Below are 56,456 nucleotides of genomic sequence, written 5' to 3'. Positions count from 1 at the left end.
GGCTCAAGCGCCTGGAGAACCTGGACGCGCAGGTCGAAGCCAAGGTCAAGCCGCGTGCCGACGCGCTCGAAGTGCGGGCCGAGAGCCTGTGTCGGCGTATGGTCGAGCTGGACCGGCTCGACAACGAGTTGGAAGTCCGGGTCGACGGCAAGCCCTTGAATCTGATGACCGCCAAGGCCGAGCCGCGCACCGTGAAGGTCAGGAAGTAAGCGCCGCGGCCGCGACGCGCCACGGCCCGCGCCTTCCGGGCCGGGCGGCGCGGTCGCGCTTGGTCGATCCGGCCCGGGCCGCCTATCCCTGCAGGCCCAGTACCTGCCCGTACGCGCATACGGCCAAAGACTGCGGTTGGCGTGGCTGGCTCCAGCAGCCACAATAGGGTTTTCGCGCATTTGCGGAGCCCCACGATCATGGCTGAGCTGAAGGAAGCACGCGTCCCCGACATCGGCGACTACGACGGCGTCCCCGTCATCGAACTGCTGGTCGCGGTCGGCGACACGGTCCAACAAGACCAGGGACTGGTCACGCTGGAGTCCGACAAGGCGACCATGGAAGTACCGGCGCCGTTCGCCGGCATCGTGCGCGAGCTCAAGGTCAAGATCGGCGACAACCTGGCCGAAGGCAGCGTGGTGGCTCTGATCGAGCCCAGCGAGGGCGGTGCCGCGGCCGCGCCCGCCGCCGCTGCGGCCGAGGCACCCAAGGCCGCCGCGCCCGCTCCTGCAGCGCCCGCGCCTGCAACCCCAGCGCCTGCCGCACCCGCTGCGCCTGCCGCGGCTGCTCCCGCGCCGGCCGCCGCCGCAGCTGCCCCGGTCGCCCTGGCCGGCGTCGGCGCCGGCACCGATCCGGAAGCGATGCCGCCGCGCACGCCGCCGGTCGCCTTCACTGCCGAAGAACTGCTGCCGGACAAGGTTCCCTACGCCAGCCCCGCCGTGCGCCTGTTCGCGCGCGAACTCGGCGTCGATCTGTCGCATGTGAGCGGCAGCGCCCGCGGCGGCCGCATTGCCAAGGAGGACGTGCAGTCCTTCGTCAAGGGCGTGATGCAGGGCGGCGCTGCGCCGGCCGGCGCTGGCGCCGCGCCTTCGCTCGGCGGCGGCCTCAACCTGCTGCCCTGGCCCAAGGTCGATTTCAGCAAGTTCGGCGAGACCGAAACCAAGCCGCTGTCGCGCATCCAGAAGCTCTCCGGCGCCAACCTCGCGCGCAATTGGGCGATGATCCCGCACGTCACCCAGCACGACGATGCCGATATCACCGACCTGGAAGCGCTGCGCGTGGCGCTCAACAAGGAGAACGAGAAGGCCGGCCTCAAGCTGACCATGCTCGCCTTCCTGATGAAGGCCAGCGTCGCTGCGTTGCAGAAGTACCCGACCTTCAACGCCTCGCTCGACGCCTCGGGCGAGAACCTGACCCTGAAGAAGTACTTCCACGTCGGTTTCGCCGCCGACACCCCGAACGGCCTGGTCGTGCCGGTGGTGCGCGACTGCGACAAGAAGGGCGTGCTGCAGATCGCCAAGGAGACCGGCGAACTCGCCGCCAAGGCGCGCGAAGGCAAGCTCGGCCCGGCCGACATGAGCGGCGGCTGCTTCTCGATCAGCTCGCTGGGCGGCATCGGCGGCACCGCGTTCACCCCGATCGTCAACGCCCCGGAAGTCGCGATCCTGGGCGTGTCCAAGTCGGCGACCAAGCCGGTCTGGGACGGCAAGCAGTTCGCGCCGCGCCTGATCCTGCCGCTGTCGCTGTCCTACGACCACCGCGTCATCGACGGCGCCGCCGCCGCGCGCTTCACCGCGTATCTCGCCCAGCTGTTGGGCGATATGCGGCGCGTGCTGCTGTAAGCGCGGGCCGACGGCGTCGGGCGCGGCCATGCCGATTCGACTTCGCCATTGCGCGATCGGGCTGCTGCTCGCCGGCAGCCTGTGGTCGGCCATGGTCCATGCCGCCGACCCCGCGCCGCCGCGTTCGCTGCAGGCGACGCTGGACGCGCACCTGGCCGCGATCAACGCCCGCGACCTCGACGCCTTGCTGGCCACGGTCACCAGCGGCGACAAACTCACCCTGATCCTGCCCAACGGTCAGGTACTCGACAGCCGCGAACAGTTCCGATCGCTGCACGTGGACTGGTTCGCCGAGCGCGACTGGCGCATGCGTTTCCAAATACGCTCGGTGCGCGAGCTCGGCGACGTCGGCGTCGCCTTGGTGAAATACGAATCGCAGGCGCTGCAAGCCGACGGCAGTTTCAAAACCCGGCGCGAAGCCTGGCTCAGCCTGGTGTTCGCGAAAGAAGCCGACGGCTGGCGCCTGGTGTACGACCAGAACACCGTGATTCCCCCGGCCACGCCTTGAACAGGATCCCGACAGTTCTCATGAGCGACTCCCACGCCTACGCCTTATCGACGTCCGTTTCCGCACTCGCCCTGGCGGCGCTGCTGCTGGCTTCCCCACTCGCGCGCGCCGCCGACGAATGCAAGCCCGAACTAGGCCGCGGCTGGCCGCCGGCGACTGAGAACCACGGCAGCGCGGTCGAGGGCCTGTTCGCGGCCGGCGCCAAGCCGGCGCTGAGCCTGACCACGCTGCCGCCCTACCGCAACGAAAGCGGCCTGCTGCTGGTGCCGGCCGAGGGCGACGCCGACTGGCGCCTGCGTTACGCCGAGGCCGACGATCGCGTCGCGGCCTGGAGCGGCGGCGCGCTGCGCATGCGCGTCGATCAGCAGCCGGAAGTCGTCGATGTGCCGATGCCGGCCGCGCTGGCCAAACGCCTGGTCGCCGATTGGCGCCGCGCGCTCAGCGCGACCGTGCCGGAAGACCGCGCGGCGACCTTCCACGACGCGGACACGCTGTTGTTCATGGTCGACGGCCTGCGCGTCAGCGGCCTGCAGCCCGAATGCGGCGCCGGCGAACTGCTGATGCGCCAGAGCGCACTGCTGATCAAGGCGACCGACGACGGCGACGAGCGGCGCGTGCGCCGCTGGGCCGAACTGTCGGAGTCCCTGGACGAATTGAACCAATGGCTCGCCGGCAATGCCGCGGGCGGCACGGGAGCAGCGAATGGCAACGATTGAAGTCAAGGTCCCGGACATCGGCGGTTACGACGACGTACCGGTCATCGAGTTGCTGGTCGCGGTCGGCGACAGCGTCAAGAAGGACCAGGGCCTGGTCACGCTGGAGTCTGACAAGGCGACGATGGAAGTGCCGTCGTCGGCCGACGGCGTGGTCAAGTCGATCAGCGTCAAGCTCGGCGACAAGGTCGCGGAAGGCACGGTGATCGCGATCCTGGAAACGGCCGCTACGGATGCGGCCGGCGAGAGCAAGGCCGCGCCCGCCGCTGCGCCTGCGCCCGCGAAGGCCGCCGAAGCCGCGCCCGCCGCGTCGCCTGCGCCGGCTGCGCCGTCCGCACCCGCCGCGCATGCGCCCAGCGCAGCCGCTGCCAGCGGCCGCAAGGCCGACGTCGAATGCCGCATGCTCGTGCTCGGCTCCGGGCCCGGCGGCTACACCGCCGCGTTCCGCGCCGCCGACCTGGGTCTGGACACTGTGCTGGTCGAGCGCTACGCCACCCTCGGCGGCGTCTGCCTCAACGTCGGCTGCATTCCGTCCAAGGCGTTGCTGCACGCGGCCGCGCTGATCGACGAGACCTCGCATTCGGCCGACATCGGCCTGGATTTCGGCACGCCCAAGATCGACCTGGGCAAGCTGCGCGACTTCAAGCAGAACAAGGTCGTCGGCACTTTCACCAAGGGCCTGGCCGGCATGGCCAAGCAGCGCAAGGTGCGTGTGGTCACCGGCACCGGCCGTTTCGTCTCGCCCAATGAACTCGAAGTGACGGGCGAGGGCGGCAGCCAGTTGATCCGTTTCGAGCAATGCATCATCGCCGCCGGTTCGCAGGCGGTGAAGCTGCCGGGCTTCCCCTGGGACGACCCGCGCGTCATGGATTCCACCGACGCGCTCGAGCTGGCCGAGGTGCCGAAAAAGTTGCTGGTCGTCGGCGGCGGCATCATCGGCCTGGAAATGGCGACGGTCTACCGCGCCCTGGGCAGCGAAGTCACCGTGGTCGAGTTCATGGACCAGCTGATGCCGGGCGCCGATCCGGACCTGGTCAAGCCGCTGGCCGATCGCCTGAAGAAGCAGGGCGTGGCTGTGCACCTGAAGGTCAAGGCCGCCGGCACCGAGGCCAGCAAGCAGGGCATCAAGGTCTCGTTCGAACCCGCGACCGCGGGCGGCAGCGCGCCGGAGGCGCAGCTGTTCGATCGCGTGCTGGTCGCGGTCGGCCGCGCGCCCAACGGCGGCAAGCTCGACGCCGACAAGGCCGGCGTGCAGGTCACCGAGCGCGGCTTCATCCCGGTCGACCGCCAGATGCGCACCAACGTGCCGCACATCTTCGCCATCGGCGATCTGGTCGGTAACCCGATGCTCGCCCACAAGGCCACTCACGAAGGCAAGCTCGCGGCCGAAGTCGCCGCCGGCGAGAAGAAGGAGTGGGTCGCCCGCGTGATCCCGTCGGTGGCCTATACCGATCCGGAAATCGCCTGGGTCGGCGTCACCGAGACCGAAGCCAAGGCCAAGGGCCTCAAGATCGGCGTCGGCAAGTTCCCCTGGGCCGCCAGCGCGCGCGCGCTGGGCCTGGGCCGCAGCGAGGGCTTCACCAAGCTGATCTTCGACGAAGCCACGCATCGCGTGATCGGCGCCGGCATCGTTGGCGTGCATGCGGGCGATCTGATCTCGGAACTGGCGCTGGCGATCGAAATGGGCTGCGAAGCGGCCGACATCGGCCACACCATCCACCCGCACCCGACCCTGAGCGAATCGGTGGCAATGGCGGCCGAGGTATACGAGGGCACGATCACCGATCTGTACATTCCGAAGAAGAAGGCTTGAGTCTTCGGATGCGATAGCGGCAACGCGATTGCGTAGGATGCGGTGAGCCGCAGGCGAACCGCATCGTCGCACTGTGCCGAGCACCCGCGATGGTGCGCTTGAGCGCAGCTACGGGCACTCCCCTTTTCCCTCTCCCGCTTGCGGGAGAAGGAAAGGAGAGGGGAGTGCAGCGCCGAAGGTACTAATGCGCCAACGACGGCGACTAACGCCGGTTCCGGCGATCAGAACGCGAACGTCACGCCCGCCATCGGGCCCTTGAAGCGCTGATCCAACCCCAGCACGCCGTCGCTGCCGCTCTGGTCCACGTCGAGCTTGAACCAGTCGTAGCCGACGAACACGCCGACGTTCGGCGTGAAGCGGTACTCGACCAGGGCATTGGCGCGGCTGAGATCGCCCTCGTAGTCGTCGAAGTTGCCCCAGCTCGCATCCAGGTACTGGCCCTGGGCGACGAAACGCCAGTTCTCGTTCGGCGCCACGGTCAGGCGCGCGCCGACCACGGGCGCATAGCCGTCGTCGCTGGAGCGGCTTTCGTAGGTGCTCGCGCCGGCTTCGGCGTAGAGCTTGCCCTCGAGCTTGGCGTACTCCACGCCGAGCTGTAGGCCGAGGCTGACGGTGTCGGTCTCGACCACTGCGTAGTCGTACATCACACTGGCCAGTTCGAACTTGGCTTTGGCCTTGGCGAAGCTGCCGGCGGGAATGGTGACGTTGTCGAACGACAGATCCTGGCCCAGCGTGGCGCGGCGGTCCTTGTCGTAGCCGAAATAGTTGAAGAGCAGGCGGTTGCGTTCGCTGAAGCGGAACTGGCCTTCGAGCCGCGGCACGACTTCGTCGCCGCCGAAGTCGAAGTCTTCGCTGAATTCGAACGGCTGGCCGGCGAATACGGTGTTGCCGCGCAGCTCGCTTTGCGCGTCGACCTGCATCGCGCCCAGGCGCAGGGTGAAGCGATCGTCTTCGATGGCATGCGCGGGGCGCGCGAACGCGACGCCGGCCGCGGCAAGCGCGAGCGTCAGGGGGGGGGTTCTGGGATTCACTAGTCGCACTCCGGATCGGGGGAAGGCCGGCACGGCACAACCGATGTGCCAGCGGATCCATCAATGCCGAAAACGGAGTGGAACGATCGTGAAAGCAAGCGTTTGAATCGCGCGATTCAAAGAGTTAGATCGCAAAAACGTGACGAAAATCACAAAGGCGAAGCCCCGGCGGATGAGGCCGGGGCTTCGGGGAGCCCACCGCTGCTTTTGCCATTGACGAGGAGAGAGTGGCGGAGGGCGTTCCTTAAGACTGACCGGGCCCGGGCGGAAAGGTTCCGCAATTTCTTTCAGCTCGCCAGGGCGGCCGCCGCAGTCTCGGCGCGGCGGCGCTCGATCCGTTTCCAGACCTTCTCGTGCAGATGGAAGGCCACGGTATTGCAGGCCGGCTCGACCAGGGCCAAGGCGCCGCCGACCCAGATGCTGCCGGTCATCAGGTAGCCCACCAGGAAGGCGACGGTGAAATGCACGCAGGCGAAGCTGAGGGTCTTGCTCATGGCGGACGTCAATGAATGAGAATTATTCTCGATTGTGAACCTTCGTAGCCGTAAGTCAAATCGATAGTCGCGCTGGCTTCCATAGTCGATGGCTATCGCGACGCCGGCTTGCGGCGCATGGCGCGCGAGACTTGACCTGCCAGGTAATTCAATGGCCTACGGCTACGGCGCATAGTGCTGCGCATGGATCGAAGACGCGTCGATGCTGCCTCGAACCGGGGCATGGTGCCCGCCGCGGACGTGACGCCCGGCGGTTGCCCGAAACGCTCACGCGTTCTATACTTTTGCGGCTCTACCGGGCGCTTTGCGCCTACCCCAGACCGACGAGACCCGCGTGCACGATCCAATGTCCACGGGCCGCCGGCTGGCGTCGCGCGCGATTGCCTGGCAAGCCGGCGCGACGGCGCTGACCGCGCTGGCCTTCCTCCCCCTCGGTGCGCGCTTCGCGCTAGCGGCGGCGGTCGGCGGGGGTGCGGTCTTCGCGGGTGCTTTCGTGGCGGCCTGGATGGCGTTGGGGGGCGGCGTGCAACCGGCCGGAGCGGCCATAGGGCGGTTGCTGGCCGGAGTCATGTTCAAGTGGGTGGTGGTGTTCTTGGTGCTCGGGCTGGGTCTGGCCGTGTTCCGGTTGCCGCCGCTGCCAATGCTGGTCGGGGTGCTTGCGGCGACGCTGGCCTTCGTACTGGCCAATCTTCTGAAACGATAGGTGTCTTTTCGTGAGTGAACAGACCGGTTCGGGCGGCCTGAACGAATACATCAAGCACCATCTGACCCACAACACCACGGAGGTGTTCGGGGGCCAGTTCCATTTCGACTCGTGGATCGTCGCGTTGGCGCTGGGCTTGGTGTTCGTGCTGTGGTTCGGCCTCGCTGCGCGCAAGGCCACCGCCGGCGTTCCCAGCAAGGGCCAGGCTTTCGTCGAGATGATCGTCGAGTTCATCGACGGCCAGGTGAAGGACACCTTCCACGGCGATCGCCGCACGGTGACCCCGCTGGCGCTGACCATCTTCATGTGGGTCGTGTTCATGAACACGATGGACCTGCTGCCGCTGGATCTGTTCGGCTGGCTGGTTCACACCACCGCCGGCGCCGAAGCCGCGCACCACACCTATTTCCGCGCCGTTCCGACCGCCGACCTCAATACGACGTTCGCGCTGTCGGCCTCGGTGTTCTTCATCCTGATCGGCCACGCGGTTTCCGCCAAGGGCGCGCTGGGCTTCGGCAAGGAGCTGCTGACCGCGCCGTTCCATGCGCACGGCTTCATGAAGATCGTGCTGGTCCCGGTCAACCTGGTGATGAACGTCATCGAGTGGCTGGTCAAGCCGGTTTCGCTGGCGATGCGACTGTTCGGCAACATGTACGGCGGCGAGCTGGTGTTCATGCTGATCGCCGGCCTGATGGGCAGCATCTACACCATCGTCCCCGGCATCATCGCCAACGCCGCCTGGGCGATCTTCCACATCCTGATCATCCTGCTGCAGGCCTTCATCTTCATGATCCTCACGGTCGTCTACATCGCAGGCGCCCGCGAAAGCCATTGATTCAAGCCGCGTCACCCAGCTGCACCCCTCATTCCGCTGTAACCAAATTCGTTTCCCTTCACCGTTTAGCACTACCTCTACCAGGAGAAGCACCATGGAGTTCATCGCCAACGTTCAGGGTCTGACCGCCATCGCGATCGGCATCATCATCGGTCTCGGCGCTCTGGGCGCTTGCCTCGGCATCGCGATCATGGGTTCGAAGTTCCTCGAATCCGCCGCGCGTCAGCCGGAGCTGGTCCCGATGCTGCAGGGCCGTATGTTCCTGCTCGCCGGCCTGATCGACGCGGCGTTCATCATCGGTCTCGCCGTGGCGCTGTTCTTCGCGTTCGCCAACCCGCTGATCAGCGTCCTGCAGCAGGCCGCCTGATCCGTCTCGATCCGCGCCTAATCGCGCGGACCGGACAAAGCCGGACCGGCGCAAGCCGGTCCAACGCAAGCAACGTCGAGGACCCGTCATGAATCCCAACATGACTTTCTTCGGTCAGATGCTCTCCTTCGCGATCCTCGTATGGTTCACGATGAAGTTCATTTGGCCGCCGCTGAACGCGGCTATCGAAGAACGCCAAAAGAAGATCGCCGAAGGCTTGGCCGCCGCGGAGCGTAGCCAGAAGGACCTCATCCAAGCGCAAGAACGCGCCGATGCGGAACTTCGCGAGGCTCGCACCAAGGCCAACGAGATCATCGATCAGGCGCATCAGCGCGCCAATCAGATCATCGACCAGGCCAAGACCGATGCCGTCGTCGAAGCCACGCGCCAAAAAGCGCTGGCCGATGCCGAGATCGTCGCCTCCGCCAATCGCGCCCGCGAAGACCTGCGCAAGCAGGTGTCGACGCTGGCCGTCAGCGGTGCCGAAAAGCTGCTCAAGCGCGAGATCGACGCCAACGCCCACAAGGCGCTGCTCGACGATCTGGCTGCGCAGCTGTAACGGCGCGCGACGCGAACGCACTGATCGGATAGCCCAAAGCTGATGAGCCAGAACCTCACACTCGCCCGCCCGTACGCCCGCGCTGCGTTTGCGCTGTCGCGCGACGGCGGCCGCTCCGCCGCATGGTCGCAGGGCCTCGCCCTCGCCGCGCGCATCGCCGCCGACCCGCAGGTGCACGAGCTGATCGCGCATCCGCGCCTGTCGTCGGCCGACGCCGTCGGCTTGATCGCGATGGACGGCGCAGACGAAGCCTACCTGCGCTTCCTCGGCCTGCTCGCGGACAACCGCCGGCTGCCGCTGCTGCCGGAGATCGCGGGCCTGTTCGAGGAACTGCGCGCCGAAGCCGAACGCATCGTCAAGGCGCGCGTCACCGCCGCCAGCGAACTGCCGGCGGCCGAACTCGAATCGATCAAGGCCGCGCTGAAGAAGCGCTTCGGCCGCGAAGTCGAGCTCGAGACCGCGGTCGATGCGTCGCTGATCGGCGGCGCGGTGATCGACGCCGGCGACGTAGTGATCGACGGCTCGCTCAAGGGCAAGCTCGCGCGCCTGCAGACCGCTCTCGCGGGCTGACCGGCGACCAGAACGAACTTAATTGCAAATCCGGCGTCATCGCCGGGCACAAGGGAACCACCCATGGCAAGCACGCAGCTCAACCCGTCCGAAATCAGCGAACTGATCAAGACCCGCATCGAGAAGGTCAAGCTGGCCGCCGAGGCGCGCAACGAAGGCACGGTCACCTCCGTGTCCGACGGCATCGTGCGCATCCACGGCCTGGCCGACGTGATGCAGGGCGAAATGATCGAGCTGCCGAACAACACCTTCGCGCTCGCGCTGAACCTGGAGCGCGACTCGGTCGGCGCCGTGGTCCTGGGCGACTACGAGCACCTGCGCGAAGGCGACGTGGCCAAGACCACCGCGCGCATCCTCGAAGTGCCGGTCGGCAACGAGCTGCTGGGCCGTGTGGTCAACGCGCTGGGCGAGCCGATCGACGGCAAGGGCCCGATCGACGCCAAGCTGACCGCGCCGGTGGAGCGCGTCGCGCCGGGCGTGATCTGGCGCAAGTCGGTCGACCAGCCGGTGCAGACCGGCTACAAGACCGTCGACGCGATGATCCCGATCGGCCGCGGCCAGCGCGAGCTGATCATCGGCGACCGTCAGACCGGCAAGACCGCGATGGCGATCGACGCGATCATCAACCAGAAGGGCACCGGCATTAAGTGCGTGTACGTCGCGATCGGCCAGAAGGCCAGCTCGGTCGCCAACGTCGTGCGCAAGCTGGAAGAAAACGGCGCCATGGCGCACACCATCGTGGTCGCGGCGACCGCGTCCGAGTCGGCCGCGATGCAGTACATCAGCGCCTACTCCGGCTGCACCATGGGCGAGTACTTCCTCGACCGCGGCGAAGACGCGCTGATCGTGTACGACGATCTGTCCAAGCAGGCCGTGGCCTACCGCCAGATCTCGCTGCTGCTGAAGCGTCCGCCGGGCCGCGAAGCCTATCCGGGCGACGTGTTCTACCTGCACTCCCGTCTGCTCGAGCGCGCCGCGCGCGTGTCCGAGGAGTACGTCGAGAAGTTCACCAACGGCGCGGTCAAGGGCAAGACCGGTTCGCTGACCGCGCTGCCGATCATCGAAACCCAGGCGGGCGACGTCTCGGCGTTCGTTCCGACCAACGTGATCTCGATCACCGACGGCCAGATCTTCCTGGAAACCGACCTGTTCAACGCCGGTATCCGTCCGGCCGTGAACGCCGGTATCTCGGTGTCCCGCGTCGGCGGCGCCGCGCAGACCAAGATCGTCAAGAAGCTCTCGGGCGGCATCCGTATCGCGCTCGCCCAGTACCGCGAGCTGGCTGCGTTCGCGCAGTTCGCCTCGGATCTGGACGAAGCCACCCGCAAGCAGCTCGAGCGCGGCCAGCGCGTCACCGAGCTGATGAAGCAGAAGCAGTACGCGCCGATGTCGATCGCGCTGCAGTCGCTGTCGATCTACGCGGTCGACAAGGGCTACATGGACGAAGTGCCGGTCGCCAAGATCGGCGCGTTCGAGGAAGCCCTGCACGCGCACTTCGTCAACACCGCCGGCGAGCTGATCTCCAAGATCAACAGCACCGGTGCGTGGGACGACGAGATCGAAGGCGCCTTCAAGAAGGGCATCGAAGAGTTCAAGCAGACCGGGACCTGGTGAGTAAGGCCGGGATTCGCGATCCGGGATTCGGGATTCGGCAAAACCGAGCCCGACTCCCGCTAGTACGAATCCCCAATCCCTAATCCCTAATCCCACGAGCGGAGCGAGTTAATGGCAGGCGGACGCGAAATCAAGACGAAGATCAAGAGCGTGCAGAACACCCGCAAGGTGACGCGCGCGCTCGAGATGGTCTCGGCCTCCAAGATCCGCAAGGCGCAGGAGCGCATGAAGACGTCGCGCCCGTACGCGCGCGTGATGAAGCAGGTGATCGGTCACCTGGCCCAGGCCAATTCCGACTACCAGCATCCGTACATGATCGAGCGCAAGGAAACCAAGCGCGTCGGTTACGTCATCGTCTCCTCCGACCGCGGCCTGGCCGGCGGCCTCAACAACAACCTGTTCCGCAAGCTGCTCGGCGAGATCCGCAAGTGGCAGGAGCAGGGCGTCGAGGTCGACGTGGTCACCATCGGCCAGAAGGCCTCGGTGTTCTTCCGCCGGATCAAGGTCAACATGCTGGCGTCGGTCACCCACCTGGGCGACAAGCCGCACCTGGAGCAGTTGGTCGGCGTGATCAAGGTGATGCTGGACGCCTACAGCGCCGGCAACATCGACCGCGTCTATCTGACCTATAACGACTTCGTCAACACCATGACCCAGCGCGCGGCGTTCGATCAGCTGCTGCCGCTGCCGGAGCCGGAAACGCAGGTCGCCCGCCACGACTGGGACTACATCTACGAACCCGATGCGAAGACCGTGCTCGAGCACGTGCTGACGCGCTACATCGAGTCGCTGGTGTACCAGGCGGTGCTGGAGAACGTCGCGTCCGAGCACGCCGCCCGCATGGTGGCGATGAAGGCGGCCAGCGACAACGCCGGCAAGCTGATCGACACCCTGAAGCTGGTCTACAACAAGGCCCGCCAGGCTGCGATCACGCAGGAAATCTCCGAAATCGTCGGCGGCGCCGCGGCGGTCTAAACCATACACGCGGACGCCTGTCGCGGCCGCCATGCAGCATTAAGTTACTGAGGAAAGAACCATGAGCCAGGGCAAGATCGTTCAGATCATCGGTGCGGTCGTCGACGTCGAGTTCGCGCGCGCGGAAGTGCCGAAGGTGTACGACGCGTTGAAGGTCGCCAACACCGAAATCACGCTGGAAGTGCAGCAGCAGCTCGGCGACGGCATCGTGCGCACGATCGCACTGGGTTCGACCGACGGCCTCAAGCGCAACCTGATCGCGACCAACACCGGTCACGCGATTTCGGTGCCGGTGGGTGCGGGCACCCTGGGCCGCATCATGGACGTGCTGGGCAACCCCATCGACGAAGCCGGCCCGGTGCAGGCGACCGATCATTGGGAAATCCACCGTTCGGCTCCGTCGTACGAGGACCAGTCCTCGGCCAACGACCTGCTCGAAACCGGCATCAAGGTCATCGACCTGATGTGCCCGTTCGCTAAGGGCGGCAAGGTCGGCCTGTTCGGCGGCGCCGGCGTCGGCAAGACCGTCAACATGATGGAACTCATCAACAACATCGCCAAGGCGCACGCGGGTCTGTCCGTGTTCGCCGGCGTGGGCGAGCGTACCCGCGAGGGCAACGACTTCTACCACGAGATGAAGGACTCCAACGTCCTCGACAAGGTCGCGATGGTGTACGGCCAGATGAACGAGCCGCCGGGCAACCGTCTGCGCGTCGCCCTGACCGGCCTGACCATGGCCGAGTACTTCCGCGACGAGAAGGATGCGTCGGGCAAGGGCAAGGACGTGCTGCTGTTCGTCGACAACATCTACCGCTACACCCTGGCCGGTACCGAAGTCTCGGCGCTGCTGGGCCGTATGCCGTCGGCGGTGGGTTATCAGCCGACCCTGGCCGAGGAAATGGGCGTCCTGCAGGAGCGCATCACCTCGACCAAGACCGGTTCGATCACCTCGATCCAGGCCGTGTACGTGCCCGCGGACGACCTGACCGACCCGTCGCCGGCGACCACCTTCGCCCACCTCGACGCCACCGTCGTGCTGAGCCGTAACATCGCGTCCCTGGGCATCTACCCGGCCGTGGATCCGCTGGACTCGACCTCGCGTCAGCTCGACCCGAACGTGATCGGCGCCGAGCACTACGACACCGCGCGCCGCGTCCAGTCGACCCTGCAGAAGTACAAGGAACTCAAGGACATCATCGCGATCCTGGGCATGGACGAGCTGTCGGAAGAAGACAAGCAGGCCGTGTCGCGCGCGCGCAAGATCGAGCGTTTCTTCTCGCAGCCGTTCCACGTCGCCGAAGTGTTCACCGGCGCTCCGGGCAAGTACGTTTCGCTGAAGGACACGATCCGCGGCTTCAAGGGCATCGTCGACGGCGAATACGACCACCTGCCGGAGCAGGCGTTCTACATGGTCGGCGCGATCGAAGAAGCGGTCGAGAAGGCCAAGAAGATGGGCGTGGGCTAAACCACGGTTTTCCTCTCTGCCGCCCGGCGGCGGAGGGGTAGGGTGCCGACGCGGTTGGTGCTGTTGCGGTAACGACGTTCGCGCCCGAAGCTCCGTGTGCCCTCACCCCTGCCCTCTCCCGCGATGCGGGGGAGGGAGACAATGAATAGAGGCGTTTCCTTATGGCATCCACCTTCCGTTGCGACATCGTCAGTGCCGAGGAAGAAATCTTCCACGGCGAGGCGACGCTGCTGGTCGCTACCGGCGAAATCGGCGAGCTCGGCATCGCGCCGCGCCACGCTCCGCTGATTACGCGCCTCAAGCCCGGCAAGGTCGTCGTGACCCTGCCCAACGGCGAGCAGCTGGACTTCGCCGTGTCCGGCGGCATCCTGGAAGTGCAGCCGCAGGTCGTGACCGTGCTGGCCGACACCGCGATCCGCGCCCAGGACATCGACGAGGCCGCCGTGCGCGCCGCCAAGGAAGAAGCCGAGCGTACGCTGGCCAACCGCGGTCCGCAGATGGACGTGGCCGAAGCCCAGGCCAAGCTGGCCGAGGCCATGGCGCAGCTGCAGGCGCTGGAGCGTCTGCGCAAGAACATGAAGCACTGATCGCGCGCCACCGCGTCGCGAACGAAAACGCCGGCCTCGCGCCGGCGTTTCTCGTTTCAGGCCCCCGGACATGCTTCCCGCTGTGGGGTAGGAGCGGCGTGAGCCGCGACCGCCATGCCTCAATCGTGGCGGCGGCGCATCTGGAGATTCGATCGCGGCTCACGCCGCTCCCGCAGAAGGCCTGGTCCCTCGCGCCTCAGCGCCGATAGACCCAATGCCGCGACAGCAGGAATCCGATACCGCCCAGCATCAATTCCACTGCGGGCTTGGCCAGCCAGGTCCAGGTCAGGCCGACCGCGTCGTCGATCGCACCCATGGCCCAGGTGCTGACCACGGTGGTCGCCAGCCACATGCCCAGGAAGCGGCCGAACTGGCGCCGGCCGATACGGGTGTCGTCGCCGGCGAAGGTGATGCGGCCGTTGAGCCAGAACCCCAGCAGCGCGCCGCTGATGCGGCCGGCGACGTTGGCCGGTTCCACCGCCATGCCGGCGTGGCTGAGCGCGACCATCACGCCCCAATCCAGCAGCCATTGGATCAGGCCGATGATCAGATAGTGGCGGCCCTGCCGGCCCAGGCTCATCGTGCGCGGCTCCGCGCGGGACGCGGCTGCGCCTGCGGACGGCGGCGGGAGGGGAGCGCGGGCGAATTCGGCACCGCCGCATCCTAGCAGGGCCCGCGCGGCTAGAATCACTGGCAACTGAACGCGCAATCGCTCCTGGAGCCCGCATGGCCGCACCCCTGCATGTCGTCATCCTCGCCGCCGGCGAGGGCAAGCGGATGAAGTCCGCCACCGCCAAAGTGCTGCAGAAAATCGGCGGCCGGCCGATGCTCGCGCACGTGATCGCGACCGCACGCGCCTTGAACTCCGCCGGCATCCACGTCGTCTACGGCCACGGCGGCGAGCAGGTACGTGCCGCCTTCGCCGACCAGCCCGATCTGCACTGGGCAGAACAGGCGCAGCGTCTGGGCACCGGCCACGCCGTGCAACAGGCGATGCCGGACGTACCGCTGGATGCGCGCGTGCTGGTGTTGTACGGCGACGTGCCGCTGACCACGCCCGCGACCCTGCAACGCCTGCTGGACGCGCCGGGCCGGCTTGCGGTGCTGGTCGCCGATCTGGGCGATCCCACCGGTTACGGCCGCGTCGTCCGCGACGCCGAAGGCCGCGTAGGCCAGATCGTCGAGCACAAAGACGCCGACGACGAGCAGCGCGAGATCCGTACCGTCAACACCGGCATCCTGGTCGCAGACGGCGAACCGCTGCGGCGCTGGCTGGAGAACCTGGGCAACGACAACGCCCAGGGCGAGTACTACCTCACCGACGTGTTCGCTTCCGCCGCGGCCGAGTTCAGCGCCGCGGAGATGGTGCACGTGGCCGACCCGCTCGAAGTCGAAGGCGTCAACGATCCCTGGCAGCTGGCGCAGATGGAACGCGCGTTCCAGCGCCGCGCCGCGCGTGCGCTGTGCGAGCAAGGCGCGCGCCTCGCCGATCCGGCGCGTTACGACCAGCGCGGCGAAGTCAGCGTCGGGCGCGATGTCGAGATCGATGTCGACGTGGTGCTGGAAGGCCGGGTCGAACTCGCCGACGGCGTGCGCATCGGCCCGTTCTGCCGGCTCAAAGACGTGAAGCTCGGCCCCGGCACGGAAGTGCGCGCGCATTGCGACCTCGACGGCGTAGTGGTCGAAGGCACGGCCCATATCGGGCCCTATGCGCGTCTGCGCCCAGGGACGGTGCTCGCCGACGGCGTGCATATCGGCAATTTCGTCGAGACCAAGAACGCGCGCCTGGGAGTGAGCAGCAAGGCCAACCACCTGAGCTATCTCGGCGACGTGACCATCGGCAGCGGCGTCAACGTCGGCGCCGGCACCATCACCTGCAACTACGACGGCGTGAACAAGTTCGCCACCGTCATCGAGGACGGCGCCTTCATCGGTTCCAACTCGGCATTGGTGGCGCCGGTGACCATCGGTGCCGGCGCCACCATCGGCGCCGGTTCGGTGATCGGCAAGAACGCGCCGGCAGGCAAGCTGACCGTCGCGCGTGCGCGCCAGGTCACCCTGGACGGATGGCAGCGGCCGGTGAAGAAGCCCAAGGAATAGGGGCTGGTGAGGCATCGGGAACTAGGCGATTGCTCGCTGGTTCTCGATCCGGCGCATCCCAGGTCATTGATTGGCTCTCTGTGGGAGCGGCGTAAGCCGCGATCGGACCCGCAGTTGCGGGAATGTTCCTATTCCGGATAGGCCGCAACGCTCGCTGCGGCTGTCGCCGTAGACGAACTATCGATATCGCGGCTTACGCCGCTCCCACAGTGGTCTGTTCGCGTAGCGGCGGCTCAATCCGGAATCAGCATCGACACGCACAGCCCGCCGCCTTCGCGATTGAGCAGGGCGATGCGGCCGCCGTGCGCTTCGGCGATCTCGCGCGCCAGCGCCAGGCCCAGGCCGGTGCCGTTGCGCTTGGTCGAGTAGAACGGCAGCAAGGCATTGGACAGCACCGCTTCGTTCATGCCGGTGCCACGATCGAGCACGTCGATGCGCCAGGCGCCCGGCGAGCGGCGCAGCACCAGCCGCACGTCCTCGGGCTTGGACCCGGACTCGTGCGCGTTCTTGAGCAGGTTGAGCAGGCTCTGCTCCAGCTGCGCGGCGTCGAAATGGGCGATGCCTTCCTGGCCGCGCGCGCGGCCGTCGTAGACGAAATCGACCTGGCTGCGCAGCTGGGCCAGGAAGCGCGACCAGTCCACCGCTTCCAGCCGCGGCGACGGCAGCTTGGCGAAGCGCGCGTAATCGCGGATGAAGCCTTCCAGGTGGCGCGCACGCTCCTCGATGGTGGTCAGCGCGGTCGGCAGTTTGTCGTACTGGCCGCGCCGCAACAGTTCGGCGCCGGAATGGGCGAGGGAGGCGATCGGAGCGAGCGAGTTGTTGAGCTCGTGGCTGATCACCCGGATCACCTTCTTCCAGGTCTGCACTTCCTGGCGCCGCAGCTCGGCGGTGAGCTGGCGCAGCAGCACCAGTTCGTGATGGCGGCCGTTGAGGCGGAACATGCGCCGGGCGAGGTGATAGATGTCCTCGTTGTCCTCGTCCCCGACCGTAAACATGCCGTCGCCGCCGCGTTCGAAGGCTTCGCGCACCGGCTCGGGCGCACGCATGAGCAGGTCCTCGAAGGACTGGCCTTCGAGCCGCCGCCCTTCGCCCAGCATCTTGCGGGCGGCGAGATTGGCGTGGACGACGCGCCGGCTCGGATCGATCAGCACCATCGCCACCGGCGTGTTCTGAACCATCGTGTCGAGCAGCAGTTCGCGCTGCACCAGCGACAGCCGCTGCTCGCGCAGGGCCTCGCCGAGGCGGTTGTGGCTCTCGACCAGCTCGCCCAGTTCGCCGCGGCCGGACCAGGACAGGCCGAAGCTGTAGTCGCCGTCGCGGTAGCTGGCGACGCTGCCGGCGAGCGCACGGAACAGCGAGTTCATCGGCGCGAACGCACGCCTGACGTGGTAGATCAGCAGAGGCAGCAGCAAGGCCACGGTCAGCGCCGGCGCCATCCAGCGCTGCGGCAGCAGGGTGATCAGCCAGGTCGTGAGCGCGGTACCTACGATCAGATACGCCAGCGCGATCGCGCTGAAGCTCAGGCTCAGGGGCAGACGGCGCCAGCGCATCGCGATCTCCTCAGTCCCGTCGTATGCCGAGCCGGTCGAGCCGGCGGTACAGCGCCTGACGCGACAGACCCAGTTCGCTCGCGGCCTGCGCGAGCACGCCGCCGGCACGTTCCAGCGCGGCCTCGATGCTGGCGCGGTCCGGTTCGTCGCCGCCGGCTGCCGCCGACGTATGGGCGGTCGGCGTGGGCAGCCCCAGGTCGGCGACGCCGATGCCGTCGCCGCGCGCCAACAGTACCGCGCGCTGCAGGGTGTTGCGCAGTTCGCGCACGTTGCCCGGCCAGGAGTGCATGGTCAGTGCGCGCTCGGCCTCCTCGCTCAGTCGCTTGCCGCCGTCGCCGGCGAGCTCGCGCAGGAACTTGCGCGCCAGCGGCAGCACGTCGTCGGGCCGTTCGCCCAGCGGCGGCAGGTGGATCTCGATGGTGTTGAGGCGATAGTAGAGGTCCTCGCGGAAGCGGCCGTCGCGGATCATCGCCGGCAGGTCGGCGTTGGTCGCGCTGATCACGCGGACTTTGACCTGGCGTTCGCGGTTGGAACCCAGACGCTCGAAGCGTCCCGTCTCCAGCACGCGCAACAGCTTCATCTGCCCGGCCAGCGGCAGGTTGCCGATCTCGTCCAGGAACAGCGTGCCGCCGTCGGCGGCTTCGAACTTGCCTTCGCGGGCCTTGCTGGCGCCGGTATAGGCGCCGGCGTCGGCGCCGAACAACTCGGCTTCGATCAGTTCCGACGGCAGCGCGCCGCAATTGAGGGTCACGAACGGTCCTGACTTGACCGAGGAATTGGCCTGCACGATCTCGGCGATCTTTTCCTTGCCCGAGCCGTTGGGGCCGGTGATTAGCACCGGCACGTCGGCGCGCGCCACATGGCCGGCCAGTTCGGCCACGCGCGCCAGCGCTTCGGAGGCGAACACCAGCCCGCGCAGGTCGTAGCGCGATTCGAGTTCGCGCTGCACGCGCCGGCGCTGATCGTGCAGGCGGTTGACCTCGCGCGTGCTCGCCGACAGCTCCAGCAGGTTCTCGACGCTGGCCAGCAGCTTCTGGTCGTCCCAGGGCTTGGCCAGGTAGTCGGCCGCGCCGGCCTTGGCCAGGTCGACGGCGATGTCCAGATGGGTCCAGGCGGTGAGCAGGATGATCGGAAGGTCGGGATGGCGCGCGCGGATGTCGCGGAACAGGGCCACGCCTTCCTCGCCCGAGGTGGTGTCGGCGCTGAAGTTCATGTCCTGGATCACCAGGCCGATGTCCTCGCGCGCCAGCATCTGCAGGCCTGCCTCGGGCGACTGCGCGGTGAGCACGCGGATCTCGCGCAGGCCGAACAGCAGGTCCAGCGCGGTGCCGACCGCAGGGTTGTCGTCGATCACCAGGACGGTGCGCATAGGGCTCCGGGAATTTGAAGGTGCGGCGGCGTGCGCGACGCCGCCGCGGGTCCGGCGGAAGTATAGCCAGCGCCGCCGCACGACAGCGGCGCGCGGGCGCCGATATCGCGTTGCGGCGCGCAGGTCATGGCGCGCCCGCGGCCTTGGCGCCGCCGCGGCTGCTGCTGGCGATCCAGCCGTCGACGCGCTGTTCCAGCACGTCCAGCGGCAGCGCGCCGCCGCCCAGCACCTGGTCGTGGAAGGCGCGGATGTCGAAGCGGTCGCCCAGCGCGCGCTGCGCGCGTTCGCGCAGCTCGACGATCTTGAGCTCGCCGACCTTGTACGCCAGCGCCTGGCCCGGGTTGGCGATGTAGCGGTCGACCTCGGCCTGGATGCTGACCTCGTCGGAATCCGAATGCTCGCGGTACCAGCTCACCATCTGTTCGCGCGTCCAGCGCTTGTGGTGCACGCCGGTGTCCAGCACCAAGCGGTTGGCACGCACCAGTTCCTGGGCGAGGCGGCCGAAGTCGCTGTACGGGTCCTGGTAGAAGCCCAGCTCCTTGCCCAGGCGCTCGGAGTACAGGCCCCAGCCTTCGATATAGGCGATCTCGCCGATCAGGCGTCGGAACGGCGGCAGTTCCGGCAGGGCGCGGGTGATCGAGTTCTGCAGGTGATGGCCGGGAATGCCTTCGTGGTAGGCGATCGCCTCGATCGGCATCAGCAGGCGCTCGGTGGGCGTGCTGGTGTTGATCATGATCATGCCCGGGCGCGAGCCGTCGGGGGTGCCGGGCATGTAGCCGGCGGCGGATGCGGACTTCTCGCGGTAGGACTCGATCGCGCGCACTTCGACACCGGTCTTGGGCAGCAGGCCGAACAGTTCCGGCAGGCGCGGCTCCATCTGGGTCACGTACTTGCGGTATAGCTCAAGGATCTGCTCGCGCGATTGCGCATGCTGCTTGGGATCCTTGCGCACCGCCACGCGCATCGCCTTGAGGTCGGCGTAGCCGAGCTTGCGCGCGATCTCGGACTGGGTCTTCTCGATACGTGCGACTTCGGCCAGGCCGAGCTGGTGGATCTGCTCGGCGCTCATCGAGGTCGAGGCCTGCTGGCGGATCTGGTAGGCGTACAGGGCCTCGCCGTTGGGCAGCGACCACAGGCCCGGCTCTTCGCGGCCCTGCGGCGCGTACTCCTTGGCGACGAACTGCGACAGCTTGCGATAGGCCGGGCGCACTTGTTCGTCGATAGCGGTCAGCAAGGCCTTGCGGATGCGCTCGCGTTCGGCGGCCGGGATGCTGGCGGGGAATTTCTGCAGCGGTGCGGCGAACACGTTGTCGGCGCCTGCCGGGTCGGCGATGCCGTCGCACTGTCCGACCACTTTCTCCAGCAGATAGCGCGGCGGCGTCAGGCCGTCCTTGGCGCCCTGGCGCGCGCGCTCGGTGACCTGGTCCAGCAGCTTGGGCATGTTGCGCAGGCGCACGATGTACTCGTCGTACTGCTTGGCGTCGTTGAACGGAAACGCGCTGGCGATGATCGGCAGCAGCAGGTGGATACCGTTCATCTGGTCCAGCGGCAGCTCGTGCAGCTTGAGCCGATAGAACTCGCGGTCGCTTTCCAGGCGCCGGATCATCAGTTGCAGATTGAGACGGTCGGCATCGGCCAGGCCGGTGGGATCGATCGCGCGGAAGCGCACGAGCAGCTTTTCGAGCTCGCCCGTCTGGCGCTCGACCTCGGCCAGCGAGTAGTCGCTCCAGCCGTCGTTGTAGCGGTAGTCGCCGAAGAAGCTGGCCTGCTCCGGCGCTTCGCGCAGGAAGGTCTGCCATTGCTCGTCGAGCAACGCATTGAGGGCGCGGGTGCGGGCGGCGACGTCGGCGCTTGCGGCGTTGGCCGGCGTGGCGTTGTTCGTGGCCGGCGCGGCGTGGACGCCGCCGACGGCCAGGGTCAGGGCGATGGTCAGGGCATGCAGGGTGACGCGTGGGGACATGGCTTGGGGCTCCGTGTCGGAAAGTGGAGACGACCCGGTCCGGGCCCGTCCAGCGCGGAGGCTGGACGGGCTTGCGGACCGACTCGGAGAGACTAGCGGGCGCGCTGCGATCGCGCCCGGAACTACGCCACGCGTTCTAGATCGAACGCGCCGTTCGACGCGTCAGATCGAGCGCGTCGCGACCGCGGGCGGCACGGCGGCGGCGCGGCGCGCCGGGCCGAACACTGCGATCTGGCCCAGCACCCACAGCGCCAGCGCACCCAGCGGCAGGTAGATCGCCGGCAGACGCGGCAGCTCGTAGTGGCTCATCAGGACCATATTGATGCCGTAGGCCATGGCCATGCCGATGACGATGCCGAGCGTGGCGAGCAGGAAGTTCTCGGTCTGGAAGTAACGCAGCACCTGGCCGCGGGTCGCGCCCAGCGCCCGGCGCACGCCGATCTGCTTGGTCCGCTGCTGCACCCAGAAGCTGGCCAGGCCGACGATGCCCAGCGCGGTCACCACCAGCAGGGCGATGCACACCGCGACCAGCAGCCAGGCCATCGAACGGTCCTGCTGATAGAACTCGCGGCGCATCTGCTCCATGGTCTTGCTCTCGTCCTCGAGGATGATGCGGGTCGGGCCGTTCTTCTCCAGGGTCGCGATCGCGGCCTTGAGGGTTTCCTCGCGACGCTCGGGCGCTACCCGTAGCAGGTAATTGCCGCCGGCCTCGTAGGTCACCCGCAGCGGGAAGATCATCGAGTATTCGTACTCGGCGGCGCCGCCGCGGTTGTTAGGACGCGCCATGTGATCGACCACGCCGACGATCCGGATCGGCTTGTCGCCCCAGCTATAGATGTTCCTGCCGACCGCGTTCTCGCCTGGGAACAGCTTGTCGGCCACGGCCTGAGTCAGGATCGCTGCGGGCACGCCAAGATCGGCGCCGGGCTTGTCGAATTCCTCCAGGTCGACGTACTCGTCGCTGTTGAAACGGCGGCCCGCGACCAGATTCAGGCCCAGCGTGTCGATCAGTTGCTCGTCGCCGAAGTAGGTGGTCGCGCTGAGGTTCGGGAACGGCTGGTCCGTCTTGAGGCTGACGCCGCTGTTCCAGGAGGAGTTGCCGAAGGTGACCTGGTTGCTGGCCGTGGCGGCCTTGACGCCCGGCAGCGCGCGCAGCGCCGCCAAGTCCGACCGTGTCACGGCGCCGGCGTCCTTGTTGTTGTTGATGCCGGTCAACTGGACGCGGACGATTTCGTTCTCGGCCAGGCCGCTGGTGCGGTTCATCAGTTCCAGGCGATTGCTGATCAGGAACACCGCATTGCAGATGATGGCGCAGCTCAGCGCGATCTCGAACACGATCAGCGCGGCGGCGGTCTTGTGGCGACGCAGGGTCGTCAGGATGGGGCGGATGTCCATGGATGGCCTCACTGGCTCTTGAGCTGGATGGCCGGGGTCACCTGGCAGGCATGCCAGGCCGGCAACAGGCCGGCCAGTACGCTGGCGACGACCGCGATAACGAAAGTGGCGACGAGCATGGTCGGGTCCAGATGTGCCAACTCGGCATAACTGGCCGGCTGCTGACGCACGGCCCACAGTCCCAGCATCGCCAGGCCCAGGCCGATGACGCCGCCGGCCAGGCCGACGGTGCCGGCCTCGACCAGGCATTGGGCGAAGATCGCCCGCCGCGAGGCGCCGAGCGCGCGGCGCACGCCGATCTCGTTGGCGCGACGCAGGAACTTGGCCAACAGCAGGCCGACGGTGTTGAGCAGGCACACCAGCAGGAAGCCGAACGCCAGCCAGGCCTGCAGACGCACGTCGGAGGGCACGACCTTGTTTTGGTCCAGCCAGTCCATCACGTTGTACAGGCGCACGTTGGTCGGTCGCTCGAAACGGCCGGCGCGGCGTTGTTCGTCGGAATAGTTGCCCAGGTAGGCAAGGTAGTCCTTGGCCTGGTCGGCCGAGGCCAGTTCGACCCAGTACTGCAGCCAAGCACAGGGCGCATTGAGCGCGTGCGAGCCTTCTTCGTCGTCGACGCGATTTTCGCCCCAGCAATTCATATCGCCGTTGTTGCCCATGCGCAGGGACAGCGAGGTCGAGAACGGAATGAACACTTGCTCGGCGGCGCCGAAGCGCTCGTTGCTCAGATCGTAGAAACGCGGGGTAGGGCGCCAGTGGTCGATCACGCCGACCACGCGGAATTCCGATTCGTTGATCCGGATCGCCTTGCCGACGCTGGAGCCGGCGCCGAACAGCTTCTCGCTGAGTTCCTTGCTGATCACCGCCACCCGCGAACGGTTCTCGTCATCGCTGGCCTTCCAGCCGCCGCCTTGCAGGAACGGCACGTCGAACATCGCGAACAGGTCGGCCGAGGTGAAGCGCGCGTCGGCCATGAACGGGGTCAGGCCCTGGCGATCGGGTTCGATGTTGGCGGCGCCGGCGGTCATCACCGCCTGGCGCGCGCCGCGCTTGCCGCGCAGCAGGGCTTCGGAATCGAAGCGCGTCATCTGGAACGAGGGATCCCCGCCGGGGGTGTAGCCGTCCTTGGTGCGCGGGTCCATCTGCACGTAGAACAGGCGGTCGCTCTTGGCCGGGATCGGGTTGCCCGAAAGCACGTAGAACACCGTCAGCGTGGTCATGCTGGCGCCGATGCCCAGCGCGATGGCGAGCACCATCAGCGCGGTCAGCATCTTGTTGCGGCGGAAGCTGCGCAGCGCCAGGTCGAAGTAGTAGGCGAACATGGAGTTACCGGTCATGGCGGCGTCCTCAGGCGGTCGCGGCGGCGTCGTCGCTGGCCAGCGATCGCACCAGGCTGGGCACGGCGGCGAAGTCGGTGGCCATGCCGTCGACGATGTGCACGTTGCGCTGCGCGCGCGCGGCCAGTTCCGGATCGTGGGTGACCATGACAATGGTGGTGCCCTGGGCGTTGATCTCCTCCAGCAGCTCCATCACGCCGCGCGCCATCTGCGAGTCGAGGTTGCCGGTGGGTTCGTCGGCGAGCAGCAGGCGCGGGCTGCCCGCCAGCGCGCGCGCGATCGCGGCGCGCTGCTGCTGGCCGCCCGACAGCTCCGCCGGATAGTGCTTCATGCGCGAGCCCAGGCCGACCCGGCTGAGCGCGTCCTCGATGCGCTGGCGACGTTCGGAGCCGGGCATGCCGCGGTAGCGCAGCGGCACGTCGACGTTGTCGAACAGGTTGAGGTCGGGGATCAGATTGAAGCCCTGGAAGATGAAGCCGATCTTGCGGTTGCGCAGCTTCGAGCGCGCATCGTCGGACATGCCGCTCACGTCCTCGCCGTCGAGCCGGAACTCGCCGCCGGTGAAGGTTTCCAGCAAGCCGGCGATGTTGAGGAAGGTGGTCTTGCCCGAGCCCGACGGGCCGGTGACCGCGACGAACTCGCCTTCGCGCACATGCAGGTCCAGCGAGCGCAGCGCGTGGGTTTCGACGAGTTCGGTGCGGTAAACCTTGGTGACCTGACGCATGTCGAGCATGGCGGTGTGTCCTGAGTGGAGAGATGGAAGGAGGATCAGCGGACGCGGAACGAGGTCGGCGCGGCGTTGCGCAGATAGCCGTTGCGACGCCAGCCGTGGACTGGCGCTTCGACGTTGGCGCTGTGCAGGGACTTGGCGCGCGCGGCGTCGAAGTCGAACAACTCGCTCAGGCGCAGCGGCATGGCGTCGGCCAGATCGTCGGAAGTCCAGTGCAGGTCGAACGGAAAGGTGTTGGACTGGTTGGAAGCTTTCATGGTCATTCTCCTGAGAGGCGGACGGTTTCTGCGTTGTCGAACTGGTCGCTGCCGGACACCACGATTCGATCTCCCGGCTGCACGCCGGAGACGATCTCGACCGCGCTGAGGCTGCTGGCGCCGGCCTGGATCGAGCGTCGCACCGCGCGACTGCCGTCGACCACGTAGGCGAACCGGCCACCGGCCTGTTCGAGGAAGGGGCCGCGCTCGACCACCAGCACATTGCGACGGGTATCGAGCACGATGCGTGCGGACAGGCGCTGGTTCTGGCGCAGGCCCGGCGGTTGCTTGGCGGTGAAGCGCAGGCGGCTGGTGACTTCGCCGTTGACGACTTCCGGCGACACGGCCGAGACCTGCGCGGCGAAGGGTTCGCCGGCGCCGCTGGTGATCTGCGCCGGCATGCCGATGGCCAGATCGCGGGCGAAGCTTTCCGGTACCTTGATCTCGACCTCGAACACGGCCAGATCGACCACGCTCAGCAGCGGCGCGTTGACCGCGACGTTGGCGCGCTGCGCGACCTGGACCTGGCCGACCTGGCCGTCGAACGGCGCGCGCAGGGTCAGGGCATCGACCTGGCGCTGCACCTCGACCACGATCGAGCGCTGACGATCGGCGAGCAGGCGCTTGTTGCGGGTGTCCAGGCCGGCGCCCTGACCCTGCAGGCCGGCGTCCTGACGCGCATGCGCCAGACCGATGTCGGCTTTCTTGAGTTCGTCCTGGGCGCGCGCGACATCGACCTGGGCGACCGCGCCGCCGTCGAAGCCGCGCTGCTGGCGTTCCAGATCGCGGATCGCCGCGGTGCGCTCGATCTCGGCCTGGTCCAGCGCCTTGCGTGCGTTGGAGCGTGCCAGCTGGGCGTCGAGTTCGGAACGGCCGGCTTCGGCTTCCAGACCGGCCAGGGTCGCCTGCTCCTGCGCGAGCTTGCTGCGCAGCTCGGGGCTGTCGATCTCGGCCAGCGCTTGGCCCTGCTTGACCACGTCGCCGGCGACGACCTTCAAGGTCACGGTGCCGGCGGCGATCGCGTACAGGGTCGGGCTGTTGGCGGCGATCACGCGACCGTCGGCGGAGATATCGCGGACCAGATCGCCGCGCTTGACCTCGGAGATGCGCACCCGCGAGGCGTCGAAGGAGCGGCCGCCGGCGCTCCAGCCCGACAGCATCCAGGCGGCCAGAGCGATGGTGCCGACGCCGGCGGCGCCGGCCAGCAACCACGGGCGGCGGCGCTTGCCCGCGGCACTGTTGGAGGAAACAGCGACGGGGCGGTCCTGGGCGGCGGTATCGCGGATGCTCATGCGGCGGTCGGCTCTGCGGGTGGGCGGAAGGTCTTTGCACTTAACCAATGCACAACTCGTGCCAATCGCAAGTTATTGATTTAAATGGCGTGTTCCCAGTGTCCGCGTGTCCGGTCGGACGGACACGGCGTCCGCCGGACATGCCGTACGTGCCACGCCGCTAAACTAGGCGGACACCAGCAGGAGCACCCGCAACATGTGTGGAATCGTCGGCGCGATCGCGGATCGCGATGTGGTACCGGTCCTGATCGAAGGTCTCAAGCGGCTGGAATACCGCGGTTACGATTCCGCGGGCATCGCGGTGGTCGACGGCGCCGACGTGCGCCGCGTGCGCCGCACCGGACGCGTCGCCGAGATGGAAGGCGCGGCCCAGTCCGAAGGTTTCCACGCCACGCTCGGCATCGGCCACACCCGTTGGGCCACCCACGGCGGCGTCACCGAGGCCAATGCGCATCCGCACATCAGCTTCGGCGAATTGGCGGTGGTGCATAACGGCATCATCGAGAACCATGAAGAGCAGCGCGAGCGTCTGCGCGCGGCCGGTTACGTCTTCGAGTCGCAAACCGACACCGAAGTCATCGCCCACCTGATCCATCACCATCAGTCGCAAGGCGCGGACCTGCTGGCCGCCGTGCAGAGCGCGGTGCGCGAACTGGTCGGCGCCTACGCGATCGCCGTGGTCAGCAAGCGCGATCCCGACCGCCTGGTCGCCGCACGCATGGGCTGCCCGCTGCTGGTCGGCCTGGGCGAGGGCGAGAACTTCGTCGCCAGCGACGTCTCGGCGATCATCCAGGCCACCCGCAAGGTGATCTTCCTCGAAGAGGGCGACACCGCCGACGTGCGCCGCGACGGCGTGAGCGTGTACGACGAGCACGGCCACGCGGTCGCGCGCGAAACCCATCTGTCCGATGTATCGCTGGCCTCGCTGGAGTTGGGCCCGTACCGTCACTTCATGCAGAAGGAGATCCACGAGCAGCCGCGTGCGATCGCCGACACCATCGAAGCGGTAATCAACGACGGCATGTTCTCGCCGGCGCTGTTCGGACGTGACGCCGAAGCCGTGCTGCGCGATATCGAAGGCGTGCAGATCCTGGCCTGCGGCACCAGCTACTACGCCGGCCTGACCGCGCGTTATTGGATCGAGGCCATCGCCGGCCTGCCTTGTCAGGTCGAAGTCGCCAGCGAATACCGTTACCGCAAGGCGGTCGCCAACCCGAAGCAACTGATCGTGACGATCTCGCAGTCGGGCGAAACTCTGGACACGATGGAGGCGTTGAAGTACGCCAAGTCGCTGGGCCACGAGCGCACCCTGTCGATCTGCAACGTGCCCGAGAGCGCGATCCCGCGCGCCAGCAAGCTGGTGTACTACACCCGAGCCGGCGCCGAGATCGGCGTCGCCTCGACCAAGGCCTTCACCACCCAGCTGGTGGCGCTGTTCACCCTGACCGCGACCCTGGCCAAACTGCACGGCCGTCTGGACGCCGCGCAGGAAGCCGAATTCATCGACGCGCTGCGCTACCTGCCCGGCAGCGTGCAGCACGCCCTGAACCTGGAACCGCAGATCACCGCCTGGGCCGAGCGCTTCGCGCCCAAGCAGCACGCGCTGTTCCTGGGCCGCGGCGTGCACTACCCGATCGCGCTGGAAGGTGCGCTCAAGCTCAAGGAAATCTCCTACATCCACGCCGAGGCCTACCCGGCCGGCGAGCTCAAGCACGGCCCGCTGGCCCTGGTCGACGCGGCCATGCCGGTGGTGGTGATCGCGCCCAAGGACGGTTTGCTGGAGAAGGTGAAGTCGAACATGCAGGAAGTGCGCGCACGCGGCGGCGAGCTGTTCGTGTTCACCGACGAGGACAGCCAGTTCGGACCCTCGGAGGGCGTGCACGTGATCCGCGCCCCGCGCAACGTCGGCGTGCTGTCGCCGGTGGTGCACGCGATCCCGGTGCAGCTGCTGGCCTACCACGCTGCACTCGCGCGCGGCACCGATGTCGACAAGCCGCGCAATCTGGCGAAGTCGGTGACGGTGGAGTGAGCGGCGGTCTGTCCCGCCGGCTCGAAGTTACTGTGGCGTGGACTTGTGCGATTGCATGGGTCGTCGTCGGTCCTGTATTTGGGCTTGGCTGACGGCGCTGTGCGCCAACCGCTAAGCCTTGGCCGAAATCGCGCTCAGCTCTTCCAGATCCAGGTCCCGTTCCAGCTCGCGCAGCGTCGCGTCGTCGATATCGCCGGCGCGGTGCAGCCGGATGAGTTCGCGGCGTCCGCTGGCGACCGCTTCCAGAACCACATCGAAATGGGCATGGATCAGCGGGGTGTAGTGCTCCGTGCGATCGGCGTAGTCGACGATCGCCACCGACTTGCGTTCGTACTGCGCCAACAGCTTGGGATGGATGAGTTCGCCGGCGCTGTCGTAGGCCAAGACGCGAACGGTCGCGAACTGCGCCTGCGCCATGGCGGCTTCGGCCTGGCTCATGGTCATCCGCGGCTTTTCCGCTTCCGGCTCGGCCAGCCTTGCCCATGCGATCACGCGCCCCAGGGTCATGCCCTGCAGCAGTACGGTCCCGAGGATGACGGCGAACGAGGTCACCAGAATGAAATCCCGGCCGGGGAAGCCTTCCGGCACGCTCAGCGCCAGGGCCAGGGTGACCACGCCGCGAACGCCGGCCCAGCTCAGCACCGTCGAGCCGCGTGCGCCGATGGGCTGGTAGCGCTTGAGTCCCAGCGCATTGCAAAGCTTGATGATCAGATCGGAACCGAACACCCAGACGAAGCGTGCGACGGTGAGCGCGGCGAGTATCGCCAGGATGTGCCATCCCATCGTCGCAGCCACGACGCCGAAGCCGCCGCCGCGTTCGACCACGCCGCGCAGCGACAGCCCGATCAGGATGAAGACCGAGGCTTCCATCAGAAACACCAGGACGGTCCAGAACGACGTGCCGCGCATGCGGGTCGAGGCCGAGAGAATGATGCTCGAGTTCCAACTCGCGATCAGGCCCGTGGTCACGGTGGCGATGACGCCGGACACGTGCAGCATTTCACCGAGCAGGTAGGAGCTCCATGCCAGTAGCGTGGTGGCCGCGATGATCAGGTATTCGTCGCCGAGGCGGCGTACCAGCTTCACCCACAGCATGCCGACCACGGCGCCGACCGCCACGCCTCCCAGCGCCAACAGGAAGAAACTTCCGACCGCTTCGCTCGCGCTGAACGCGCCGGTGACGCCCGCGGCGATCGCGAAGCGGAACAGCACCAGGCCGCTCGCGTCGTTGAGCAGGCTTTCGCCCTCCAGCAGGATCTGCAGGCGTCGGGGCAGCTTCACCCGTTGCAGCACCGAGCGCGCGGAAACGGCGTCGGGCGGTGAGACGATCGCTCCGAGCGCCGCGCAGGCGGCCCACGGCAGCGACGGAATCAGCCAATGGGTCACCACGGCCACGACGAGGCAGGTGAACAGCACCGCGCCCACCGCCATCGAGCCTATGCCGATGAGATGGCGGCGCAACCGGCTCACGGCAATGGACCAGGCGCCGTCCATCAGCAGCGGCGGCAGGAAGATGACCAGCACCAGCTCAGGATCGACCGTGATGGTCGGCAGACCGGGCAGGAAGGCCAGCGCCGCGCCGCCGGCGAGCAGGCCCACCGAGGGCGGCAACCCCAACTTATGCGCGACATAGTGCAGCGCGATGATCGCCAGAAACATCACAATCACCAGCTCGAACAAATATGGGTTGAATCCATGCGGCTCTCCTTCGGCCAGCGGCCCGCTGCGCCTGGCCCTATTTCCCGGCAGGATCGGCCGAAATGCAATCGCTGCGGGCTTCGGTCCTGCGAGTTGATATCTGTCCGGTCGATAAGGCCGCTACCCAGGCGGCCAAATCCCGCGATCGCCGAAGTGGCGGCGGCTCATTGTCGCTCTCCGCGGCGAGCCGTGGTGCCGGTTCGCTGCCGATGGCGGTTTGCGCCATCGGCAGCGACAACGTAGTGACGGGTAGGGTGGCCGCGGGCGCGGTCTCAAGTAATCGGACGACAAGAATCCGCTGAGCGCCCATGCGAGCGATGCGAACAAGCATCCAGCCGGCCACCGTCGTGGTGCGCGTGCATGCATTCAGGGTTCGGAAAGATTTGGGCGTGCGCGAGGTGATTGTTCGCGTGGAAACAGATGGCGTATGTGTGTCTCCAGCTGAGAGTCGAGAGAGCGAAGCCTAAGAGCACGAATGCTTTGAGTGTGTGCCAGCTTCAGCGATTTCTTGATCGAAACACTTTCGACGCTTATCGATAAACTGCGCAGCGAAGACAAGCGGAGCCGGTGACGCCGGTTTCGAGTTCACCATCGCAGTCCGAGCCGTTCGGCCCGGCGAGAGCATCCATCGCATGCAATTCCATTTCGTTTCCGTACCGGCCGCTCCGGCGTCCGGTGTCGATGTGCGTCAGTCCGGTATGGGTGGCGCCGCCATGATCTCGCCCTGCTGCGCGGTCTTGAAGAAGGCTCTGCAGGGGCTCAGCGGCGGGATGGGCCTGAAAGCCCTGGTCATGGTGCTTGCTTTCGGCGCCTTCGCTGCGCCGCTCCGCGCTCAGGAGGCGAATAAGCCCTGGGAGGAGTACGAAAAACTGACTCAGGATCGCGGAAATGTGGGCGTCATGGGCTCCGATTTTCTGGGCGATCAAGTCAACTTCTACACCGGTGGCCTTTCGTTCTCGAACTTGGATATCTCGGTGCCCGGCAATTCTTCGCTACCGGTGTCGCTGGGTCGAAGCTTTAGCGTGGGCAATCGCAAGGGCTACTCGCGAAACGATTTGCTGATGGCTGATTGGGATCTGGACGTACCTCGCATGGTGGGCCGTCCCGCGAAGTGTTCCGCCACTGCGCCGCATGAAGCCAGGCCGGCGAGCATCAAAATCGGGATGACATATTTCGAAGCCGTGGAGTTCTGGCACGGCGTTCAGCTGGAGATTCCGAGCGGTGGCGGTGAGATGCTGCTGGCCAATGCGTTTACGCCCAAGCCCACCACGGGCGGCCCGTACTACTGGGTCAGCGGCCAGACTCTGGTGTCCTGTTTGCCCAGCCTAAAGAATGACGCAAACAGCGAAGGCTTCCTGGCGGTCACTTCCAGCGGTGCCAAGTACTGGTTCGATGTCGCCGCCGCCTTCGACGAGCCGGGCTATGAGAAATCGATCATGTCGTATGGAAGTACTGTCCTGCATCGCAGCCGCTCCGTGATCTACGCGAGTCGTGTGGAGGATAGGTTCGGGAACTGGGTGACCTACAGCTACTCCAACGCGTCGAACGAGCGAGGAAGGCTGGTCCGCATCGACTCCAGCGATGGTCGCCAGATCACGCTGGGCTATAACGGTTCCGGCTTCGTTGAGGCCGCGAGCGATGGGTCTCAGACTTGGCAGTACCTCTACAACTACTCCACGCCCAAGGTAACCCTGAGCGCAGTGGTTCTTCCCGACGGCAACCGTTGGACTATCGATTTCGGTGCGTTTTCCAATACATCAATTCGTTATCTGCATGGTGAGCCTGGCGTCGCCTGGCGCAACTGCACCAATCCCGGAGACATTGCGAACGAAGTCGACTACGTCGGCACGATCACGCATCCGTCGGGCGCGGTCGGGCAGTTCACCGTCGCGGCCAAGCGGTTTGGACGAACCAACGTTCCGCAGCTGTGCGGGGGCTATGTCCAAAGCGGCAATGTCACCAGCGAGTATTCGATCTACCCCCTGGTTTGGGATTCGTTTGCGCTGACCAGGAAGCATCTGAGCGGCCCCGGGCTCGCCGGCATGGAGTGGAATTACGAGTATTCCTCCGGGTATACCTTCGCGCCTGGCACGGCGGTTTGCACGGGTAACGGCGCCTGCTCGCCGGTTTGCCTGTCCGACGATTGCGCCGGCAAGCTGATTGCGACTGTCGTAGGCCCGAACAACGAGTTCACCCGCTACACGTTCGGCAACAGCTATCGCTATAACGAAGGCAAGCTTCTGAAGACGGAGCGCGGCGCAAGCGCTGCGCAGATCATGCGCACGGAAACGACCGCGTACGAGCTTGCGCAGTCCGGACAACCATACCCGATGCCATTGGGTACCGATCCCCAGCCGCGCGGCGGCGGATTTTCTGCAGAGTATGTGCGCCCGACGATCTCAACGGTCATCCATCAGGACGCCACGACCTTCACTTCCGAAGTCCCCACTTGCGGCAGCACCCGTTGTTTCGATATTTACGCGCGGCCGACAGTGGTGAACAAGCGCAGCTCGCTGGAAAATCCTGGCAAGACGGACGCCACCGCGTATCACGACGATACCGCGCGCTGGGTGCTTGGCCAACTGCGGAGCGTCACTAACGTCGACACGGGCGAAGTGATCTCGCTGGCCGACTACGACCCCGCCCAGGTGCTGCCGATTCGGATGTACAGCTTCGGCAAACTTCAGCAGATCCTGACGTACAACGGCGACGGCACGGTGGCGACAGCGGCCGATGGGGCCGGCAACACCACGACGCTGTCGAACTGGATGCGCGGCATTCCGCAGACGATCCGGCACCCGGCCACACCGGAGTCGCCGTCGGGCGCCACCGAAACCGCGGTGGTCGACAACCAGGGCCTGATCACGTCGTCGACGGACGAGAACGGCTTCAGCACCGGCTACCAGTACGACGCGGTGGGCCGGTTGAGCCGGATCGTCTATCCGACCGGCGACGCGCCCGCGTCGAACGACAAGGTGTTCTCGTTCGTGAAGGTGGACGCAGACGAGATGGGGATTCCAGCCGGTCACTGGCGTCAGACCATCACTCAGGGCAACTACCTCACGAGCAGCTTCTTCGATGCGCTATGGCGGCCGCTGGTCGAGCACGAGCATGACGTGACCAATACGAACCAGACCTACAACATCAAGCTCAACGTCTTCGACCACGAAGGGCGGCAGACCTTTGCCTCCTATCCCCGCAATCCCTTGCAGGAAGGGCAGTGGGGTCCATGGACCGGTATGCGCACCCAGTACGATGCGCTGGGACGCGTAGTTCGGTCGGAACAGGACTCGGAGCTGGGCGTGCTCGTGACCACGACCGAGTACCTGCCGGGATTCCAGCGGCGCATCACCAACCCGCGCGGGTTCCAGACCACGCAGCAGTTCCAGGTCTTCGATACGCCTTCCTACGACGGTCTGATCAAGGCCGATGCGCCGCAAGGCGTGTCTACGGTGATCGTGCGCGACCGCTATGGCGCGCCCCTTGAGGTCACGCGCACGGGTCCGGACAGCTGAGCCGGGAGCGAGGCGACGGCCGTTCGGCCGCTGCTTTCCATCTTGCCCGCCATTTGCGTCCTTCGCCCAGCGCCAAAGCCTTTAGGGACTTTCCGATGCTCAGATCTTTCGTATGCCTGCTCCTATGGGCCTGCTGTTTCGCGGCACAGGCCCAATCCTGGAGCATCCGCGTCAATTCGCCGGCCAACGGTCAAGTCTTCGACGCACCGGCCACCATCGGACTGACTGCCGAGGCCGGTGGCGACGACAACGTTCGGGTGACCTCAATCCGGCTGTATCAGAACGGGGCGCAGGTCGCCGGCGGTTCCGGTGGCGAAATCAGCTATACCCTGACCAACGTCGCCGCCGGCACCTATCAGTTCCATGCCCAGGCCACGACGAACTACGGCACCGGCAACTCGAGCATCGTGACCGTGACGGTGCTGGCTCCGGGCGGCCATTCGCCGACGGTGTCGATGAACGCCCCGACCGGGCCGTTCGTCGAGCCCGCGACCGTCGGCCTGTCGGCGACTGCCAGCGACAGCGACGGTACGATCGCGAACGTCGAGTTCTATGCCAACGGCGGCCTGATCGGCAGCGACGCGAGCCCGCCGTATCAGTTCAGCTGGAGCAATGTCGCCACCGGCAGCTACAGCGTGACCGCCAAGGCGACCGACAACAGCGGCGTGGCCACGGCGTCGGCCCCGGTGAACGTGACGATCGGCCCGTCCGAGGTCATCGGCAACATCGACGACATCTCGTTCGATACGGCCAACGGTTATCGGCTCATCGGCTGGGCGTGCTCGACCGCACGCGATCAATCGATCGAAGTCGATCTATTCGCGGGCGGGGCCTACGGCACGGGCAGCTTCGTTGGTCGATACACCGCCGATCAGGCCAGCGAGCCGGCCGTGGCGACGGCCTGCCAAGCCCAGGGCACACAGTATCGGTTTCTGATTCCGCTGACGCCGGCCATGCGACAGGCGCATTCGAACCAGAAGATCTACATGTACGGCCTGTCCCCGGTGAATTCAGGGAGTGGCCTGCTGTCGAGCTCGGGCGTGCTGTCGTTCCCGGCGCCGCTGTCGCTGACCCGCAAGTACGTCTACGACCAGCATCGCCGCCTGTGCAAGGTGATCGAGCCGGAAACCGGCGCGACGGTCATGGACTACGATGCGGCCGGTAATCTGGCATGGTCGGCGTCCGGCGTGCCTGCACCGAGCACGACCGATTGCAGTCGGACCGACACGGCGACCACCGCGCGCAAGGTAATCCGCGCCTACGACGGCCGTGGCCGCTTGAACGACCTGATCTTCCCCGACGGCAACGGCAACCAGCATTGGGACTACACCCCCGACGGCCTGCCGAGTCAGATCAGGACCTGGAACAACGAGGGCACGACCTACCTCGACAACACCTACAGCTACAACAAGCGTCGCCTGCTGGTCAGCGAGTCGATGTTGCGGCCGTACACCTGGACCCTGGGCTACGGTTACGACGGCAACGGCCATCTGGCCTCGCAGACCTACCCGACCGGCCTGTCGGTGACCTACGCACCGAACGCCCTGGGTCAGGCGACCCAGGTCGGCAGCAACCAGGGCACCTACGCCAGCGGTGTGAGTTACTACCCCAACGGCGCGATCAAGCAGTTCACCTACGGCAACGGCATCGTCCATACGATGACCCAGAACGTGCGCCAGCTGCCGCAGGCCACTCAGGACGGCGGCATCCTCGGGTTCGCGAACACCTACGACCAGAACGGCAACACCACCCGAATCGACGACACCGTCCAGGGCGCGAACTACAACCGCTATCTGGAGTACGACGCTCTGGATCGCCTGGATCGCGCGGGCTCGGCGACGTTCGGTGGCAGCACGCACTACATCGATTATGCCTACGACGGCCTCGACAACATCCGGAGCGTCTCGCACCCGGGCGTGCGCGAGCACACCTACCTGTACGACGCCCTCAACCGCCTGACCAACGTCAAGAACAGCGTCGGCGCCACGGTGATGGGCCTGGACTACGACGTGCAGGGCAACCTGTCCAACAAGAACGGGCAGGTATACGGGTTCGACTACGGCAACCGCCTACGCTACGTGTTTGGCAAGGAGAACTACCGTTACGACGCACACGGCCGCCGCTCGGAAATCCTGAAGGACGACGGCTCCGCGCACGTATTCCAATACAGCCAGTCAGGGCAGTACTTGTTCAGCTCTAAGGTGAGTCCGACCACTGGCCAGACCACGCACGAGCACGTCTACCTGGCCGGCAGCGTGATCGCCACGATCGACCACGACTGGCCGAGCAATGCGATCACGGCGACGACTTACCAGCATACCGATGCCCTTGGCAGCCCGGTAGCGACGACCGACACCAACGGTGCAGTAGTCGAGAGCACGAACTACGAGCCCTACGGCAGCGCGATCAACAAGACGGTCGACGGGATCGGCTACACCGGTCATGTGATGGATGGGGCGACCGGGCTGACGTATATGCAGCAGCGGTACTACGATCCGACCCTAGGCCGGTTCTTAAGTAGCGATCCGGTGACGGCGAACTCCAGAACTGGCGGTAATTTCAATCGTTATCGGTATGCAAACAATAACCCGTATAGGTTCACTGATCCTGATGGGCGTTATGTGTGCACGGATAGAAAGAGTGGGGACTGCGACAACTTCGAAAAAGGACTCGGCAAGGTAAGGGAAGCTTCCAGTAGTTCCAGATTGACCTCTGAAGAAAAGAGGATCTTAGGTGCGATCGTAAGCTTCTATGGCGAAAAAGGTGATGACAGAGTGCAAGTCTCGTTCAAGGAGAAAGGGCTGGTCCAGGGAACAGCAGGGCTGTCTACGACCGGCACTGCCATAATAACCTTGGTAGCGGGTAAGCCAATTTTGGAGCATGGTCGTGACATTGTTCACGAAGGCTCCCATGGAAAAGATGATCAGGATCGCGGCCGCCCCGTAAGTACACGAGCCGAACGAAAGGAAACCGAAGTGAAGGCTTACTCAGCGCAAGCACACTTTCAGAAGGCAGAGAATTTTGCCACTTCTATGATGGATGGTTGGACGCCGATGCGCGGTACAAGTGACGAAAACATAGAACGACAAGCCGAAGGTTCCGTCAGGGCCGCTTGCGGGGCAGAAAAATCTGGGAGTTGCGGGCCATGACAAAGATAGTATGTGGAATAACTGCTTGGTTCTTCGCTGTGGCGACGACCGGCTGCGCGAAATCCGAACTCCAGAGAGAGAGCTTGCCGCCGCTTACATCCATCGAACTGAACAGAGTGCACTTCAAGGCAGGGCATCCGATGCCCGGCGAATCGCTCGATAGCGCAGTGCTTGGGCCGATTGATAAGCAGTTATCTCTTCTCAAAGAAAACGTCGCCCTGCTATTGAATACTCCGGGGCTCGGTGCTGAAGTGATTGGGTTTTCGGACGTAAATGAATGCTCCGGTGCGGAGTGTCGCTCTTTGTCTTCACGCAGAGCACAGCTAGTGTATCGGTGGCTGCTGGATCAGAGTGTTCCAGCGTCAAAGATCAAGATGGGTGAGCCTGGGGGCAGTGATTGGCCGGTTGATAATGGTGTGTCTGAACAATCAAGAGAAAAAAATCGGCGCGTGCAACTTGAGTTTCTCATTCTGGAGGGCGGCCACTGACTGCATCAAGTCGTGACGCAATGCAGATGGCGCCATAGGTTCCGGTTAGATTCCAATGGGGGAAATACGATATGGGGGCTGCTACCAGAAGCACGGAAAACCGGACGTTGAATGTTCTCGCTCGTGTTGTAGCGCATGAGGGTGAACACGGAGCAAATGATCAAAAGAGAGGCGGGCCGATCTCAGCGGGCGAGCGCAAGCAAGAGGAGGTGGACGGTTATACCGCCCAAGCGATCTATCAAAAAGCGGCCAACTTTGCCGAGTCGTCTAGAGATGGGTGGACTCCGTCTGGAGGATTTAGCCAAGAAAATATAGATAGACAAGCACAAGGGTCGATTAGGGCGGCGTGTGGGTCGAGCACGAGCGGGAGCTGCAAATGATGAAATGTGTGTGCATAGTGATGGGGTTCATTCTTCTGACTTCCTGCGCAGTTGGTCAGCAGAGCGAAGCAGACAAAGAGTCTCCAGTTCTCCTGATTAGTGGGCCAGAGCTGATATCGTTGCATTTCAAAAGAGGGCATCCCAAAGCCGGTGAGCCTCTAGTTTCGGCGCTTGGCGATGAATTTTCGAAGGGTGCGTTAGATCGCGATCTTTCGATACTAAAAAGATATGGGGACCTTCGATTCGAAATTCTAGGATTTACCGATAGTGAAGAATGTTCGGGTAGTGATTGTGACGAGCTCTCTTTGCTGCGAGCAATGGCCGTTTACGATTGGCTGGTGAAGAATGGTGTTTCTAGGTCATCACTATCAGATGTTGCCGGGCGAGGTGCCAGCTTGCCTATTGATGACAACGGAACCGACGATGGTAGGTCAGTAAATCGTCGGGTAGAAATCAATATTGTTCCCTAGATCGACTGCCGACCCGGCGTCGCGGGGGTGAGGGCTGACGTATATGCGGCAGCGCTATTACGACCCGCAGATTGGGCGCTTCCTATCCGTCGATCCGGTCAGTGCTGATCTCAATACCGGAGCGAACTTCAATCGGTACGCGTACGCCAATAACAACCCGTACAAGTACACCGATCCGGATGGGCGATTCGGTGTTGTTGGCGCGTTAATCGGCGCCGGCATTGAGGCTGGGCTGCAAATCGCAACAGAAGGAAAAGTTACTAATTGGACTGCCGTTGGAGTTGCTGGTGCTGTTGGTGCCGTCACTGGTGGATTAGGCGGAGTGATAGGCAAGGCTGCGGTTAGCGGCGCTATTACAACGACGCGAGCTGTAGTTGCGGCTGCAGCGGTTGGTGGCGCAGCTGGTGCTACTGGCAAAGTGGCTGAAGGGGCATTGACCGGTAAAGGTGCAAGCGCCAAAGAAGTTGCTGTTGCTGCGGTAGCAGGGGCCGCGGGTGGCGGCGCTGGTGCCAAAGTTGGCCTCAGTGCTGTTGCAAAGGTGGAGGCTATGGCGGCGAGCAATGGTATTGCCGGCCATGTCGGGAGAACGACCTAGGCTGCTGCGCAGCAAGGCGGAAAAGTGGTTGAACCAGCCACATCGGCAGGCCAGAAAGTGGGTCAGACTGCGGCTGATACTGCTTCCTCCTATGTCGAAAAGAAGATCAACAAGTAGCAGGTGTTTGGGATGGACTTTGAGTCAATCAGACCGGTATTCAGTGGCCTTGTCGGGGGATTGCTGGCCATCCTTTTTTGCCATGCGCTTTCGCGTTGGGTTCCTCAGGTTTGTAATGGAAAGAGCGCTGCGACTCTGATTCGAGAGAATCGCGCGGCGATTTGGCTTGCTAACGCGCTTTTCTTTGGTGGGCTGTTGGCTGGTATTGCGATTTACCAGCTAGGTTTTCTTCCCAGCAGTGACTGGCGTGGGCTTGCGCTAGGTGCAGGCGGGGGTAGCGTTGCTGCCCTTGTAGCGCTCCCTTTGCTGGCTTTCTTGACCGGCCATCGCCCGAAAGAGGCCTACGTGGCGTATGCCGTATCCCAGAAGACGCCTGTCGTTCTGGTGTACGGGATTCTTATGTTGTGTGCCGCGTCATTTGCAGCAGCTGTTACGAGTTTGCTCTTTAACTAACGGGGTCAGGTTCACTTATCAAAGACCCATAACGCACAAGGCCCGCGATGCCGTTAAGGCCACTTCCTTTCAGGCAAATAGTCCAGGGCAATCGGAAGTGGAGATCTCGGGTCGCCTCGGGAAGGTGACAGTGTTGGTTAAGCCAGTCCCAGGCGACGAAGAGTGCAGGTCTTCGAAGTCACTGACTCTGGTGCGGGCCAACGGAGATATGAAGGCGGAGGCCTTGATTGATGGTCCGAACAAGGAGTCGTGTTTACATGTTTCAGTTTTGTTCGCAAGCCTTCCGCAGCATCCTCCAGTCTCTCCGCCGATAACAGCTATCTGGGTAGTGGATAAACTGCCTTCTACTTTTTGGAAAAAAGGGTACGCACTTCGTCTAGGACCGCAGATCGATGTTCTTGTTTCAGGTCCGTAGGTAGAGTGAAGCGGCTGATACGCCGCTTCCGAAAGGTGATTTGTTCGGAGGTGGGTTCCAGGGGGTATTCCGCGTTGAGGGTAGAATTGATTCGCAGCGACTGGATACAGAGCTCAAGGGAAAATAGCGCATGCAACGACTGTCATTTAACCAGATGAGTTCAATCTCCATCGGCCTAACGCTGATGAGTGTGTCGTTACCCGCATTTGCAAGCGGAAACATCATGCTCGTCTATTACGCGGCAGGCGCTGCACTGGCGCAGTTCGCGCTATTGGCGGCGGTTTGCATTCATTGGCGTAGGAGCCGAGCCTTGCCTTTCCTGGTCGTGACATACCTGGTCGCGACTGCTGTCGCATGGGGTGTGGCATTGAACATGCGCGCGGATTTCTATCCTCTTCCAGTAGCCATAGTGGTCGCCATATTTCCGTGGCTAGCTTGTTTTACACTCAATGCAGATTTTTTCCGAAAGAGCTCGATAAAAATGGGGCGGGGGTAATTCCTGTAATCCGATCCCATAAAGCACAAGGCACGCAGTGATGCGGGCCTTGTTGTTTACAAGGCACGGTGATGGCGGAAGGGCGTTGGAGAGTGCGGAGGCCACGGACGCGAAGTTGCGAGAGGAAGCAAAGCAGATGTCAAGGAGGGAGCGCCAAGCTACAGAGAAGAAGGCGCAACGAATTCTGGAATCTGCCCAGAGAAAAAGGAAAGGTGAGCAGCATAGCCAGAGGGGCAAAAAATGAGCATCACGCTAAAGTATCAGCCGCCAAATGCAATCGCACCTTTTGTGCTTGGGCAATCTATTGATTGTTTGCCTTCTGGCTTCATGCTGCGAAAACGTGAAAAAACTGAAATGGATTCGGAGATCGGCAGCCAGCCGTACTCGGTTTACCTTAAGGAGGTCGAGTTTGCACTGCTTGATGTCTTTGATGGAAAAATCACCGCAATAACTGCGTTGGATAATCTATTTATCGATGACATAAGTGTACTGGGTGGCGATTTGTCGATGATTGAGTCTCTGATCGGCGAAAAGTGCGATGACGAAACGCGTGTTGTCTATGAGGACGGAAGTGTTGAAAGTTTTTTTGCCTATCCGAAGAGTAGGCTAATAATTAGCGTCGAGAACGGCGGAATTTCCTCCGTGTGCCTTTTTGCCGATGAGTGCGATTATCTTGATCGAAGCGATTAGTCCCGGCCGATCGGCGACAATGCGACTAGTCCCGGAAGAGCTTTGAACCGACGTGCCTATATAAGCGACCGGAGGGCACCGTAGCCCCAAAGTCTTGGCATGCTGCTGTCCTGGCTTTGGCCGGTCCTGTTAAGGGATTAGGTTCATTTATTCGCACTTCCGCCGTAGGAGCCGAGGAATCCATGATGAAACGAACCTTGGCACTTCTCTGTCTAATGCTCGGCTCTCAAAGCGCGGGTTGTACTTCTATGCCTGATAGCCTAGAGCAACGGAAGAGGTCTGTTTACTGCAACGTCTATACGGCCAGTGCTTGCTTCGGAATAGCGGATGGCGATGTCATGACGATGCGCATACCCGCCGACTTCGTTACCTACGACGTGGAGTTGATCGGCGGTGCGAAGGTATTGATTTACAGTGGCTACAATCCGTCTCGGGTGTCTGCGGGAGAGGGTTCTGGGATGAAGAAGTACACGACTCCTTCGGGGGGGGGCTACGACTACATTCTAACGTCTGATGGAAAGCACGTAATAACCTATACCCAAGCGATAACGCGTATCCTTTGTTGCAGATCGTGGCTGAGAAATTAGGTGCTTCGCAGAAGGGCGGCTTTGCTGACTTCCTGTACGCTTTTATATGGATGTAAATGGAAATCGCACGTCTACGCCAAAGCTTAGCTTTGACAGGGCCAACATAAAGGCTGATAGGAGAGGCGCGCTCAAGGATGGGCAGCTTAATGAAGCTCGGGCCAATGGGCCGACAAAGAGGAAGATCGAGAAATGAAGCTAACCTCGGCCACGCTGTCATTAATCCTATTTGCGTTCTGCGGTGAATTGGGAGCGTCGCCGCCGCCGCACTCACCGGACTATTGCGGTCCAACGTTGTGCCTTGAAATACCAACTTCGTTTGGTGTTGATACTGTTAAGGCGACTTCCTTTCCGGCAAGTAGCCCGGGGCAATCGGAAGTGGAGATCTCTGGGCGCCTCGGGAAGGTGACAGTGTTGGTTAAGGCAATTCCAGACGACGAAGAGTGCAAGTCTTCGAAATCACTGGCTCTGCTGCCGGCTGACGGAAATATGAAGGCGGAAGCCTTGATTGATGGTCCGAGCAAGGAGTCGTGTTTGCATGTTTCAATTTCGTTCGCAGGCTCCCCGCAGCATTCTCCACTCTCTCCACCGATAACAGCTATCTGGGTAGTGGATAAACTGCCTTCTACTTTTTGGAAAAGAGGGTACGCACTTCGTCTCGGACCGCAGATCGATGTTCTTGTTTCAGATCCGGCGGCTGATGCGCCGTAAATGCTTGCGGCTATGGTGACGAGTTATTTGGAGAAGAGCCGTGACGATAGCGAAATCCATCACTACCCTGGCCTTTTGAAGGATGAGCATGGTTGCCCATGCCGCGGAACCAAGTATTAGGAATGTGTGCTTGGTAAAGTCCTCGACGACTGTTAATCCAGGCACCCAAGAGATTATTTCTGTGAACCCGTCTAACAGAAATGGCGTGCGATGACTGAGTTCGCTCGAATTTCGATATCCTCGAAGCAGCTGTGGTGGCTCAGGGATCGCAAGGTTTTGCCGGATGACCTCCTGGGTCAGATTGAGATCGCCATGGTCTCTCAAAAAAATGGGGGGCTGCTTTCACTCGATGTTGTTGAGTCAGTTTCCGATGCGTTGACGCTGGCGTTAGCGGAAATTGGATTCGATGTTCATAGCGAGCTGACGGCCGACGGCGAAATATTGGAAGAACTTATTGATAGGTTCACGTTTCTTGATTAATTGAAGGGGCGCCCTTGAGTAGGGGCACGAAGGGTGACTTAGATGCCAACGCGCGCTCCGCCAGATGTTCGCCGAGCGGCCGGCGCGGATCGAGACGCTCGAGGGCATGGCGGTGGGCGAGTGGGTGGTCAGCCACGATCACGCGACCCAGAAGGACGGCACTGTCTCGGAGGGACTTTCGATCTACAAGGTGCGCGGCGGCAAGATCGTCGACGACTGGTATGTCGCCGAGCAGAAGCAGACGGGCAGGCTTTGAGCTGAGGCGTCGCCGTAGCGGTTTTCGCTCGCTGGCTTCAAGCCGAGCGCTGCGTTAGACCGGCGCGGCGCGCTCCACCATGGCCAGCACGAACATCGCGCTCGCGGGCGTGCACGCCACCGTGCGCACATGATTCCAACGCGTCCAATCGCGCAGGTAGCGCTGCCAGACCGGCAGCGCCGCTTCGCCGGCAGGATCCACCGCGGCCAGGGCATTGTTGAGCGGCACGTTGAGCGCCACCGTGCAGACGAACATGCCCAGGAAATGCGCGGCGCCGCCGATGAGCATGGCCAGGGCGCCGGGTTCGCTGCTGTGCACGATTCCGACGCCGGCCAGCATCAGGCTCGTCAGTGTCGTGAGCCAGAACACCGGCATGAACAGCGAGCGCAGGATCACGCGGTTGATCGCGTTCATCGCGGCGATGCCGTAGGCGGGGACGATGCTGCCCAGGGCGGTCATGACGAAGACCGAGAAGGCGAAGAACACGCCGGCGAGCAGGCCGCAGCCGATCGCGCCGAGCCAGAGCAGGGCGGTTATGAGGGTGTCCATCATCGCGGCCGGCTCCTCGCTTAGCAGGCGTACGGTGGCTGTCGACCGGTCCGTTGTGCGTGCGAGCCTACCGTCTTGGGGCGTTGTCCGCCGAGTCCCCGCGCACGCTGCCGGCGATCGGTGACGGCAGACGATAGCGAACCAGGTACAGGTCCATGCTCTGCGCGCCGTCGCGTTGGGCCGAGTAGGTGAATCGATCCGGCTGCGACCAGTCGCGCATTGGTCCGTAGCTGTTGGTGTCGCGGCTGTTGACGGTCAGCGGCAGCAGGCTGACGGCGTCATAGCGCTGGCCTTGCGACGAGGCCAGGTAGAGGTCGACGCGGCCGTCGCTGAAGTCGGGGGTACGCGAGAAGACAATGCTGGCGTCGTCGGAGAGATAGCTGGCGTCGAAGTCGTGGGCGCTGGTGTTGATGGCGCCGGCCAGTCTCTGCGCGGGCTCGAAGCGGCCGTGCTTCTGTCGGGCGACGTAGAGATCGTGGCCGCCGGCGCCGCCGGGGCGGTCGCTGGAGAACAGCAGACGCGTTCGGTCGGCCGACAGCATGGGCGCGAATTCGTTGCCGGCGCTGTTCACGGCCATGCCCAGGTGTTCGGGCGTGCCGAAACCGTCTGCGTAGACGGCGACTCGCCAGAGATCGTCGCCGCCGAGGCCGCCGGGGCGGTCCGAGCAAAAGTAGACGTAACGACCGTCGGAGGAGAACGCGGGATCGAAGTCGCGGGTCGGCGAGTTGAAGGGTGCCGGCGTGGCTGCGTTCCAGCCTCGGATGCCGCGATGCGAGACCCAGATGTCGTAGCCGCCTGCGCCGCCGGGGCGGTTGCGGCTGAACCACAGTGCGGTGCGGCCGTCCGGGCTGAGGGTGAGACGGATCTCCGCGTAGCCGGTCGAGGCGATGCCCGAGGCGAATACTTCGGGCGTGCCGATGATTTCGATGGCCGAGGACGAAGGCTCGGCAGCGTCCGAGGCGCCTGCGATCGCGGCATCGTTCAGCGCGAGGCACGCGCCCGCCATCGCTGCGGCGCAAGCGGCCGCACGCACGAAGCCACCGCGACGCCGCGATCCCGATATCGTCCTCATGCGCTCAGCCCTTGCGTACGAAATCGCTGATCCAATTGGTTTCCCAGGTCTTGCCGCCGTCGCCGGAGCAGGCCTGTTCCCAACGCGCCGAGCGCGGGGTGATGCGCGACCACAGCACGCGGGTGCGGATCGGTTTGCCGTCGAGCATGTCGTCGCCGATGAAGGTGCCGACGCCGTGGCCGTCGAAACCGCCGCGCACGGGCGGTGCGATCGAGGTGGGCGTGCGCCCGTCCAGCCACCAGCTCAGCCACTGCCGCGTGTCCGGATCGTAGGAGCGCAAGCCGATGCCGCGCACGGTGCCGCTGGGGAATTCCATGAGGTTGTCGCCGACGTTGCCGTGCCCGCCGAGCACCGGCCAGTTGCTGAACGTGCCGCCGAACTCGTCCCAATCCTTGCTGCCCGCCAATCGCTTGCGCAAACGCCGGTGACTGACCTGCCAGTCGCCGACCAGGAAGTCGAAGTCGCGCGGCGCGTCGGCGAGTTTCGGCAGCGGGCTGGGGGTCGCCGCGGTGCGGGTGAAGTAGTTGCGCCAGTTCACTTCCCAGGTCGCGCCGTCGTCGGCGGAGAACGCCTGTTCCCACCAGGGCAGTTCGCTGTGGATGTCGAGCCAGCGGAAACGCATCAGGATCGGGCGGCCGCGCAAGGTGTCGCGGCCGACGAAGTGACCGCTGTCGCCATCGAAGCCGCCGCGCACGGGCGGGTCGATGTGCGTCGGCGTGCGTCCGTCCAGCCACCAGATCGACCACTGGCCGCTGTCGCGGTCGAACGCGCGCAACGTCAGTCCGCGATAGCTGCTGCCGGGCAGGTCGACGATGTTGTCGTCGATGGTGCCCAGGCCGCCCAGGCTCATCCATAGCGCGCTCTTGCCGGCGAAGTCTTCCCAATCGGTGCTGCCGACCAGGCGTTCCTTCAGGCGCCGATGGCGCACGTCCCACTGCCCGAGCAGCCAGGTCCAGTCGTCGGTGTGCGGGCCCAGGCCGGCGCCGGCCGGCGCGGCCGACGCCAGGCTCCAGGCGGGCAGGCCGAACGCCGCGGCGCCGCCGGCCAGGGCGAGGCCGGCGAGGAGGTCGCGGCGGCTGCGCGAAACCGGCGGCTCCTGCATACGCGGCGCCTCCGTCGCGACGGCACGAGGGCCCAGGGGGGAGGGAGATCGGGCCATGGCTTGCCTCGTGAGGGAGTGCGGTGAGGTGGATGATGGCCAGCCGGAATGGCGGTTGACGACGCGAATATCGGCCTGCAGGCTAAGTCAGACTTATGGTCGCCAGCCGCCGATTCCCCTCCTTGTCCTCGATCCGGGCCTTCGAATCGGCGGCCCGGCTGGGCAGTTTCGCCAAGGCCGCGCAGGAGCTCGACACCTCCTCGGCCTCGGTGAGCTACCACGTGCGGCGGCTGGAGGAGCAGATCGGCGTGGCGCTGTTCCGGCGCTACCCGCACCGGGTCGAGCTGACCGAATCCGGCGAGCTGGTCGCGCGCGAGGCGATCAACGCCTTCGCCGCATTGCGTGCGAGTTTCGTGCAGGCCGTGGACCTGGACGAGACGCGGTTGTCGCTGACCACGCTGCCGACTCTGGGCACCAGTTGGCTGACGCCGAAGCTGGGTCGCTTCCGCGCGCTGTACCCGCAGATCGCGTTCGACCTGGACCTGTCGGTGCCGGCGCAGGATCTGGGCGCGGGCCATTACGACGCGGCGATCCGCAACGGTCATGGCGTCTGGCCGGGATTGCAGGCGATCGAACTATTGCCCGCGATCTTCATGCCGCTGTGCGCGCCGGCGTTGAAGGAAGCCGCGGCCGGCATCGCCGATCCGCAACGCGCGCCGGCGGTGCCGCGACTGGGGCGGCCGGACTGGTGGGCGCTGTGGTACCGCGCCCAGGGCCACGGTGCGGTCGTGCCCTCGGGCGGCTTCGGCAGCAATTTCTCCGCCGAGCACCTCGACATCGCCGCGGCGGTGGCCGGGCACGGCGTCGCGATCGGTTCGCCGATCGTGTTCTTCAGCGAGATCGCGGCCGGTCGCCTGGTGCCCGCGCACGATTTCGTCGCCGGCGACGGCCGCGCGTTCTGGCTGACCTATCCGGTCGCGCGCCAGCACAGCGGCAAGATCGCCAAGTTCCGCGCCTGGTTGGGCGAAGAAGCCGCGCGCGATCGCGAAGCGGCACAGGCCTATATCCGCAGGGCGGTGGTGGCCGGGCCTTGACGCTGTCGGTGCGGTGGTCCGTCAGCCTGCGAAGGAAAACCGCACGAGCGCCATGCACAGCGCGAACAGGTAGGCGTACGAGAAGCGGTCGATGCGCAACTGCATCTGCCCGCGCTTAGCTCGCCACGCGCCGAGCCAGGCCAACGCCGCGCCGGCCAGCAGCGGCGTCAGGATCAGGTTGGCGATGCGCCAGTGTTCCTCGCGCATCAGATGATCGGGGAACACCAGCAGGCTCAGCCAGCCCACAAACGCGCCCAGCAAGGCATAGCCCAGCGCCGCGAGCCACGGGTCAGGACGCTTGCGCAAGGGCTTGGCCATCGAATGCAGGCCGATTTCGATCAGAACCTCGCCGACGATCTGCAGGATCAGCTCGACGATCAGTTCGAACAGGAATTCAAGCACGGCCGACTCCCGGGCAGGATGCGAAGCTCAGGAGAGTCGCGATGGCGGCGAGATAGACGATGACCCGGGCCGATCCGATCTTGCTCATGCGGGCTCTGCGTAAGAAGTTAGTGGATGCTCGCGACCACGGTAATGCCTGTCAATCCAGCGGCCGCGTCATGGACCGCGAGCGCGACGGAGCCGCCGTGTCGCATCGTCGGGCGAAGAAAAGCCCGGCGCGGGGCCGGGCTTTCGGATGCTGCCAGGCGCCGTCTCAGTTAGCCGGCGTATAGCGCAAGGTCAGGAACCACTCGCGGCCGGGCTGGTTGTAGAACGAGACGGTTTCGTAGTCGCGATCGAACACATTGGCCACGCGCGCCTGCAGCGACCACGACGGGGTGAACGCGTATTCGGCGCGCAGGTCGAGGGTGCCGTAGCCGGCGACGAGGCGGGTGTTGGCGACGTCGTCGTAGCGGGCGCCCGAGGCGACCGCGGTCACGCCGAAACGGAAGTCGCCGAAGGCGCGGTCGATGTCGACGCGCGCGCTGCGCTTGGCCCGGCGCGGCAGGTCGTTGCCGGCGAAGAAGCCGACCCGGTTTTCGCTGTCGAGGAAGCTGGCGCTGGCGGCGATGGTCCAGTCGGCGACGGTGGTGTCGACGCCGATCTCGGCGCCGCGCAGGCGTGCGCGCTCGATGTTGTTGGGCAGGAAGATCGAGGCGTCGTAGGCGATCAGGTCGTCGACCTGGGTGCTGAAGCCGTCGATGCGCGCGTTGAAGCGTTCGCCACGGTAGGCCAGGCCGAGTTCCCAGGTCTTGGACTCTTCCGGGCGCAGCGCCGCGTTGCCGAAGAACGGGTAGTAGAGTTCGTTGAAGGTCGGGGCCTTGAACGCGGTGCCGTAGCCCGCGGTCAGGCGCCAGTTTTCGGCGAAGCCCAGGCCCCAGGCGATGCTGCCGGTGGTGTGGCCGCCGAACTGCTCGTTGTCGTCGCGGCGCAGGCTGGCTTCGAGCGACTGGGCGCCGAAGCGGCCCTGGTACTGGACGAAGCCGGCGTGGTTGTCGCGCTCGCTCTCGTCGTAGGCGGTATCGCTGTCGACGCGGTCGCGCAGCCAGTCGAAGCCCACGCTGACCAGCTGGCCTTCGCCGACGCCGAAATCGCCTTGCAGGGCGACGCTGTCGCGGTCGGTGGAGAAGAAACCGTTGGGCGTGCTGCCGAGGAAGTTGTCCGACGAATCGCGGTTGCGGCCGGCGCTGAACTGCAGGCGCACGGCTTCGGACGGACGCCAGGTGGCCTTGCCCCCGATCACCTGCTGCACGACTTCGGAGTAGTTGACGAAGCTGCCGTCGTACTCGTTCTCGCCTTCGGCGCGCAGGGCATGGCCTTCGAAGCTGAGCGCGTCGGTGGCGTCGAAGCCGCCGCGCAGCGACAGCGAGCGGTTGCGGTAGCCGTCGCGGTCGGGCTCTTCGGTAAAGCAGCCGGCGAACAGGGTGCTGGAGCCGTTGCAGGCGTTGATGCCGTCGGTGCGCTGGTAGGCGGCGTCGGCGCCGAACCAGCCGCGGCCGATGCGGCCGCCGACGCCGGCGCTGGCTTCGCGGTCGCCGTGGCTGCCGACGGTGACGCTGGCGCGCGGTGCGACCGCGCCGCGATCGCGGCGGGTGAAGATCTGGATCACGCCGCCGATGGCGTCGGCGCCGTACAGGCTGGAGCGCGGGCCGCGCACGATCTCGACGCGGTCGATCAGCGCCACCGGCAGATCCTGGAACGAGGCCAGGCCGGAGGTCGGCGAGCCGATGCGGATGCCATCGACCAGGACCAGCACGTGATCGGTCTCGCTGCCGCGCAGCGACAGCGTGGTCAGCTTGCCCAGGCCGCCCTGGTTGCCGATGGAGATGCCGGCGCGGCCGCGCAGCAGGTCGGGCAGCGAGCGCGCCTGGCTGCGGGCGATGTCGTCGCGGGTAATCACTTCGACCGGCGACAGCGCGTCGTTGGCGCTGATCGCGGTGCGGGTCGCGGTGACGACGACATCGTCGAGGTCGGTGGCCTCGTCGTGGGTCTGCGCCTGGGCGAGAGCGGGCAGGGCGAGAGCCATGGCGATGGCCAGGGACAGGTTCGGAACACGCATGAGCACTACTCCAGAGGCGCGGCGTTCGTGCCGCGCCGTCGATCAGGGGAGTCGCGAGGAGAGAGAGGCCGCGAATGCGGGCGCTGGACGCGCCGACGGTCGCCGCCGCGACGCCCTCCGCATCGCAACCAGTCGCGCGTCGTGGCCGGTCTCCGGACTCGCGAGCCGGGGCCGTGGCCCCGCCTGCGGCGCCTTCCCGTGCCTATGCACAGTGGCGGTTGCCGCGGTCGACTCGCTTACCGTTGCGGGGGCAGTGCCGGGCTGGCCCGGTCGCGCTCAAGGAGCGCTGGGGCGTCACCGGCTTCCCGTTTCAGCCCGTGCGGCGGATGCCGTGGGTCACCTCGAAGCGCGCGCAGTCTACGCGATTGGGGGCGGTGGGGCCAAAAGGGCTGGGGTTTGGGGGGGCGGCGGTGCTGTCAGCCCCTCTCCCGCTTGCGGGAGAGGGGTTGGGGTGAGGGCAGCGCGAGTGCGGTGTTCAAACCCGCAGCGTGCCCTCATCCGCCCTTCGGGCACCTTCTCCCGCGAGCGGGAGAAGGGTTCGGCGCGGGGCGGCGCGAGTGCGTTACTCGCGCTCTTCGGCCTCGTCCCGCCCTTCGGCCGCGGGCTCGTCGTCGTAGCCGTCGTCGTACGAGGGCGGCATCGCCACCGTGTCTTCGGTCAGCACCGTGGTCCGCACCGGGCCGGCGGCCGGGCGGTTGCGCGGCGCGGGCAGCAGCGCGGTGGCGGCTTCGGCGGCGGCGATCAGTTCGTTGCGGCGCGTGTCCGGGACTTCCTGCCAGTGGCAGTTCAGCAGCGCGCCTTCGATCGCGTACAGCAGGTTCAGGGTCGGCTTGAAGCCGGCGCGCTTGACGCGCATGAAGGCTTCGACGGTGCCGACCGCGGCGATGTCCTCGTAGGAGCGCAGGCCGACCTGGCGCAGCCAGGCCGCGCTCTTGGGACCGATGTTGCGTAGCTTGGCCGCGGTCATCGCAGCGACTCCACGAAGGCTTGCGCGATCGCTTCCAGGCCGCGCTGGTCGTCGGCGTCGAAGCGGTCGAGCTTGGGGCTGTCCAGGTCGAACACGCCGATCAACCGGCCGTCCAGGGACAGCGGCACCACCAGCTCGGAGTTGGACGCCGAATCGCAGGCGATATGGCCCGGGAAGCGGTGCACGTCGGCGATGCGCTGGGTCTGGCCGCTGGAGGCCGCGGCGCCGCACACGCCCTTGTCGAGCGGGATGCGGATGCAGGCCGGCAGGCCCTGGAACGGGCCGACCACCAGCTCGCGGCCGTCGTAGAAGTAGAACCCGACCCAGTTGAGGTCCGGCAAGGCGTGGTAGACCAGCGCCGACAGGTTGGCGGCGTTGGCGACGCGGTCGCTTTCGCCCTCGATCAGGGCGCGCGCCTGGGCCAGGAGCAGCTCGTATTGTTCCGGCTTGCTGCCGGACAGGGGGTTGGCGGCGAACATATCGCGAGTGTAGCAGCGGCACGCCGGGGTATTACCATGGCCGGACTCCGCCCCTGGGAACGCCGATGACCGAGCCCGCCCAGACCCCGCCCGCTTTCCGCGCCCGCGGCCGTCAGGCGACGCGGCCGGAAAGCTTCGGCGCTGCCGCATTCGCGTTCTCGCTGACGAAGCGGGCGAGCCTGTTCGACGCTCTGCCCGATACCGTGGCCGAATTGCGCGAAACCCTGCGGCGGAGGGCGACCTTCGTATTCTGCTTCGTGTATCCCCTGCGCATGGTTTCCAGTGCGATGGCGATGTTCACCGGCAGGGTCAAGAGAGACTTGTGCATCGCACCGTCCATGGCAGTTCCGGCTTGAGCGCGCGCAGTTACTTCATCACCGGCACCGACACCGGCATCGGCAAATCGCATGCCAGCGCGACCTTGCTGCATGCGCTGCGCGCCCAGGGGTTGCGCGCGGTCGGCATGAAGCCGGTCGCCAGCGGCTGCGAGGTCAGCGCCGAGGGCCTGCGCAATGAAGACGCGCTGCTGCTGCAGGCGGCCAGTTCGCCGACGCCGGCCTATGCCGACGTCAATCCCTATGCGCTGCATGCGCCGTTGGCGCCGGAACTGGCTGCCGCGCAGGACGGTGTCGAGATCGCGCTGCCGATCTTGCTGGCCGCGCACGCGCGCCTGGCGGCGCAAGCCGATGTGGTGGTGGTCGAGGGCGTGGGCGGCTGGGCCGCGCCGCTGTCGGCGAGCTTGGACCAGGCCGACCTGGCGCGCGAATTGGGCGCGGCGGTGGTGCTGGTGGTCGGAATGCGGCTAGGCTGCATCAATCACGCGCGCCTGACGGCGCGCGCGATCGCAGCCGACGGCCTGCAGTTGATCGGTTGGATCGGCAACGAGATAGACCCGCACATGGATCGGCGCGACGACAATTTCCGCTTATTGCAGCAGCGCCTGGATGCGCCGTGCTGGGGCCGGCTCCCCTACACATTCCAGCCCGAACCAAGGCACTTTTCGCACCTTCTCAACGTGTCGAAATAGCGCTTATCCCGTGACTTATGGGGGGTGGGGGCGAATATCAGAATGTTAGACTTTCGAGTATAGGAATTAGAACAATCACCGAGCGGGCACGCTCTAGAACGATGGAATCGGAGTCCTACCCATGATCATGAACCCGCGCTCCGTGGCTCTGGCCGCTGCGTTGGCACTCGCTCTCTCCGCCTGTGGCGGCGGCAACGAACAAGCCGGCGGCGCGCCGCCTCCGCCGGAGCTGGGCGTGATCAAGGTGCAGCCGGCGAGCGTGCCGCTGCAGAAGGACCTGGTCGGCCGCCTGGCGTCCTACCGCAGCGCCGACGTGCGCGCCCGCGTGCCGGGCGTGCTGCAGCGTCGCGTGTACGAGGAAGGCCGCGACGTGCGCGAAGGCCAGGTGCTGTTCGAAATCGATCCTGCGCAGATGCGGGCCGAAGTCGGCCAGGCCCAGGCCTCGCTGGCCTCGGCCCAGGCCAACTACGCCAACGCCAAGGCCGCCGCCGATCGCGCGCGCCGCCTGGCGCCGGAGAAGTTCATCTCGCGCTCCGACCTCGACAACGCGCTCGCCGCCGAACGCAGCGGCTCGGCCGCGGTGAAGCAGGCCGAGGCCGCGCTGGCCAATGCGCGCATCAACCTGGGTTACGCGACGGTGCGCTCGCCGATCAACGGCCGCGCCGGCAAGCAGCAGGTCACCGAGGGCGCGCTGGTCGGGCAGGGCACGGCCACGCTGTTGACCACGGTCGACCAGATCGACCAGCTGTACGTGAACTTCTCGCTCGGCGTCTCCGAGCTGGAACAGATTCGCCGTGCCCTGGGCGGCCAGAGCCAGAGCGAGACCCAAGTGCAGGTGATCCTGCCCGACGGCACCGTCTACCAGCGCCCGGGCACCTTGGACTTCTCCGGCGACGTGGTCGATCCGGCCACCGGTGCGATCGCACTGCGCGCACGCGTTCCGAATCCGGACAAGACCCTGCTGCCCGGCACCTACGTGACCCTGAAGGCGACCCTGGGCAACCAGGCCAACGCCTACCTGGTGCCGCAGGCCGCGTTGCAGCGCGACGCCGCCGGTTCCTACGTGCTGGTGGTCGGCGGCGACGGCAAGGTCGCCCGCAAGGGCGTGACCGCCGACCGCAGCCAGGCCGGCAACTGGGTGATCAGCAACGGTCTGGCCGCGGGCGATCAGGTGGTGGTCTCCGGCATCCAGCGCGCGGTGCCCGGCGAGGCGGCCAAGGCCACGCCGTGGCAGCCCGACGCCGCCAAGGGCAAGCCCGCCGCCGGCCCGGCGCCGGCGGCAAAGGACTGAGCGACCGCCATGTCCAGATTCTTCATCAATCACCCGGTCTTCGCCTGGGTCATCGCGATCCTGATCACGCTCGGCGGCGTGCTCGCGATCTTCAGCCTCGGCGTCGAGTCGTACCCGAACATCGCCCCGCCGCAGGTGGGCATTTCGGCCAGCTACCCCGGCGCCAGCGCCGAAACCGCCGAAGGCGCGGTCACCCAGGTGATCGAGCAGCAGCTGACCGGTATCGACAACCTCGACTACTTCAGCTCTTCGTCCAGCGCCTCGGGCGGCTCCTCGATCACCCTGACATTCGCGCCGGGCACCGATCCGGACATCGCCCAGGTGCAGGTGCAGAACAAGGTCGCCCTGGCGACGCCGCGACTGCCGGAAGAAGTGACCCGGCAGGGCGTGGTGGTGGCCAAGTCGAACTCGAACTTCCTGATGGTGATCGCGCTGCGTTCGGAGAATCCGGGCGTGGACACCAACGCGCTCAGCGACATGATCGGTTCGCGCGTGCTCGACCAGATCGCGCGCGTGCCCGGCGTCGGCAGCACCCAGCAGTTCGGCAGCGAATACGCCATGAACATCTGGCTCAACCCCGAACAGCTGCAGGGTTACGGCCTCTCGGCCACCCAGGTGCTGAACGCGGTGCGCGGCCAGAACGTGCAGTTCGCCGCCGGTTCGATCGGCGCCGAGCCCTCGCCGCAGGATCAGGCCTACACCGCCACAGTGTCGGCCGAGGGCCGCTTCAGCACGCCGGAGGAGTTCGGCAACATCATCCTGCGCGCCAACGCCGACGGCACCACGGTGCGCCTGAAGGACGTGGCCCGGATCAAGGTCGGTTCGCAGTCCTACGGCTTCGAGGCGCGCTGGAACGGTGCTCCGACCGGCGCGTTCGCGGTGCTGCTCACTCCCGGCGCCAACGCCCTGGGCGTGGCCGAAGCGGTGCGCAAGCGCATGGACGAGTTGCAGTCCAGCTTTCCGCAGGGCGTGACCTGGTTCTCGCCCTACGACACCTCGACCTTCGTCCGGATCTCGGTGGAGGAAGTCGTCAAGACCCTGCTCGAGGCGATCGCGCTGGTGTTCCTGGTGATGCTGATCTTCCTGCAGAACTTCCGCGCCACGCTGATCCCGACCCTGGTCATCCCGATCGCGCTGATGGGCACGTTCCTGGGCATGTACCTGCTCGGGTTCACCATCAACCAGCTCAGTCTGTTCGGCATGGTGCTGGCGATCGGCATCGTGGTCGACGACGCGATCGTGGTGATCGAGAACGTCGAACGCATCATGACCGAGGAAGGCCTCAACGCGCGCCAGGCCACGATCAAGGCGATGAGCCAGATCAGCGGTGCGGTCGTCGCGATCACGGTGGTGCTGGCGGCGGTGTTCATCCCCAGCGCCTTCCAGGGCGGTTCGGCGGGCGAGATCTACAAGCAGTTCGCGATCACCATCGCCATGGCGATGGGCTTCTCGGCGTTCCTGGCCCTGGGCTTCACCCCGGCGCTGTGCGCGAGCATGCTCAAGCCGACCGAGCACCATAAATCGAACTTCGTCTTCCGCGGCTTCAACACGGTCTACAACAAGGTCGCCGGCACCTATGTCGGCCACATCGGCAGCGCGGTCAAGCACGCGCCGCGCTGGATGGCGGTGTTCGTGGCGCTGGCGGTGTTGTGCGGCTTCCTGTTCACCAAAATGCCGGGCAGCTTCCTGCCGGAAGAAGACCAGGGCTATGCGCTGGCGCTGGTGCAGCTGCCGCCGGGCGCGACCATGCGCCGCACCCAGGCCGTGTTCGACACCATGCGTTCGACCCTGGAGAAGCAGGAAGGCTACGACGGCATGATGGAAGTCGCCGGCTTCAGCTTCGTCGGCCAGGGCGAGAACATGGGCATGGCCTTCGTCCGCCTGAAGCCCTGGGACGAGCGCAAGATCGACGCGGCCGCGTTCATCCAGAACGCCAACGGCGCCCTGTACGGCATCCGCGACGCGCAGATCTTCGTGATCAACCTGCCGACCGTGAGCGGCCTGGGTTCGTTCGGCGGCTTCGACATGTACCTGCAGGACCGCGGCGGCAAGGGTCGCGAGGCGCTGACCGAGGCCCGCAACATCCTGCTCGGCAAGGCCGGCGAGAACAAGGCGCTGGTCGGCGTGCGTCCGAACACGCAGGAAGATTCGCCGCAGCTCAAGCTCGACGTCGACCGCATCCAGGCCCAGGCGATGGGCTTGTCGGTGAACGACATCTACAGCTCGATCCAGCTGATGCTGGCGCCGGTGTACGTCAACGACTTCGTCGACAACGGCCGCATCAAGCGCGTGACCATGCAGGCCGATGCGCAGTACCGCACCGGCCCGGAAGCGCTGAGCCGGTTCTTCACGCCCAATCCGTCGGCCGTGGGCGATTCGGCCGACGCGACCACCAACGCGATGATCCCGCTGACCAACGTGGTCCACAGCAAGTGGATCATGGCTTCGCCGTCGCTGACCCGCTACAACGGCTACTCGGCGGTCGAGATCGTCGGTTCGCAGGCGCCCGGACACAGCTCGGGCGAAGCGATGAATGCGATGCAGGCGATCGTCGACAACGATCTGCCGGAAGGCTTCGGCTACGACTGGACCGGTCAGTCCTACCAGGAAATCCTGTCGGGCAACCAGGCGCCGATGCTGATGGTGCTGTCGATCCTGGTGGTGTTCCTGTGCCTGGCCGCCTTGTACGAAAGCTGGTCGGTGCCGGTGGCGGTGCTGCTGGTGGTGCCGCTGGGCGTGCTCGGCGCGGTGGTGTTCTCGCTGCTGCGCGGCCTGCCCAACGACATCTACTTCAAGATCGGCCTGATCACGGTGATCGGTCTGGCGGCGAAGAACGCAATCCTGATCGTGGAGTTCGCGATCGAGCAGCGGCAGGCCGGCAAGACTTTGCGCGAGGCGACGATCGAAGCCTGCAAGCTGCGCTTCCGCCCGATCCTGATGACCTCGTTCGCCTTCATCATGGGCGTGGTCCCGATGGCGATCTCGTCCGGCGCCGGCGCCAACTCGCGTCACGCGATCGGCACCGGCGTGATCGGCGGCATGATGTTCGCGACCTTCCTGGGCGTGCTGCTGATCCCGGTGTTCTACGTGGTGGTGCGGCGCATCCTGGGCGACAAGCTCGACGAGGTGCCGAAGGTCGTGCGGCATGACGATGAGCCGCCGGTGGTTGCGGCCAAGCCGGTGGGTTGACGCTAGTCTTGATGTTCGGGAAAGGCCCGCCGAATGGCGGGCTTTTTCTTTGGGGCTGGGGGAGGCTTTGTTCTTGCTCCGCCTTCCGCTGTGCTTTGGGGTAGGAGCGGCGTAAGCCGCGACCGCGAACCTCGCCTGCCGATGGCGGTATCGCTTCCGATCCGCCCTTGCCTCTGCCTTCTGTGGGAGCGGCGTGAGCCGCGATCGCCAGTCCGGCGGCCGCGCCTGTTTCGCTCTAGCCTTGGGGTAGGAGCGGCGTGAGCCGCGATCGCGAATTCGGGCTGCTTTGCTGGTTTCGTTCTTAAGCAACAGCTTCCGCATGCCGCGCATGCGGGGCACTTTCTCTTGCCACTCGCCTTGGGGTAGGAGCAGCGTAAGCCGCGACCGCGAACTTCTAGGTTCGGCGAAGGTTTCGATCTTCAAGTCAACAGCTTCCGCCCGCTGCGCGCGCGGGTCACTTTCTCTTGCTAGCCCAAGAGAAAGTAACCAAAGAGAAGGGCTTACCTTGACAACCCTCCCTTGCGAGATCGGTAGTTGCGCGGGGATTTTTCGAAGGAACATCCTGTTCCTCGAAAAACGGCGCGCGTCCTGCGCGCCGCCCTTCGGGTCT

51 protein-coding genes and 1 riboswitch (1 of these 52 cut by a window edge) are annotated in these 56,456 nt (G+C 65.4%); of the genes, 32 read left to right on the top strand and 19 right to left on the bottom strand.

Features of this window, described 5'->3' with window-relative positions:
* The 5 genes from ASD78_RS08920 to lpdA all read left to right on the top strand — a co-directional run.
* A protein-coding gene (locus ASD78_RS08920; RefSeq protein ID WP_055904435.1) for a DUF2884 family protein crosses the window boundary here: on the top strand, positions 1-209 show its 3' portion. The gene continues 580 nt to the left of window position 1, outside the view; only the last 209 of its 789 coding nucleotides appear in the window; its start codon lies off the left edge, out of view; the stop codon is at positions 207-209.
* A 198-nt stretch (positions 210-407) separates the two neighbouring features.
* On the top strand, positions 408-1,829 hold the full coding sequence (locus ASD78_RS08915; protein WP_056100387.1) for a dihydrolipoyllysine-residue acetyltransferase: 1,422 nt from the start codon (positions 408-410) through the stop codon (positions 1,827-1,829).
* Between the two features lie 28 nt (positions 1,830-1,857).
* Entirely contained in the window at positions 1,858-2,337 is a 480-nt protein-coding gene (locus ASD78_RS08910; RefSeq protein WP_055904432.1) for an SgcJ/EcaC family oxidoreductase, read from the top strand.
* Between the two features lie 20 nt (positions 2,338-2,357).
* Entirely contained in the window at positions 2,358-3,053 is a 696-nt protein-coding gene (locus tag ASD78_RS08905; protein WP_055904426.1) for a hypothetical protein, read from the top strand.
* Positions 3,040-4,863: a dihydrolipoyl dehydrogenase gene (lpdA, locus tag ASD78_RS08900; protein ID WP_056100383.1), complete on the top strand. Its 1,824-nt coding sequence runs from the start codon at positions 3,040-3,042 to the stop codon at positions 4,861-4,863. Before ASD78_RS08905 ends, lpdA begins: the two co-directional genes overlap by 14 nt.
* A 221-nt stretch (positions 4,864-5,084) precedes the next feature.
* On the opposite strand, the gene ASD78_RS08895 is transcribed toward lpdA, so the two are convergent.
* Positions 5,085-5,894: a YfaZ family outer membrane protein gene (locus ASD78_RS08895; RefSeq protein ID WP_056100381.1), complete on the bottom strand. Its 810-nt coding sequence runs from the start codon at positions 5,892-5,894 to the stop codon at positions 5,085-5,087.
* Positions 5,895-6,181: 287 nt separating this feature from the next.
* Positions 6,182-6,388 carry a DUF2061 domain-containing protein gene (locus ASD78_RS08890; protein WP_055904417.1) on the bottom strand — a complete coding sequence of 69 codons (207 nt, stop codon included), beginning with the start codon at positions 6,386-6,388 and terminating at the stop codon, positions 6,182-6,184.
* Between the two features lie 346 nt (positions 6,389-6,734).
* On the opposite strand from ASD78_RS08890, the gene ASD78_RS08885 reads away from it, so the two are divergent.
* From ASD78_RS08885 to ASD78_RS08845, 9 genes are all read left to right on the top strand, one after another.
* Complete coding sequence (locus tag ASD78_RS08885) at positions 6,735-7,091, top strand: hypothetical protein (protein WP_055904414.1); 357 nt, start codon at positions 6,735-6,737, stop codon at positions 7,089-7,091.
* 10 nt (positions 7,092-7,101) lie between these two features.
* Positions 7,102-7,926, top strand: a complete 825-nt coding sequence (gene atpB / locus ASD78_RS08880; protein ID WP_055904411.1) for a F0F1 ATP synthase subunit A — start codon at positions 7,102-7,104, stop codon at positions 7,924-7,926.
* Positions 7,927-8,020: 94 nt separating this feature from the next.
* Entirely contained in the window at positions 8,021-8,293 is a 273-nt protein-coding gene (gene atpE, locus ASD78_RS08875; protein WP_055904408.1) for a F0F1 ATP synthase subunit C, read from the top strand.
* An 88-nt stretch (positions 8,294-8,381) separates the two neighbouring features.
* Positions 8,382-8,852 (top strand): F0F1 ATP synthase subunit B, encoded by a 471-nt coding sequence (locus ASD78_RS08870; RefSeq protein ID WP_055904404.1) that lies wholly within the window; start codon positions 8,382-8,384, stop codon positions 8,850-8,852.
* A gap of 42 nt (positions 8,853-8,894) precedes the next feature.
* Positions 8,895-9,422, top strand: a complete 528-nt coding sequence (locus tag ASD78_RS08865; protein WP_055904401.1) for a F0F1 ATP synthase subunit delta — start codon at positions 8,895-8,897, stop codon at positions 9,420-9,422.
* A 63-nt stretch (positions 9,423-9,485) separates the two neighbouring features.
* A complete protein-coding gene (gene atpA, locus ASD78_RS08860; RefSeq protein WP_056100377.1) occupies positions 9,486-11,036 on the top strand; it encodes a F0F1 ATP synthase subunit alpha in 1,551 nt (516 codons plus the stop codon).
* Between the two features lie 111 nt (positions 11,037-11,147).
* Positions 11,148-12,011: a F0F1 ATP synthase subunit gamma gene (gene atpG / locus ASD78_RS08855; protein WP_055904395.1), complete on the top strand. Its 864-nt coding sequence runs from the start codon at positions 11,148-11,150 to the stop codon at positions 12,009-12,011.
* Between the two features lie 61 nt (positions 12,012-12,072).
* Positions 12,073-13,476 (top strand): F0F1 ATP synthase subunit beta, encoded by a 1,404-nt coding sequence (atpD, locus tag ASD78_RS08850; RefSeq protein ID WP_055904392.1) that lies wholly within the window; start codon positions 12,073-12,075, stop codon positions 13,474-13,476.
* A 161-nt stretch (positions 13,477-13,637) separates the two neighbouring features.
* Positions 13,638-14,063 carry a F0F1 ATP synthase subunit epsilon gene (locus tag ASD78_RS08845; RefSeq protein ID WP_055904389.1) on the top strand — a complete coding sequence of 142 codons (426 nt, stop codon included), beginning with the start codon at positions 13,638-13,640 and terminating at the stop codon, positions 14,061-14,063.
* A 196-nt stretch (positions 14,064-14,259) separates the two neighbouring features.
* Here the strand turns inward: ASD78_RS08845 and ASD78_RS08840 are convergent, their stop codons facing one another.
* Positions 14,260-14,643 carry a GtrA family protein gene (locus tag ASD78_RS08840; protein ID WP_056100374.1) on the bottom strand — a complete coding sequence of 128 codons (384 nt, stop codon included), beginning with the start codon at positions 14,641-14,643 and terminating at the stop codon, positions 14,260-14,262.
* Positions 14,644-14,789: 146 nt separating this feature from the next.
* Here ASD78_RS08840 and glmU point away from each other — a divergent pair, with 146 nt between their 5' ends.
* Positions 14,790-16,163, top strand: coding sequence for a bifunctional UDP-N-acetylglucosamine diphosphorylase/glucosamine-1-phosphate N-acetyltransferase GlmU (gene glmU, locus ASD78_RS08835; protein ID WP_056100371.1), 1,374 nt, complete (start codon positions 14,790-14,792; stop codon positions 16,161-16,163).
* 233 nt (positions 16,164-16,396) lie between these two features.
* On the opposite strand, the gene ASD78_RS08830 is transcribed toward glmU, so the two are convergent.
* From ASD78_RS08830 to ASD78_RS08795, 8 genes are all read right to left on the bottom strand, one after another.
* The gene (locus tag ASD78_RS08830; RefSeq protein WP_055904380.1) at positions 16,397-17,713 is read right to left on the bottom strand and encodes an ATP-binding protein; all 1,317 of its coding nucleotides are present in this window, start codon (positions 17,711-17,713) and stop codon (positions 16,397-16,399) included.
* A gap of 10 nt (positions 17,714-17,723) precedes the next feature.
* On the bottom strand, positions 17,724-19,082 hold the full coding sequence (locus tag ASD78_RS08825) for a sigma-54 dependent transcriptional regulator (RefSeq protein ID WP_056100367.1): 1,359 nt from the start codon (positions 19,080-19,082) through the stop codon (positions 17,724-17,726).
* 124 nt (positions 19,083-19,206) lie between these two features.
* Entirely contained in the window at positions 19,207-21,042 is a 1,836-nt protein-coding gene (locus ASD78_RS08820) for a DUF885 family protein (RefSeq protein ID WP_056100365.1), read from the bottom strand.
* 162 nt (positions 21,043-21,204) lie between these two features.
* Positions 21,205-22,437, bottom strand: coding sequence for an FtsX-like permease family protein (locus ASD78_RS08815; RefSeq protein WP_056100362.1), 1,233 nt, complete (start codon positions 22,435-22,437; stop codon positions 21,205-21,207).
* 8 nt (positions 22,438-22,445) lie between these two features.
* The gene (locus ASD78_RS08810) at positions 22,446-23,759 is read right to left on the bottom strand and encodes an ABC transporter permease (RefSeq protein ID WP_056100921.1); all 1,314 of its coding nucleotides are present in this window, start codon (positions 23,757-23,759) and stop codon (positions 22,446-22,448) included.
* Between the two features lie 25 nt (positions 23,760-23,784).
* Complete coding sequence (locus ASD78_RS08805; RefSeq protein WP_055904372.1) at positions 23,785-24,507, bottom strand: ABC transporter ATP-binding protein; 723 nt, start codon at positions 24,505-24,507, stop codon at positions 23,785-23,787.
* A 35-nt stretch (positions 24,508-24,542) separates the two neighbouring features.
* On the bottom strand, positions 24,543-24,761 hold the full coding sequence (locus ASD78_RS08800) for a hypothetical protein (protein ID WP_056100357.1): 219 nt from the start codon (positions 24,759-24,761) through the stop codon (positions 24,543-24,545).
* A gap of 2 nt (positions 24,762-24,763) precedes the next feature.
* Positions 24,764-26,053 carry an HlyD family efflux transporter periplasmic adaptor subunit gene (locus tag ASD78_RS08795; protein WP_056100353.1) on the bottom strand — a complete coding sequence of 430 codons (1,290 nt, stop codon included), beginning with the start codon at positions 26,051-26,053 and terminating at the stop codon, positions 24,764-24,766.
* Between the two features lie 196 nt (positions 26,054-26,249).
* Here ASD78_RS08795 and glmS point away from each other — a divergent pair, with 196 nt between their 5' ends.
* Positions 26,250-28,082, top strand: a complete 1,833-nt coding sequence (gene glmS, locus ASD78_RS08790) for a glutamine--fructose-6-phosphate transaminase (isomerizing) (protein ID WP_055904365.1) — start codon at positions 26,250-26,252, stop codon at positions 28,080-28,082.
* Between the two features lie 111 nt (positions 28,083-28,193).
* On the opposite strand, the gene ASD78_RS08785 is transcribed toward glmS, so the two are convergent.
* Positions 28,194-29,741, bottom strand: coding sequence for a Na+/H+ antiporter (locus ASD78_RS08785; protein WP_056100917.1), 1,548 nt, complete (start codon positions 29,739-29,741; stop codon positions 28,194-28,196).
* A gap of 671 nt (positions 29,742-30,412) precedes the next feature.
* Here ASD78_RS08785 and ASD78_RS08780 point away from each other — a divergent pair.
* The 11 genes from ASD78_RS08780 to ASD78_RS08760 all read left to right on the top strand — a co-directional run bounded on the left by ASD78_RS08780 (position 30,413) and on the right by ASD78_RS08760 (position 42,579).
* The gene (locus tag ASD78_RS08780; protein ID WP_056100349.1) at positions 30,413-33,295 is read left to right on the top strand and encodes an RHS repeat domain-containing protein; all 2,883 of its coding nucleotides are present in this window, start codon (positions 30,413-30,415) and stop codon (positions 33,293-33,295) included.
* A 95-nt stretch (positions 33,296-33,390) separates the two neighbouring features.
* On the top strand, positions 33,391-36,444 hold the full coding sequence (locus ASD78_RS08775; protein WP_056100346.1) for an Ig-like domain-containing protein: 3,054 nt from the start codon (positions 33,391-33,393) through the stop codon (positions 36,442-36,444).
* Positions 36,441-36,932 (top strand): OmpA family protein, encoded by a 492-nt coding sequence (locus ASD78_RS20000; protein WP_082575509.1) that lies wholly within the window; start codon positions 36,441-36,443, stop codon positions 36,930-36,932. The genes ASD78_RS08775 and ASD78_RS20000 overlap by 4 nt, the downstream gene beginning before the upstream one ends.
* 346 nt (positions 36,933-37,278) lie before the next feature.
* Positions 37,279-37,782 carry an OmpA family protein gene (locus ASD78_RS19995; protein ID WP_082575508.1) on the top strand — a complete coding sequence of 168 codons (504 nt, stop codon included), beginning with the start codon at positions 37,279-37,281 and terminating at the stop codon, positions 37,780-37,782.
* Positions 37,783-37,825: 43 nt separating this feature from the next.
* On the top strand, positions 37,826-38,377 hold the full coding sequence (locus ASD78_RS19990; protein ID WP_082575507.1) for an RHS repeat-associated core domain-containing protein: 552 nt from the start codon (positions 37,826-37,828) through the stop codon (positions 38,375-38,377).
* Positions 38,378-38,506: 129 nt separating this feature from the next.
* On the top strand, positions 38,507-38,947 hold the full coding sequence (locus tag ASD78_RS20670) for a hypothetical protein (protein WP_156087673.1): 441 nt from the start codon (positions 38,507-38,509) through the stop codon (positions 38,945-38,947).
* Between the two features lie 545 nt (positions 38,948-39,492).
* Positions 39,493-39,858, top strand: coding sequence for a hypothetical protein (locus ASD78_RS20665; protein ID WP_156087672.1), 366 nt, complete (start codon positions 39,493-39,495; stop codon positions 39,856-39,858).
* A 240-nt stretch (positions 39,859-40,098) separates the two neighbouring features.
* Positions 40,099-40,548 carry a hypothetical protein gene (locus ASD78_RS08770; RefSeq protein ID WP_156087671.1) on the top strand — a complete coding sequence of 150 codons (450 nt, stop codon included), beginning with the start codon at positions 40,099-40,101 and terminating at the stop codon, positions 40,546-40,548.
* A 776-nt stretch (positions 40,549-41,324) separates the two neighbouring features.
* The gene (locus ASD78_RS20660; RefSeq protein WP_156087670.1) at positions 41,325-41,843 is read left to right on the top strand and encodes a hypothetical protein; all 519 of its coding nucleotides are present in this window, start codon (positions 41,325-41,327) and stop codon (positions 41,841-41,843) included.
* Positions 41,844-42,053: 210 nt separating this feature from the next.
* Entirely contained in the window at positions 42,054-42,323 is a 270-nt protein-coding gene (locus tag ASD78_RS08765; RefSeq protein ID WP_055904350.1) for a hypothetical protein, read from the top strand.
* Between the two features lie 64 nt (positions 42,324-42,387).
* Positions 42,388-42,579, top strand: coding sequence for a hypothetical protein (locus ASD78_RS08760; protein WP_055904347.1), 192 nt, complete (start codon positions 42,388-42,390; stop codon positions 42,577-42,579).
* A gap of 54 nt (positions 42,580-42,633) precedes the next feature.
* Here ASD78_RS08760 and ASD78_RS08755 read toward each other — a convergent pair whose 3' ends face one another.
* From ASD78_RS08755 to ASD78_RS08745, 3 genes are all read right to left on the bottom strand, one after another.
* Positions 42,634-43,128 carry an anthrone oxygenase family protein gene (locus tag ASD78_RS08755; protein WP_200944144.1) on the bottom strand — a complete coding sequence of 165 codons (495 nt, stop codon included), beginning with the start codon at positions 43,126-43,128 and terminating at the stop codon, positions 42,634-42,636.
* 67 nt (positions 43,129-43,195) lie between these two features.
* Positions 43,196-44,134 (bottom strand): PD40 domain-containing protein, encoded by a 939-nt coding sequence (locus tag ASD78_RS08750; RefSeq protein WP_056100336.1) that lies wholly within the window; start codon positions 44,132-44,134, stop codon positions 43,196-43,198.
* Positions 44,135-44,204: 70 nt separating this feature from the next.
* On the bottom strand, positions 44,205-45,302 hold the full coding sequence (locus tag ASD78_RS08745; RefSeq protein WP_056100332.1) for a hypothetical protein: 1,098 nt from the start codon (positions 45,300-45,302) through the stop codon (positions 44,205-44,207).
* A 179-nt stretch (positions 45,303-45,481) separates the two neighbouring features.
* Between ASD78_RS08745 and ASD78_RS08740 the strand changes: the two genes are divergently transcribed.
* Entirely contained in the window at positions 45,482-46,393 is a 912-nt protein-coding gene (locus ASD78_RS08740) for a LysR substrate-binding domain-containing protein (protein WP_235566473.1), read from the top strand.
* Between the two features lie 21 nt (positions 46,394-46,414).
* On the opposite strand, the gene ASD78_RS08735 is transcribed toward ASD78_RS08740, so the two are convergent.
* The 4 genes from ASD78_RS08735 to ASD78_RS08720 all read right to left on the bottom strand — a co-directional run bounded on the left by ASD78_RS08735 (position 46,415) and on the right by ASD78_RS08720 (position 50,339).
* Positions 46,415-46,795, bottom strand: coding sequence for a hypothetical protein (locus tag ASD78_RS08735; RefSeq protein ID WP_056100324.1), 381 nt, complete (start codon positions 46,793-46,795; stop codon positions 46,415-46,417).
* 253 nt (positions 46,796-47,048) lie between these two features.
* A complete protein-coding gene (gene btuB / locus ASD78_RS08730; protein WP_056100321.1) occupies positions 47,049-48,893 on the bottom strand; it encodes a TonB-dependent vitamin B12 receptor in 1,845 nt (614 codons plus the stop codon).
* 125 nt (positions 48,894-49,018) lie between these two features.
* Positions 49,019-49,252: riboswitch (cobalamin riboswitch) on the bottom strand.
* A 203-nt stretch (positions 49,253-49,455) separates the two neighbouring features.
* Positions 49,456-49,860 (bottom strand): TfoX/Sxy family protein, encoded by a 405-nt coding sequence (locus tag ASD78_RS08725; RefSeq protein ID WP_055904327.1) that lies wholly within the window; start codon positions 49,858-49,860, stop codon positions 49,456-49,458.
* The gene (locus ASD78_RS08720) at positions 49,857-50,339 is read right to left on the bottom strand and encodes a GAF domain-containing protein (RefSeq protein ID WP_056100318.1); all 483 of its coding nucleotides are present in this window, start codon (positions 50,337-50,339) and stop codon (positions 49,857-49,859) included. Before ASD78_RS08720 ends, ASD78_RS08725 begins: the two co-directional genes overlap by 4 nt.
* A gap of 65 nt (positions 50,340-50,404) precedes the next feature.
* On the opposite strand from ASD78_RS08720, the gene ASD78_RS08715 reads away from it, so the two are divergent.
* The 4 genes from ASD78_RS08715 (at position 50,405) to ASD78_RS08700 (ending at position 55,846) form a co-directional block, all read left to right on the top strand.
* On the top strand, positions 50,405-50,695 hold the full coding sequence (locus ASD78_RS08715; RefSeq protein WP_056100315.1) for a hypothetical protein: 291 nt from the start codon (positions 50,405-50,407) through the stop codon (positions 50,693-50,695).
* The gene (bioD, locus tag ASD78_RS08710) at positions 50,692-51,366 is read left to right on the top strand and encodes a dethiobiotin synthase (protein WP_056100311.1); all 675 of its coding nucleotides are present in this window, start codon (positions 50,692-50,694) and stop codon (positions 51,364-51,366) included. Before ASD78_RS08715 ends, bioD begins: the two co-directional genes overlap by 4 nt.
* A 121-nt stretch (positions 51,367-51,487) precedes the next feature.
* Complete coding sequence (locus ASD78_RS08705; protein WP_056100307.1) at positions 51,488-52,657, top strand: efflux RND transporter periplasmic adaptor subunit; 1,170 nt, start codon at positions 51,488-51,490, stop codon at positions 52,655-52,657.
* A gap of 9 nt (positions 52,658-52,666) precedes the next feature.
* Entirely contained in the window at positions 52,667-55,846 is a 3,180-nt protein-coding gene (locus ASD78_RS08700; RefSeq protein WP_056100302.1) for a multidrug efflux RND transporter permease subunit, read from the top strand.
* Positions 55,847-56,456 lie beyond the last annotated feature (610 nt).

Origin of the sequence: Lysobacter sp. Root667, from assembly GCF_001427715.1 — a bacterium.
GTDB lineage: Bacteria > Pseudomonadota > Gammaproteobacteria > Xanthomonadales > Xanthomonadaceae > Lysobacter.
The sequence above is the reverse complement of the archived record's forward strand: the minus strand, read 5'-3'. Positions and strand labels throughout refer to the sequence as shown.

Excerpts from the sequence above, each read along its gene's own strand:
- ASD78_RS08915 (WP_056100387.1), top strand. The coding sequence starts at position 408 with ATGGCTGAGCTGAAGGAAGCACGCGTCCCCGACATCGGCGACTACGAC.
- ASD78_RS08910 (WP_055904432.1), top strand. The coding sequence starts at position 1,858 with ATGCCGATTCGACTTCGCCATTGCGCGATCGGGCTGCTGCTCGCCGGC.
- ASD78_RS08905 (WP_055904426.1), top strand. The coding sequence starts at position 2,358 with ATGAGCGACTCCCACGCCTACGCCTTATCGACGTCCGTTTCCGCACTC.
- lpdA (WP_056100383.1), top strand. The coding sequence starts at position 3,040 with ATGGCAACGATTGAAGTCAAGGTCCCGGACATCGGCGGTTACGACGAC.
- ASD78_RS08890 (WP_055904417.1), bottom strand. The coding sequence starts at position 6,388 with ATGAGCAAGACCCTCAGCTTCGCCTGCGTGCATTTCACCGTCGCCTTC.
- ASD78_RS08885 (WP_055904414.1), top strand. The coding sequence starts at position 6,735 with ATGTCCACGGGCCGCCGGCTGGCGTCGCGCGCGATTGCCTGGCAAGCC.
- atpE (WP_055904408.1), top strand. The coding sequence starts at position 8,021 with ATGGAGTTCATCGCCAACGTTCAGGGTCTGACCGCCATCGCGATCGGC.
- ASD78_RS08870 (WP_055904404.1), top strand. The coding sequence starts at position 8,382 with ATGAATCCCAACATGACTTTCTTCGGTCAGATGCTCTCCTTCGCGATC.
- ASD78_RS08865 (WP_055904401.1), top strand. The coding sequence starts at position 8,895 with ATGAGCCAGAACCTCACACTCGCCCGCCCGTACGCCCGCGCTGCGTTT.
- atpA (WP_056100377.1), top strand. The coding sequence starts at position 9,486 with ATGGCAAGCACGCAGCTCAACCCGTCCGAAATCAGCGAACTGATCAAG.
- atpG (WP_055904395.1), top strand. The coding sequence starts at position 11,148 with ATGGCAGGCGGACGCGAAATCAAGACGAAGATCAAGAGCGTGCAGAAC.
- atpD (WP_055904392.1), top strand. The coding sequence starts at position 12,073 with ATGAGCCAGGGCAAGATCGTTCAGATCATCGGTGCGGTCGTCGACGTC.
- ASD78_RS08845 (WP_055904389.1), top strand. The coding sequence starts at position 13,638 with ATGGCATCCACCTTCCGTTGCGACATCGTCAGTGCCGAGGAAGAAATC.
- ASD78_RS08840 (WP_056100374.1), bottom strand. The coding sequence starts at position 14,643 with ATGAGCCTGGGCCGGCAGGGCCGCCACTATCTGATCATCGGCCTGATC.
- glmU (WP_056100371.1), top strand. The coding sequence starts at position 14,790 with ATGGCCGCACCCCTGCATGTCGTCATCCTCGCCGCCGGCGAGGGCAAG.
- ASD78_RS08830 (WP_055904380.1), bottom strand. The coding sequence starts at position 17,713 with ATGCGCTGGCGCCGTCTGCCCCTGAGCCTGAGCTTCAGCGCGATCGCG.
- ASD78_RS08825 (WP_056100367.1), bottom strand. The coding sequence starts at position 19,082 with ATGCGCACCGTCCTGGTGATCGACGACAACCCTGCGGTCGGCACCGCG.
- ASD78_RS08820 (WP_056100365.1), bottom strand. The coding sequence starts at position 21,042 with ATGTCCCCACGCGTCACCCTGCATGCCCTGACCATCGCCCTGACCCTG.
- ASD78_RS08815 (WP_056100362.1), bottom strand. The coding sequence starts at position 22,437 with ATGGACATCCGCCCCATCCTGACGACCCTGCGTCGCCACAAGACCGCC.
- ASD78_RS08810 (WP_056100921.1), bottom strand. The coding sequence starts at position 23,759 with ATGTTCGCCTACTACTTCGACCTGGCGCTGCGCAGCTTCCGCCGCAAC.
- ASD78_RS08805 (WP_055904372.1), bottom strand. The coding sequence starts at position 24,507 with ATGCTCGACATGCGTCAGGTCACCAAGGTTTACCGCACCGAACTCGTC.
- ASD78_RS08800 (WP_056100357.1), bottom strand. The coding sequence starts at position 24,761 with ATGAAAGCTTCCAACCAGTCCAACACCTTTCCGTTCGACCTGCACTGG.
- ASD78_RS08795 (WP_056100353.1), bottom strand. The coding sequence starts at position 26,053 with ATGAGCATCCGCGATACCGCCGCCCAGGACCGCCCCGTCGCTGTTTCC.
- glmS (WP_055904365.1), top strand. The coding sequence starts at position 26,250 with ATGTGTGGAATCGTCGGCGCGATCGCGGATCGCGATGTGGTACCGGTC.
- ASD78_RS08785 (WP_056100917.1), bottom strand. The coding sequence starts at position 29,741 with ATGTTTCTGGCGATCATCGCGCTGCACTATGTCGCGCATAAGTTGGGG.
- ASD78_RS08780 (WP_056100349.1), top strand. The coding sequence starts at position 30,413 with ATGCAATTCCATTTCGTTTCCGTACCGGCCGCTCCGGCGTCCGGTGTC.
- ASD78_RS08775 (WP_056100346.1), top strand. The coding sequence starts at position 33,391 with ATGCTCAGATCTTTCGTATGCCTGCTCCTATGGGCCTGCTGTTTCGCG.
- ASD78_RS20000 (WP_082575509.1), top strand. The coding sequence starts at position 36,441 with ATGACAAAGATAGTATGTGGAATAACTGCTTGGTTCTTCGCTGTGGCG.
- ASD78_RS19990 (WP_082575507.1), top strand. The coding sequence starts at position 37,826 with ATGCGGCAGCGCTATTACGACCCGCAGATTGGGCGCTTCCTATCCGTC.
- ASD78_RS20670 (WP_156087673.1), top strand. The coding sequence starts at position 38,507 with ATGGACTTTGAGTCAATCAGACCGGTATTCAGTGGCCTTGTCGGGGGA.
- ASD78_RS20665 (WP_156087672.1), top strand. The coding sequence starts at position 39,493 with ATGCAACGACTGTCATTTAACCAGATGAGTTCAATCTCCATCGGCCTA.
- ASD78_RS08770 (WP_156087671.1), top strand. The coding sequence starts at position 40,099 with ATGAGCATCACGCTAAAGTATCAGCCGCCAAATGCAATCGCACCTTTT.
- ASD78_RS20660 (WP_156087670.1), top strand. The coding sequence starts at position 41,325 with ATGAAGCTAACCTCGGCCACGCTGTCATTAATCCTATTTGCGTTCTGC.
- ASD78_RS08765 (WP_055904350.1), top strand. The coding sequence starts at position 42,054 with ATGACTGAGTTCGCTCGAATTTCGATATCCTCGAAGCAGCTGTGGTGG.
- ASD78_RS08760 (WP_055904347.1), top strand. The coding sequence starts at position 42,388 with ATGTTCGCCGAGCGGCCGGCGCGGATCGAGACGCTCGAGGGCATGGCG.
- ASD78_RS08755 (WP_200944144.1), bottom strand. The coding sequence starts at position 43,128 with ATGGACACCCTCATAACCGCCCTGCTCTGGCTCGGCGCGATCGGCTGC.
- ASD78_RS08750 (WP_056100336.1), bottom strand. The coding sequence starts at position 44,134 with ATGGCGGGCGCGTGCCTCGCGCTGAACGATGCCGCGATCGCAGGCGCC.
- ASD78_RS08745 (WP_056100332.1), bottom strand. The coding sequence starts at position 45,302 with ATGCAGGAGCCGCCGGTTTCGCGCAGCCGCCGCGACCTCCTCGCCGGC.
- btuB (WP_056100321.1), bottom strand. The coding sequence starts at position 48,893 with ATGCGTGTTCCGAACCTGTCCCTGGCCATCGCCATGGCTCTCGCCCTG.
- ASD78_RS08725 (WP_055904327.1), bottom strand. The coding sequence starts at position 49,860 with ATGACCGCGGCCAAGCTACGCAACATCGGTCCCAAGAGCGCGGCCTGG.
- ASD78_RS08720 (WP_056100318.1), bottom strand. The coding sequence starts at position 50,339 with ATGTTCGCCGCCAACCCCCTGTCCGGCAGCAAGCCGGAACAATACGAG.
- ASD78_RS08715 (WP_056100315.1), top strand. The coding sequence starts at position 50,405 with ATGACCGAGCCCGCCCAGACCCCGCCCGCTTTCCGCGCCCGCGGCCGT.
- ASD78_RS08705 (WP_056100307.1), top strand. The coding sequence starts at position 51,488 with ATGATCATGAACCCGCGCTCCGTGGCTCTGGCCGCTGCGTTGGCACTC.
- ASD78_RS08700 (WP_056100302.1), top strand. The coding sequence starts at position 52,667 with ATGTCCAGATTCTTCATCAATCACCCGGTCTTCGCCTGGGTCATCGCG.